We start from the raw sequence: 55,903 nt of genomic DNA, 5'->3' as shown, positions 1-55,903 counted from the left end.
GGGCGAAGAGACAACGGCTTCTTCGGACAGTTTCAGCCAGCTGCGCCCCAACGGCGGTGTGCGGCGTGTCATCGGCACGGCATTGGTGCAGTTCCAACTGTCTGATCCCGACCCCGAACGCCGCAGCGCCGCCCTTGAAAGCATCGCGAGACGCAGCGATGCCAGCCAGCTTGACCCGCTCTTGGCCTCGCTCGAAGGGGAGAATGATCCCATCCTGCGCGCCCGCAAACAGCAACTGAGCAATTTCTTGACCGCGCGCTTCGGAGCGGCCCCCGAGGCGCGCATTCGTGCGATCGAAAGCCTGTCTTCCGACACCTCTCTCGAAGCCCGCGCGGTGCTGAGCCAAATTCTATCTGTAACGACAGGCGTTGCGGCAGAGCAGCCCGAGGGTAACATCGCCCGCAATCTTGACCCCATGGTGGCCCCTTCGGCGAGCTATGAGACGCTGGTCGAAGCCGATCTTGCCCCCGCAATCGTGCCGCCCGGTGATATTCGTGCTGCCCTTGAAGCCAATATCGTCGATGGCCGCGTCGGCGGCATCCCTCTGGCGCAACTGGACGACCCGGACAGGCGGATGGATGCGTATCGCGCGCTTGCCGAGGCGGGGACCGTCCCGCCGTTGGTAACGCCGGATGATATCGTCACCGCCCTGCAGAATGCCGTCTTCTATGAACGCTACGAAGAGGATGACAGGGCGATTACCGACGCTGCCCGCACCACGCTTGACGCGGTTGAGACGCAGGTCGGCTGGGCGCAGACCTTTGATTTGACGTTGGACGGTTTGTCGCTGGCCTCGATTTATTTTCTCGCAGCGATTGGGCTGGCGATTACCTTTGGGCAGATGGGGGTCATCAACATGGCCCATGGCGAGTTTATCATGATGGGCGCCTATACGGGCTATGTCGTGCAACTCATCGTCCCTGACTACACGGTCTCGCTGCTCATCGCGCTGCCGCTAGCCTTTGCCGTTACCTTTGGGGCGGGTGTCGCAATGGAGCGGCTGGTGATCCGGCATCTCTACCATCGCCCGCTTGAAACCTTATTGGCGACCTTCGGCATCTCGATCGCCTTGCAGCAAATCGCCAAGAATATCTTTGGCACTCAGGCCCGCCCGCTGACATCGCCTGAGTGGCTTCGGGGCGCGCTCGTAATCTCGGATGTGGTTCAAATCAGTTACATCCGCATTGCCATATTCGTGCTGGCGCTGATCTTTCTATTTTTGCTGCTGTATATCCTCAAGCGCACGCGCCTTGGTTTGGAGGTGCGCGCGGTGACGCAAAACCCGGGCATGGCGGCTTCAATGGGCATCAACCCTGACCGCATCAATATGATGACCTTTGGGCTGGGGTCCGGCATCGCCGGGGTCGCGGGCGTCGGCATCGGCCTTTATGCGCAGGTCACCTCTGAAATGGGCGCGAACTATATCGTGCAAAGCTTCATGACCGTCGTAGTGGGCGGTGTTGGATCGGTATTCGGCACGCTGGCCGGAGCGGGGCTGATTGGCTTCCTGCAAAAGGGGATCGAGTGGTTGAACCCGTCCAACACACTGGCGGCACAGACCTACATGATCCTTTTCATCATCCTGTTCATTCAATTCCGGCCCAAGGGCATCGTCGCCCCCAAAGGCCGGGCAGCGGCGGATTGAGCCATGACCCAGACGCACAGCCAACGACGGTCTTTCATCGGCCGCAATCCTTCGGTTCTCTACTTCCTTGCCGCACTGGGTCTCTTTACAGTCCTTGTGACGGTGATGTCCGAAGCCGCCGGTACCGGTCTTGTCTCAACCTCCTTCGTCAAGACATTGGGCAAAGCCCTGTGTCTTTGCCTCGTGGCCATCGCGATGGATGTCGTTTGGGGGTATTGCGGCATCCTTAGCCTCGGTCATTTCGCCTTTTTCGGGATCGGCGGCTACGCCATCGGGATGTGGCTCATGTATGCGCGTACGGAAAACATCGTCGCGGACAGCCTCGCAGGTCAGGTCATCCCGCCAACCCCGCAAGAGATTTCAGACGCCATCGGAAACCAAATTTTCGGTGTCGTCGGCTCATCGGAATTCCCGTTGATCTGGGCTTTCGCGGAAAACATTTTTATCCAATTGGCCTTCGTCGTGCTGATCCCCGGCGCCCTTGCGCTGGTCTTTGGCTGGCTTGCATTCCGCAGCCGCGTCAACGGCGTTTACCTGTCGATCCTGACCCAAGCCATGACACTGGCGCTCGCGCTCTACCTGTTTCAGAACGACAGCGGTTTGCGTGGCAACAACGGTCTGTCGGGCCTGCAAAACATCCCCGGCTTCGCCGAAAGCGGCCAAGACGTGGTCTCCATCGTCTTTTTCCTCGCCTCTGCCTTGGCGCTTGCTCTGGGCTATCTGTTTTTCGCATGGATCACCGACAGCAAGCTGGGCAATGTCATCCAAGCCATCCGTGACGATGAATCGCGCGTTCGTTTTCTGGGCTACCATGTAGAGAGCTATAAGCTCTTCGTCTTCACCATCACCGCCATCGTCGCAGGCATCGCCGGCGCGCTTTATTACCCGCAAGCGGGCATCATCAACCCGGCTGAAATCGCCCCCATCGCGTCGATCTATCTCGCGGTATGGGTCGCCATCGGCGGGCGTGGCCGGCTTTACGGTGCGGTGATCGGTGCGGCGGTGGTCTCACTTTTGTCCAGTTGGTTTACGGGCGGCGGCGCGCCCAGCATCAATCTGGGGGTCTATACGATCCACTGGGTTGATTGGTGGCTGGTGCTGCTTGGCCTGAGCTTTGTACTTATCACGCTGTTTGCCCCCAAGGGCATCGGCGGCCTCTTTGACAAACTGGTGCGCAAGTCATGAGTTCTCTTTTGGAAATGTCCGGAATTTCGAAATCTTTTGACGGGTTTCAGGCGATCAAGAACCTTAGTCTACAGATCGGTGAGCCGGAATTGCGCGCGGTGATCGGCCCCAATGGCGCGGGCAAGACGACCTTCATGGACATCATCACCGGCAAGACAAAGCCGGATGAAGGCTATATTCTGTTTGGTGATGACAGCCGCTCTCTTATTGGCATGTCGGAAAGCCAGATCGCGATGCTTGGGATTGGGCGCAAGTTTCAAAAGCCGACAGTGTTTGAGGCGCAAACCGTGCGCGAAAACCTTGCCATGGCGCTAAAGAACCCGCGTGGTACATTCTCGGTGCTGTTCCACCGCAAGACCTCGGAAGGGGCGGCGCGGCTTGAAAAGATCGCCGATGAGATCAACCTGACCGCCCATCTCTCCCGCCCTGCCGGAGAGTTAAGCCACGGGCAAAAGCAGTGGCTGGAGATCGGGATGCTGCTTGCGCAATCACCCCGCTTGCTGCTGGTGGATGAGCCCGCCGCAGGCATGACGGCGCATGAACGCGAACACACCACAGACATCCTGAAAAAAGCCGCCGAGACCCGCGCCGTTATCGTGGTGGAACACGACATGGAGTTTGTGCGGCGGCTGAATTGCAAGGTGACCGTGTTGCACGAAGGATCGGTGCTGGCCGAAGGGTCGCTGGATCATGTCACCAGCAACCAGACTGTTATTGACGTTTATTTGGGGCGCAGCGATGCTGGAGATTGAGAACCTAAACCTGAAATACGGGCAATCTCAGATACTTCATGAGGTCACGTTGAACGCGCCCGTGGGGCAGGTGACCTGTGTGACGGGCACCAATGGGGTCGGCAAAACCAGCCTGCTGAAAGCCATCGCCGGGCGGCATCCTTTTTCGGGCGGGCGGATCAGCCTTGATGGTGAGGAATTGCAACCGGGCCGTGCGGCCCTGTCGGCCAAAGCGGGCGTCGGATATGTGCCACAGGGGCGCGAGATATTTCCGCTCATGACCGTTCAAGAGAACCTCGAAACGGGCTTTGCCTGCCTTCCCAAATCCGAGCATAAGATCCCGGATGACATTTTTGAGCTTTTTCCGGTCCTCGCTGAGATGAAGGCCCGGCGCGGGGGGGACTTGTCTGGTGGGCAACAACAGCAGCTTTCCGTTGCCCGGGCGCTTATTGCCCGCCCTAAGGTGCTGCTGTTGGATGAACCGACCGAAGGGATTCAGCCCAATATCATCCAGATGATCGGCCACACCATTCGCCTTCTGCGGGATCGGGGGGAATTGGCCATCGTGTTGGTGGAGCAGAATTTCGAATTTGCCTACCTCAATGCCGATCATTTCCACGTCATGCAGCGCGGACAAATCACCCAATCGATCCCAAAATCCGAAGCCCAACGCGCGCAACTCTTGGACGCGCTTGCGCTATAAGTGATCGCTGTTGCCCGTCTTGCGCGCAGGCCCGGCTTGCCCGCAAGGCGCAAAACCCTTCTATTATTGTGGCGCGGCGGGGCAGCAAAGTCTTGACTTCCCGACCGTCAAACGGTGTACCTGCGCGAAACCTGAAATAGCCCTAGGAAGGGACCATCATGCACGCCTATCGCAGCCATACCTGTGCCGATCTGAGCCTTGAGAACAAGGGTGACACTGTGCGCCTGTCCGGCTGGGTGCACCGGGTGCGGGACCACGGCGGTGTGCTGTTTTTGGACCTGCGCGACCATTACGGGATCACTCAGGTCATCTGCGACCCTGACAGCCCGGCCTTCGCCGAGATGGAAAAGGTCCGCGCGGAATGGTGCGTGCGCATTGATGGCACTGTAAAGGCGCGGGACGAAAGCCTTGTGAACCCCAAGCTGCCCACCGGCGAGATTGAGGTCTATGCGCGCGACATCGAAGTGCTAGGCTCCGCCGCTGAATTGCCGCTTCAGGTCTTCGGCGAGCAGGAATACCCCGAAGAGACGCGCCTGCGCTATCGCTACCTCGACCTGCGTCGCGAGAAGATGCAAAAGAACATGGCGCTGCGTTCCGACGTTGTGACCTCCATCCGCAAGCGCATGTGGGATCAGAACTTCCGTGAGTTCCAGACGCCGATCATCACGGCGTCTTCCCCCGAAGGTGCGCGCGACTTCCTCGTGCCCAGCCGTCTGCACCCGGGCAAGTTCTACGCCCTGCCGCAGGCGCCGCAGCAGTTCAAACAGCTGCTGATGGTCTCGGGCTTTGATAAGTATTTCCAGATCGCGCCCTGCTTCCGCGATGAAGACCCGCGCGCCGACCGCTCGCCCACCGATTTCTACCAGCTCGACATGGAGATGTCCTTTGTCACCCAGCAGGACGTTTTCGACACGATCCAGCCGGTGATCGCAGGCATCTTCCAAGAGTTCGGCGGCGGCAAAAAGGTCGATGAGACCTGGGAGCAGATTTCCTACAAAGACGCGGCGCTGTGGTATGGCTCGGACAAGCCCGATCTGCGCAACCCGATCAAGATGCAGGTGGTCTCGGACCATTTCCGCGATTCCGGTTTCGCAATTTTCGCCAAGCTGCTGGAGCAGGATGGCACCGAAATCCGCGCGATCCCCGCGCCCAAAGGCGGCAGCCGCAAGTTCTGTGACCGCATGAACGCCTTTGCTCAAAAAGAAGGTCTGCCCGGCATGGGCTATATCTTCTGGCGGGATCAGGGCAACGGGATGGAGGCGGCTGGCCCGTTGGCCAAAAACATCGGTCCCGAGCGCACCGAGGCGATCCGCCAGCAGTTGGATCTGGGTGTCGGCGATGCCGCCTTCTTCCTTGGTGGCAAGCCGAAGTCGTTTGAAGCAGTCGCAGGCCGCGCGCGGAACGTGATCGGCGAGGAGTTGAACCTCACCGATAAGGACCGCTTTGCCTTTGCTTGGATCGTCGATTTCCCGATTTACGAGCGTGACGAAGAGACCGGCAAGATCGACTTCGAGCACAACCCCTTCTCCATGCCGCAGGGCGGGATGGAGGCGCTGCAGGGCGATCCGCTCAAGGTGCTGGGCTATCAATATGACCTCGCCTGCAACGGCTATGAGCTGGTCTCGGGTGCGATCCGAAACCACAAGCCCGAGATCATGTTCAAGGCGTTTGAGATCGCGGGCTATGGCGAAGACGAGGTGCGCAAGCGCTTTGGCGGCATGGTTAATGCATTCCAATACGGCGCCCCGCCCCACGGTGGTTGTGCTGCCGGTATCGACCGGATCGTCATGCTGCTGGCCGAAGAGCAGAACATCCGCGAAGTCATCCTCTTTCCGATGAACCAGCGTGCCGAAGACCTGATGATGAACGCGCCTTCTGAACCCACCAGCGATCAGCTGATGGAACTGGGCTTGCGGGTCATCCCGCAGGAGTGATCCTTTCTGAGTGAAATGTCGCCCCCGGCTTAGTCGGGGGTGATATTGCCCGGTAGGATGCCCAGCACCAGAACTGGACAGCCGCCGCTGCGCCCGGCGGCGATGCGGCTGATAAGCTTATGGGTGCCGGTGGTGCTGGCCCCGAACTTTGCGCTTACGGTCTTGTCGGTCTCATTGCCGAATTTGTCCAAGCAATTGCCGAGCGATTTGAAAAACCCGTTCGATAGTTCGCGCGTCACGATGACGCCAACGTCGATCACCCCCGCTTCAAAAAAGCTGCGAAAGGCATAGAGGTCACGGTCGTAGGTCTGGTCTTTGCTGTTCCACTCATAGTCGAAAGCCACGCGGCTGCGCCAAAAGTCGACCATATGGTTGTGGATGAAGTCTTCGCGGATGATGCGGTCGACCTCGGGGGCACTGTCGCCCTTGCCAGCGGTAAGTTGCACCAGCAAGTCGGCCTTGATCCGCACTTCCTCGTGGAAATTCTCGGCCGCCGCATATTGGGCGAACCGGGTCGTGGCCGACATGCGGTTGCCTCCCGGCGCGCGGATTTCATTGCGGCTGATGGTGAACTGACGCAGCACGCGGATGATTGCGGCCAGTTCTTCCGGCGCACGCTGTTGCAAGACGGCGGCTGCGCTGCGGTAGCTGGTGACGGAGTAGCGATCGCGCAGATCGACGGGCAGCAGGTCTTCGACGAGCCTTTCATCGTCGAACACCGCGTCGTCGATGCGCCGCGCCAGATTACTCAGCCGCGACACTGGAATTGTAACTGTAGGTTTTCCAATCGGGCTTGTAATCCGCCTCGGCCTGATTGCCCCAAACGGTCCAGCCCTCGCGGACACCGCGCCCGAACAGTTCGAGGTAGGGGCCCCAAGAGCAGCTTTCGATCAGGTCATATTGCTCATCCGGCTTGCGCGAATGCTCTCGCTTGCGGGTTTGCATCATGTTTACCTGGCGCCGCCCGGCATCTAAGGTGCGTACGTTCTTGCCGCGCACGCCGAACAGCAAAATTTCGGTCACATTGCGGAAATAGAACCCCACGCCACGCCCGTCACTGCCGCCATCTTTGCGGATTTTATGCCAAATGATGTTGGATTTATATTCAAATCCCCAAGCCTTGAGCACCTGCAGCCCCTCGGGCAACAGCGCGTTCGGCACCCACATGTAACAATGCGCGCGGTCTTCGAGGTGATCGGCCACGGGCAGGGCGCAGATGTCATCAACCGTCATCGTGGGATAACGGGCCAAGCGCTTATGCTCGGGCGCGACCTTGCCGGTGCGGTTGGTGAAGCGCCACGGCGGGTCCGCCATGACGCATCCAAACCGATCTTTGCCCAGAAAGTCGCGTAGGTCTTGTGATGGATTATCGCTCATATCCAATATATTGCGTTTCCTCGGGCTTTCTTGCAACCGCTACCTGCCCAGAGGGGCTGGATATCCACAAGAACGTTAAGAGAACACGTTTATCAGGTAAGAGCGTGTCCGGTCAATCCTCAAGACTGTCTTCGCGCTTTTCCTCGATGAGCTTGGCTTCCTTTTCCTTACGCTTCAGGAACTTGTCGCCGAAGGCGTCGTTATGTTCCTCGCCGATGACCTTCTTAGCGCGGGTGAAAAGCTCGTCTTCTTCCTCGTCCATGTGATGCTCGTAGTCATGCTTGAGTTGCTTGAAACGAGTCAGCCAAGCAGAGGACGACATATCGGTTTCGCGCAGCTCTTCCATGATATCGTCAAGCTGCTGGTGTTCGTGAACCGAATGGCGCGCGTGATCTTGGCCCCATGTTTCGGACATCAGCGTAGAATAAAAGGTCTCTTCTTCGGCGGCGGCGTGGGATTTCACGTCATGGTAAAAACGGTCCCAAGCCTTGCGGCGCTCGGCGCTGTCGCCTTCGGTGTCGGCAATGGTGTTGAGCATGGCGCGGTGTTCATCATGATCTTCTTTGATCGCGTCATAGATGGAGGGCATGGGGAAAAATCCTTTGGTGTTACCTGTGGGTAACGCCGAAGCCACCGGCAGGTTCCCGCCCTAGAAGACCGCGCCCTTCGCCGCTTGGCTGGCGACCTGTTGGAACAGCCCGCCTGTTTGGGCGTGAAATGCCGCCAAAGTAACGACCACCAGCCCCAGAACATTCGCGCCCACGACGATCCAATCGACCGGCTTTGCGGGTTTGACGCTTTCCTTGGCGTGGTGCTGGGTCATCTCACCCTCCGGGGGTCGCTTGCGTTTAGCATAATGCTGCAGGCTGAATGTGGCATGAATGTGTAGCCGGGATGCCAAGACTGGGGTCTGGTGGGATTAATTCAAGTTTATTCATCTTGGCGGCCTGTAAAGCGCGGTGCATAACTTTGCTATGAACAGCAGATCAGACCCGCGCCCTGTCGGGCCCACGATAGAGAATTGGGCCGAGCCCCAACGGCCCGCCGGTGAGGTGCTCTCCGGGCGCCATGTGGCGTTGGAGCCGCTTTCGGCAGAGAAACACGCTGCGCTGCTCTACCCCGCCTATGTGGGGGAGGACCACGTTTGGGATTATCTGCCCTACGGGCCATTCTCTTCGGCGGCGCAGTATCACCGCTGGGTGCGCGATAGTGCAGCGCAGGTTGATCCGTATTTCATGGCAGTGAAAGACCGCGCGCGGGATCAATGGGCGGGCGTGGCAAGTTTTCTGCGGATCAAGCCCGAGGCAGGCAGTATCGAGGTGGGCCACATCAACTTCAGCCCCGCCCTACAGCGCACCCCCGCGGCGACCGAGGCGATATTCCTGATGATGCAATGGGCCTTTGAGGCGGGCTACCGACGGTTCGAGTGGAAATGCGACGCGCTCAACCGTCCGTCCCGCCGCGCCGCGCAGCGGTTGGGGTTGAGCTATGAGGGTGTCTTTCGGCAAGCGACCATCGTCAAGGGGCGCAACCGCGACACGGCTTGGTTCGCCGCGATCGACACGGAATGGCCCGCGCTGAAAGAGGCGTTTGAAGCTTGGCTGTCCCCCAGTAATTTTGACGGGCAGGGGCAACAGAAGGAACGGCTCGGCGATCTGACCCGCCTTGTTCGTGTAACGAGCGACCCGATGCTTTAAGTGGCCTGCCTGCCGGGTGGGTCAAATCGCAATTTTCTCAGTCAATCGGATCTGGATCATTCCGGCTATTGTCGCGGCCTCTGATCCCGCGGGTTGGCCGAGTGCGCGTTTATGTGCCAAAGCCCTTGCCGCCTCTTCCAGCCTAAGGTCATTCGCGGAACGGGCAACGCCGCAGAGGAATTGCGCGACATAATCAAGCGTGGGCTCATCCGGTTCGCCGCCGAGGACGCCCGCGATATGGGCAATGTCATCTTGAAAGCCGATTCGGTCCGGGGAGATCTCTTCATCAGGGAGGGCGCGCAGGCCTACGGGACGGCGCTCTTCGGGGAGGGTTTTCAGAATGGCCTGCTGAAAGGATGACAGCGATGTAATCGGCTTCGCGATAAACCCATCGACCCCGGCCGCGCGGGCATCAGGCTCCATATGGCTGTCGCCAGAGATGGCGATAATCGTTTCCACCCGTGGCGTGCTTTGTGTGAGTTCGGCGATCAGGTCCAGACCGCTGCCGTCGGGCAGGCCAAGGTCGACCAACGCCACAGCGGGGCGATAGACCTGTAGATGGCGCCGGGCAGAGCGCAAACTATCTGCCCGCCTGATCCGCGCGCCAGAGCGTAGACAGAGCAGGCGCATCGCCTCGCAAGCGAAACGGCTGTCTTCCACCACCAAAACGGTGAGACCCAGCAGCGGTCGCTCCGCCGTGGGGGTGGGGGTGGTTCTTTCAAAAGGGTCGGTGTCGTCCATGATCGCCTCCAACAACATCTGCTACGCTATCGTTACGCCGCGTTGGCTAACGACGCGTTAACGTGACGCATTGTTGTTCAGCGGACGGGCGGGCATAAAGCTGGGCAAATCACGAGGAGCACCCAAGATGATCGGACGTCTTAACCATGTGGCCATCGCCGTGCCGGATCTCGATGCGGCGGCGGATCAGTATCGCCACGCGCTTGGCGCCAAGGTCGGCGCGCCGCAGGCCGAACCGGATCACGGGGTGACCGTGATCTTTATCGAACTGCCCAACACCAAGATCGAATTGCTGCATCCTTTGGGCGATGACAGCCCGATCAATGGCTTTTTGGAAAAGAACCCGGCGGGTGGCATCCACCACATCTGCTATGAGGTCGATGACATCATCGCGGCGCGCGATCACCTGAAATCCACCGGCGCGCGGGTGCTGGGCTCGGGCGAACCCAAGATCGGCGCCCATGGCAAGCCGGTACTGTTCCTGCATCCCAAGGATTTCAACGGCGCGCTCGTCGAGCTTGAGGAGGTCTGAGCATGGGGATCGTTTCGGGCCTCGTGCTCTTTGCCGTCATCTGGTCGATGACATTCATGGTCGCCCTGCCGATTCGGGTGCAAACTCAAGGGGACGCAGGCGAGGTCGTGCCCGGCACCCATGCGGGCGCACCGGCGCAGCATCATCTGGGGCGCAAGGCGCTGTGGACCACGCTGGTGGCCGCAATCATTTGGGCGATCTGCGCCACGATCATCCTGTCGGGCTGGATCAGCGTCGCGGATATCGAAGGCTGGCTGCATCCGAATGTGGCACCAACGCATGGTACAGGTGGGTAAAGGTCGCCGCTCCTAGGATCGGGATCAGCAGGTTCAGCAGCGGCACCGACAGCGGCACCGCCATCAGCACCCCGGCCAGCCAGATCGTGCCCGCATGGCGGCGGCGCAGGCGTTTCGCCTCGTCCCGGCCATGGCGGCGCAGCGCGGCGAGGGTGAAATATTCGCGCCCCAGCAAGAACCCGTTCAGCCCCCAAAAGATGAACAGCGCCGCCGGGGCGAAGAGCAGGTAGAGCACCAGCGCCAGCAGGTTTGCCCCCACCAGCACGCCCATGAAGTTGACAGTATCGCGGATCGCATCGCCGATGCTGACACGGTGCGCCGGGGGCAGATGCGGGTAGTGCACCTCTTCCACCGCATCGGCCACATCATCCAGAAACATCGATGTAATCGCCGAGGCGACGGGCACCATCAAAAAGACCGAGAGCACCATCAGCAGGATTAGCGCGCTCCAACTCAGCAGATCATCGAGCCAGTTGACCTCGCCCAGTACCGGCAGCCAAGCGTCTTCGGGGGTGACCCAATCCACCAGATAGGCAAAGCCCGCCGTCGCCGCGACCAGCAGCGCCAGCGACAGGCCGACGCCGAGCAGGACCACCTTGCGAAAGCGCGCATCGCCCAATTGGCCAAGCGCGCGGGTAAAGGACCGCAGGATCGCGTTTACAGCCATGTGGTGATCTCGTCGATGTCAGGGCGCGGACGCTCGGGCGGGGCGGCGGTTTCGGTGCCGATATGGATGATCCCCGCGATACGCTCATGCGGGGCGAGGGCAAAGCCTTCCTCCATGAAACCGCGGTCATGGGAAGGCCAACCGCTGAGCCAGTTTGCCCCCCAGCCTGCGGCAAGCGCCGCGTTGAGCAGCGCAAGGCAGACGGCCCCGGCGGAATATGTCTGCTCTAGTGGTGGGATTTTGGGTGAGGGCTTTTGCACCTCGATCACCGCCACGGCGAGGTTGCCTTGATCGAATTGGCCACGCCCCTTGGCGGTGTCCTCTGGCCCGAGGCCAAGGGCCGCGCCGCGTTTCTCAGCCACTTCGGCCAATCGCGCCATCGCCGCGCGGTCGATGACCACGAAACGCCACGGCTCCAGCTTGCCGTGATCCGGCGTGCGGGCGGCGGCGGTCAGAAGCGGGCGCAGCGCCTCGGCATCGGGCACCGGCAGGCCCAGCGTCTTGGCCGGGCGCGAGCGGCGGTTTTGCAAAAAGGCGAGGGCGGAAGGGTCAGCTACGGGCATTGCGGTCTCTTACAGGTCCAGTTGCTGCGCCATATCGTCAATCGACTGGCGCAGGAAGGCATCAAAGGCGGGCGAGGGTTGGCGGGCGTGCAGGGACCGCGCCATCGGGTCAGGCGCGTCGATCTTGCTGCCCGCAAGCGCGGCGATCGTGGCATGGCCGCAGAAGGGGACATAGGCCTCGGAATAGCCGCCCTCATGCACCAGCACGAGCTTGCCGTCGCAGAGCTTGTCGGCGGTGTCGCGGATGCGCTTGGTCATCTCGGCAAAGGTGGCGGCGGTGGCCTGCATCCGTGCCAGCGGATCGACGATTGCCGCGTCATAGCCGCAGGCAACGATAATCATGTCGGGGGCGAAGGCCTCAATCGCGGGGATCACCACGCGGTCCATCGCGTGTAGGTAGGCGGTGTGGCCCGAGCCCGCGTGCATCGGCAGGTTGATGTTATAGCCTTCGCCAGCACCCCGCCCGCGATCTGCGAGGCCGCCGGTGTCGATCGGGTAATTCCCCTCTTGATGCAGAGAGATCGTCAGCACGTCATCGCGGTCATAATAGATCGCCTCGGTCCCATTGCCGTGGTGCACGTCCCAGTCCAGCACGACCACGCGCTTGGCCAGCCCCTTGGCCTGTGCGGCCTCGATGGCGATGGCGACATTGGCCGGCAGGCAGAACCCATTGGGCAGATCGGGCAGGCAGTGATGCCCCGGTGGGCGGCTGAGGGCATAGGCATTGTCGAGATCGCCGCGTGCTACGGCGTCGACCGCGGCGATGGCCAGCCCGGCAGACAGCGCGGCCAGCTCATAACCGCCGCGGGCGAAGGGGACCGCATGGCCCAATTCCCCGCCCCCCGCGTCAGAGAGTCGCTTGAATTCATCAAGGTAGCTTTCGGGATGCACCCGTGCCAGCGCTTCGCGGCTGGCCGGGGCGGCGCTGCGGGTATCGAGTTCGTCGAAGAGCCCCGTTACCTCCATAAGGTTCTTCATTCGGCGCTTGGTTTCGGGGTTTTCCGGCAGGCCGCCTGCCGCGAGGGGCTGCACCAGCCCGCCGACCGGCATGGTAAAGGCGTAGTTCCCGCCTGCGTGCCAGAAGCAGCGTTCGTCCCAGAAAAAACCTGTGGTCATCGTGTGATCCCCTTCATCCTTGCGGGGAAGGTGGCGCAGGGCAGCGGGATTGTCCATGGCGGGAAGGGTTCACACGGGCGGTGGTGCGTGGGGTGGGTGCGGGATTCGGTATTTCTAAAAGGATGAAGGGGGCAGGGGAGCTCTTTCGGCAGCGCTGCGGTCAGTTTGCCTCGGCCAGTAGGGCAGCGACATCGAGGGGGGCGTTGACCATTTTGAGATCGCCTTGTGCATCGCGGGGCCAGTCGGCTTGGGGCCGGTCCCGGTACAATTCAACACCGTTGTTGTCGGGATCGCGCATGTAGACCGCTTCGCTGACACCGTGATCGGCGGCGCCGTCCAATGTGATGCCAGCCTCAAGCACCCGGCGCAGGGCGCGCGCCAATTGCTGTCGGTCAGGGTAGAGAAAGGCGCTGTGGTAGAGGCCGGTATGGCCTGGCGGCGGCGGGGTGGCGCCCGCGCTTTCCCATGTGTTCAGCCCGATGTGGTGATGATAGCCGCCCGCGCCTAGAAAAGCCGCCTGATCGCCGTAGCGTTGGGTCACGGCAAAGCCCAGCAAGTCGCCGTAAAAATGAATGGCGCGGTCAAGGTCAGCGACCTTGAGGTGTATATGGCCGACGGTTGCGTGGTTCATCGCTTGGTCCTTTTGCTTTCCAGTCAAGATGGCAGCGAGAGGGGGCAGGCGCAATTGCGCAGGAGGGCAGGGGGGCTGTGCGGCATTGCGCGCAGCCCCGGTCTGTCAGCCGACCATGCCGACGATCTCATAGGTGCGCTTGAGGATCGGGGTGGTGATTTCGCGGGCCTGTTCCGCGCCCCGGGCGAGGATGCGGTCGATCTCGGGCTCATCGGCCATCAGGCGCTGCATTTCGGCGGTGATCGGGCCCATTTTGGACACGGCCAGTTCTGCCAGCGCGGGTTTGAAAGTGCCAAACTGCTGGCCGCCGACTTCGGCCAAGACTTGATCGATGGTCTGGTCGCTGAGGGCGGCGTAGATGTTCACGAGGTTGCGCGCTTCGGGGCGGTCCTTCAGGCCCTCGGCCTCGGACGGGAGGGCGTCGGGGTCGGTTTTGGCCTTGCGGAATTTCTTGGCGATCGTGTCTGCGTCATCGGTCAGGTTGATGCGGCTGGCGGGGGAAGGATCGGACTTTGACATTTTCTTGGACCCGTCGCGCAGGGACATAACGCGGGTGGCCGCGCCTTCGATCACCGGTTCGGTGAGGGGGAAGAAATCGACGCCGTAGTCGTGGTTGAACTTGGCCGCGATGTCGCGGGTCAATTCAAGGTGCTGTTTCTGGTCCTCGCCCACCGGCACATGGGTGGCGTGGTAGATCAGGATGTCGGCGGCCATCAGTGCGGGGTAGGCGAAAAGGCCGAGGGAGGCGGCCTCGGCATTTTTGCCGGCCTTGTCTTTCCACTGGGTCATGCGGCCCATCCAGCCCATGCGGGCGACGCAGTTGAAAATCCAAGCCAGTTGCGCGTGTTCGGGCACTTGGCTTTGATTGATCAGGATGGACTTTTCCGGGTCGATGCCCGAAGCGATGAAGCCGGCGCAAAGTTCGCGGGTGCTGCGTTTGAGGTCTTCGGGCTTTTGCGGGACCGTGATCGCGTGCAGGTCGACCATGCAATAGATCGACTGCACGCCCTTTTCCTGTGCATCTGCAAAGCGTTTGAGCGCGCCCAGGTAGTTGCCCAGATGCAGGTCGCCCGAGGGCTGAATGCCGGAAAACACGCGCGGGGTGAATTGGGTCTCGGACATCGGGCGGCACCTCTGGGCTGGAAAGTCTTGCGCGGCAGGCTTACTTCTGGCCGCGAACCCCGTCAAGGAGCGCCCATGCAAGACCCTGATTTCCAGCCCCCCGTGAACCCGCTGCCGCCTGCGGTTGTCGTGTTGTTTTTGGCCATTACTGGCGTTGAGGTGGTCTTGTCCTTGGCCGAGGCTGGGCTGGTCGGTGGCCCTGCTGCCGTAGGCTGGCGGCTGGCGCTGGTGCGCGACTTTGGCTTTTCGGGGCTGATTTTTGACGCGATGATCGGGGCTGGCCAGTACCCGATTGAGCATATCTGGCGGGTGGTGACCTATCCGTTCATTCATCTGGGCTTTACCCATGCGATCTTTGCCGTCGTGCTGCTGTTGGCTCTGGGCAAGTTGGTGGCCGAGGCGATGGGGCAGATGGCCTTTCTGGTGATATTTGTGCTGTCGGGGATCGGCGGGGCGCTGGTTTATGGGGCGCTGTTAAACGATCCGGTTTGGCTCGCCGGGGCCTATCCCAATGTCTATGGGTTGATCGGCGGCTATAGTTTTGTGATGTGGCGGCGGCTGCTTGGCTCAGGCGGGCCGCAGTATCAGGCGTTCACGCTGATCGCCCTGCTGATGGGGCTACAGCTTTTCTGGGGCATCTTTTTTGAGACCGGCTTTTTGTGGGTCGCCGAGTTGGCCGGGTTCTTCTGCGGCTTCGGTCTGAGCTTCTTGGTCGCGCCCGGTGAATGGGCGCGACTGAGGGCGCGGTTGCAGCAGCGTTAACCGCGCCGAACCGCGCGTTTGAACTCGGACAAGCGGAAGGCGCCGATCAACTGGCCGATGCCAAAGTAGCTGATCGCGCCGATGGCGATGAGCAGCACCAGCGCCAGACCACGCCACCATGGCAGGCCCAGCATCGGTTGCAGGGCTGCATTGCCCAGCCAAAGGGCGACGCCCATCGCGGCGGAGGCCATGAGAATGCGCCAGATACGCTTGTGGAACCGCGCGTCGAACTTGGCCGCATCGCCAAACCGCCGCGCGCCGATGGCGAGGCAGGCAAACATCGTCCAGCCCGCCAGCGTAGTTGCAACAGCAGGGGCGATCCAGCTGATGAAGGGCGCAAGGCCCACCGCGAGAGCCGCGTTGACGACCATGGCGACCACAGCAAAGTAGAAGGGGCGGCGGGTATCTTCGCGTGCGAAATAGACCGGTTGCAGGATCTTTTGCAGCACGAAGGATGGCAGGCCGAGGCCGTAGATCATCACCGCTGTGGCAATCGCTGCGGTGTCATCCACGCCCGAGGCGCCGCGTTGGAACAATACGGTAACCAATGCGAAGGGCACCACCATCAGCGCCACTGCCGAAGGGATCGTCAAGGCCAGCGAAATCTCGGCGGCGCGGCTAAGCGCAGTTTGCGCGCCGTCGTTGTCCCCGGCGCGCAGGCGGCGCGAAAGGTCGGGCAGCAGCACGATGCCAACAGCGATACCCACCACGCCTAAGGGCAGCTGATAAAGGCGGTCGGCGGCGAAAAGCCATGAGACGGCCTTGTCATATTGGCTGGCGACCAGTTGCCCCACCACGAGGTTGATCTGCATCACGCCCGAGGCCAGCGCGGCGGGCAGGGCGATGACGATCATCGCGCGCATGTCGGGGGTCCAGCGGGGCCGCGAGGGGCGCAGCGGATAGCCCGCTTGGGCCGCGGCGCGCCATGTCAGGGCAAGCTGCGCCACGCCAGCCACTGGGATCGACCAGATCAGCCAGAGCGCGACTTCGCCCCCGGTGAGGGCGGCAAAGGTCATGGCGGCGATGACGAAGATGTTCAGCAGTACCGGCGCGGCGGCGGCCACGGCAAAGCGTCCGGTGGCGTTCAGGATGCCGGAAAACAGCGCCGAGAGTGACATGCACAGGATATAGGGAAAGGCGATGCGGCCAAAGGCGACGGTCATGTCGAACCGCGGGTCGCCGACAAAGCCCTCGGCGGTCAGCCAGACCAAGCCGGGCATAAAGATCATGCCCAAAGCGGTCAGCGCTAGCACCACCAGCGACAAGCCGTTAAACGCATCGCGGGCGAATTTGCCAGCGCCTTCCTCGCCCTCCAGCTTTTTGGCGAACATCGGCACGAAGGCGGCGTTGAACGCGCCCTCGGCAAAGAAGCGGCGGAACATATTGGGCAGGCGGAAGGCGGCGACGAAGGCGTCCATCACCGGACCGGGGCCAATGAGCGACAGCAACAGCACCTCACGCATGAAGCCGAGCACACGGCTGAGCAAGGTCCAGACACCGACAGTGAAAAAGCCGGACATAAGACGGATAGGTTTCATCAAAAGGTGCCTTAAATTGCGCTGAGGTGATCCCTAGCGCGGGCGCTTACCCGGTGCAATCGCGGTGAGCGGTGCCGGAAGGCTAGCCCCTTGGCTTTGGCAAGGTGGCGCTTATCCCCCGGTGGGGTAGATGAACCCATTGATCGGATAGGTTCTGCCAAAGGCGCCGGGCTGGCTTTCGACCTGCACGGCAGACCAGTCGTTGGCCTTGGACACATCGATCACCGCCATCTTGAGCGAGACCTGATTGCGTTTCCAATTGGCGTGATCCACCCGAATTTCGCGCGGTGAGACGACATCGGAAACCACAGCGATATGCCCCATGGGCATGGACCCGGTCGCGCTAAACGCCATAACGGCACCGACCACAGGCTCATTGCCGCGCGGATAAAGCCCTTTGGCCTTGCCCCACCATGTCTCTGCATTGCCGCGAATCTGGATGCCGCTGACATTGCGGGCAAAGGGCACGCACCAAACGCGCTGGCCCTTGGCGCGCATGTCTTGGGCTGTCTGCACGGCCATGAAATGGCGCTGCGGATCTATTCCTGAGAAATCATAGGGCTGCGGGATGTCAGGCGCTTTGGCGCAGGCTGCCGTCAAAAGAAGTGTGGCGCAAAGGGCCATCAGGCCCCGGTTCGGCAGTGCTGCGCGTGTGACGCTCATATGTCCCTCATTCATGCAATCCCGCGCTTCTGCCGGGTTGAAAGAGATTTTGAGGATCCGATGTCAAAAGCAAAGCGCGGAAATAAAGGGTGGCGGGATTTTGCCGGTCAAAACGTGCCGAAGGAACCCTAGCCCTCGGCCCGCTCAACCCCTGCGGCAATCGCTTCGCGCAGGCGCTTTTCCAAGGTGCGCTGCTTGGCCTCGGTGTAGTATTTCAGGCCGAACATGTCTTTGACGTAGAAGGTATCGACCACCTGCTCGCCAAAGGTCGCGATCACGGCGTTGGCGATATAGACGTTTGAGCCAGCCAAGGTGCGGGTCAGATCATAAAGAAGGCCGGGCCGGTCGCGGGTGTCGACCTCGATGATCGTATAGATTTCAGACCCTTCGTTGTCGAAAGTGATATGGGTCGGCACCTTGAAAGCGCGTTCGCGTTTCTTGACCTTATCGCGCGATTTCAGCGCATCACGGGCGACGATCTCACCCCGCAGGGTCTTTTCGATCGTGTCGCGCAGGCGCGGCAGGCGCGAAGCTTCATAGGCGTTGCCTTCGCTGTCCTGAATCCAGAAGGCATCGGTCACGAAACCGTCTTTGGTGGTATAGCTGCGCGCGTCGACGACATTGGCTCCGACCAGTGCAAGCGCACCCGCAAGCCGGGCAAAGATGCCCGGATGATCGGCCATGACAAAGCTGGCGCGGGTGGCACCACGGTCTTCGTCGGGGTGCAGGTCGATGCGGATGTCGTCATTGCCGATGTCGCGCAGCAGTTCTGCAAAGGCGACGTGAGCGGTGACATGCAGACCCTGCCAATAGGGCGGGTAGTGGCGGGCTGTCTCTTGCTGCAAAAGCTTGCGCGGCCAGTCGGAAAGCGCGGCGCGCAGGGCTTTCTTGGCCTCTGCCCCCCGGTTCTCACGGTTGAGGTCTTCAAGCCCGGTTTCAAGTGCCCGCTCGGTCTGGCGATATAACGCCCGGATCAGCACCGCTTTCCAGTTGTTCCACGTGTTCGGCCCTACGCCGCGAATGTCGCAGACCGTGAGCACACAGAGCAGGTCGAGCCGTTTGACCGTCTGCACCGCCTTGGCAAAATCACGCACCGTGCGCGGATCGGCGATGTCGCGTTTCTGGGCCATGTCGGACATCAGCAGGTGGTAGCGCACCAGCCATTCCACGGTATCGACCTCATCGCGTTTCAACCCCAACCGTGGGCCGATGCGCCGCGCGAGTTTCGCGCCGATAATCGAATGATCCTCGGGTCGCCCTTTGCCGATGTCATGCAGCAGCAGTGCCACATAAAGCACCTTGCGATTGACCCCGCGCTTCAGGATCGAAGAGGCAACGGGCAGTTCTTCTTCCAGCTCGCCTTTTTCGATCCGGGCGAGGTTGGCAATGCACTGGATGGTATGTTCGTCCACGGTGTAGGAGTGGTACATATTGAACTGCATCATCGCCACGATGGGCTCAAACTCAGGGATGAAGGCGCCCAAGACGCCCAATTCGTTCATCCGCCGCAAAGAGCGTTCGGGATTGCCGTGTTTCAACAGCAGATCAAGGAAGATGCGCCGCGCCTCTGGCGTGCGGCGCATGTCATCGTCGATCAGCGCGAGGTTGGCCTTGATCAGCCGCATCGCGTCAGGGTGGATCAGCATGCCGGTGCGCAGGGCCTCTTCGAAGATGCGCAGCAGGTTCAGCTTGTCTTGTAGAAACTCTTGGTCGTCTTTTAGCGCGATGCGGTTGTGGACCACCTGAAACCCTTCGCGCATTTTCGGGCGGCGGCGAAAGATGCGCTCCAGCAGCGGCTCGGCCTTCATATGCGACGCTTCAAGCCCGCTGACAAAGATACGGGTCAGATCCCCCACCGCCGTTGCGTGGCGGAAATAGGCCTGCATGAAGATCTCGACGCCCCGCCGGCCCCCGATATCCTGATAGCCCATCGCTTGGGCAACCTGCACCTGCATGTCAAAGGTCAACTGTTCCGTCGCGCGACCTGCAATCAGGTGAAGATGCCCGCGCACGGCCCAGAGAAAGGCCTCGGCCTCGCGGAAGGTGTCGTATTCATCGGCGCGAAAGACACCGAGATCGACCAGATCGGCGACCCGGTCCACGTCATGGATGAACTTGGCAATCCAAAAGAGCGAATGCAGATCGCGCAGCCCGCCTTTGCCTTCCTTGACGTTGGGCTCGACCATATAGCGCTCACCCTGTTTCAGGTGGCGGTTGTCGCGCTCCTCCAGCTTGGCTTCGATGAAATCCTTCCCGGCACCCGAAAAGAGGTCGTTCTTAAGGCGTTCGGAAAGCTCTTGGGCAAGGGTGAGATCGCCATCGATGAACCGGTTCTCCAGCAGAGCGGTTTGGATGGTGTAGTCATCGGCCCCAAGCCGCAGGCAATCTTCGATGGTGCGGGTGGCGTGACCTACCTTCAGCTTCAAATCCCACAGGATATAGAGCATCGATTCAATCACGCTCTCCGACCAAGCGGTGGCCTTGTAGGGGATGAGGAAAAGCAGATCGACATCGGAAAAGGGCGCCATCTCTCCCCGGCCATAGCCGCCCACGCCGATCATGGCGAGCCGTTCACCCTCGGTCGGGTTCGGATTGGGGTGCAGAACCTGCGTGGCGATCTGCAAGACGCAGCGCAGCAGTTGGTCGGTGAGATAGGTGTAGGAAGAGGTCATCGCCCGCGCATCAAAGGGCGATTCCGCAAAGCCCGCGGCGATTGCCTTGCGGCCTGCCTGCTGGGCTTCTTGGATGAGGGGGACGATCTCGGCCCGCAGCGCGGCACCTTCCAGCGTGCTGTCGCGTTGCGAAAGGGCCTGCCAGACGGCTGTATCGTCAAGGATTTGTTCGGGCGCGCAAATCAGGCGCGGGTGTCGACGCGCGCCTGATGTTGTTGTCGGTTTCGCGAGGTCCAATTCAGAAACCAGCCCCGCCAAAGCCGCGCGGCGCTGGGTCTAGCACGACAACCCGGTTGTTGCGGATCGTGGCCACGGCCAGCGCACGTTCATTGGCGCCATCGCGGCGCAGACGGAAGATGCCGCTGGCCCCTTGGAAACCCGCCCCTTGGGTGAGGGCCGCACCGGAAAGCGCGTTGGATTTGCCGCTCTTTACCAAGGACCCGATCGCCGCGATCCCGTCAAAGGCCAGCCCGGCCAAAGGATGGGGGTCGCTGCCATAGGCCGCTTTGTAGCGGTTGGAGAAGGCACCGCTTGCCGCTGTGTCTGGCAGGGCAAACCAGCCGCCCTGCACGCCGGGTAGGGCCAGCGTTTGCTGCGGGATGTCCCAACGGGTCAGGCCGACATATTGTGTGGTCGCCGATTGGATCCCAGCTTCGGGCAGCAGCTCTGCGAAAAGTGGCAGGGCACTGGCCGAGGACGTTGTGAGGAACAGCGCATTCGCGCCACTGCCTTCGATCGTCGCCTTGACCCGCGGCACGGCGGCCACGACCGACTCTTGGCTCAGCGCGTAATCCACGGTGCCCGCCAGTGTCGCGCCATTGGCGCTGATCGCCTGAACAATCGCATCGCGGCCCAGTTGACCGGCGAGGTCCTGACCATGCAGCACGACCATTTTGTCTTTGCCATTGCGCTTGGCAAAGCTCACCAAACGGTTGGCGGTATTGGCAAAGGTCGGCCCAAGCACGAAGACATTGCCGCCCGCGATGGTCGGGTTGTTCGAGAAAGAGATCACATTGACCCCGGAAGAGGCCACCGCCACGCCGGCCGCATTGGCCGCCTCGCCGTAAACTGGCCCGAGGATGATCTTGGCCCCTTCATTCACCGCCTGAGAGGCAGCGGCAGCGGCTTTGCTGGCATTGCCCGCGGTGCCATAGACGCGCAGGTCAATCTCGACGCCGCCAAGGTCGCGCATCGCAAGACGCGCTGCATTCTCAAGGTTTTTGGCCAGCAACTCATCGCTGGCAGAGCCACCGCGCGGCACCAAAAGCGCGACAGGAACGGGGGCAGAGGGGTCAATGCGCGGGCCGCCGGAATTGGCGCCGCCGATGGCGACGGGCTGACAGGCCGCGAGCAGGACCGCGAATAGAGGCAATAAGAGCAGGTGCATCTTCTTGCGGAAGGCTCGGAAACAGGCAATCATTTGTATTCACTCCCCGGTGGTGGCAAGACGACGACGGTCGCCGGAACATGGCCGCGATCATAGTCACTGCGAAAGGCGGGTCCAGCGTTGAAATTCCTCAAGACAGCTCTAGCCCCAGGACTTTATTTCGTGGGCGTCCCAATCGGCACCGCACGCGATATCACGCTGCGTGCGCTGGACACGCTTGCCGCGGCGGATCTGCTGGCGGCAGAAGACACGCGCAGCCTGCGCAGGCTTATGGAAATCCACGGGGTACCGCTCAATGGACGCAAGGTAATCGCCCTGCACGACCACAGCGGCACATCCGTGCAAGAGCGGCTTATCGCGGCCATCCGCGAGGGCAAATCGGTTGCCTATGCGTCAGAGGCGGGCATGCCCCTGATCGCCGATCCGGGCTTCGAGCTTAGCCGTGCCGCCGCCGAGGCGGGGGTGATGCAGACCTGCGCACCGGGGCCCTCGGCGGTGCTGACCGCTCTGGCGCTGGGCGGCCTGCCGACGGATGCGTTTTTCTTCGCAGGCTTCCTGCCCAATAGTAAATCCGCACGGATCGCGGCGCTGGAAAAGCTGCGCGACGTGCCGGGAACCTTGGTATTTTACGAATCACCCAAACGGCTTGGGGCCATGCTGCGCGATGCGGCAACCGCGCTGGGCGCGGGGCGCAAAGCAGCCATGTGCCGAGAGTTGACCAAGAAGTTCGAAGAAATTCGACGCGATACGCTTGAAAGCCTTGCAGAGACCTATCAGGGCCAATCGCCAAAAGGCGAAGTGGTCGTTCTTATTGATCGAAGCCGTTCAGAGTCTGTTAATCACCTTGACCTAGAAACAGATTTGCAACGGGCGCTTAAAGAGATGTCGATGCGTGACGCTGTCGATTTGGTGGCGCAGGCCCATGGCCTGCCACGGCGGCAAGTCTATCAGGCGGCATTGGCGCTCGGCAAAAGTTAGGACAACAGTCGGAGTAACGAACATGGCGCAGGGTGACACAGGAATGATGCGAACTGCGGCCAAGCGCCAACGAGGCCGCATGGCCTATCATGCCGGGATCGCAGCCGAAAATAGGATCGCGCAAGACTACGAAAGACGCGGCTTTGCCATCGCGCGCCGCCGCTGGCGTGGCCGCGCCGGAGAGATTGACCTGATCCTGCGCGATGGGGCTGCCTTGATTTTTGTCGAAGTGAAGCAAAGCCGAAGTTTTGCGCGTGCCGCTGAAAGCCTCTCTGCCCGACAGATGCAGCGCATCTACCGCTCTGCCGAAGAATTCCTTGCCGGTGAACCTGCTGGCAGCCTGACCGAAGTGCGCTTTGACGTGGCGCTTGTCGATGGGCAGGGAGCCACGGAAATCATCGAAAACGCTTTTGGCTACGGCTGACCCATTGCGCATAGGCCCCTGCTGCGCCATCTAAGAAGCGATCCCAAACGCCTGCACCGTCGGTCCGGGTCGGATCACGACAAGGTAAGCAGCGGGGGACGCCGATGAAAATCGCCTTTCAAATGGACCCGATCGGGGACGTGAACATCAACGCCGACAGCAGCTTTCGGCTGGCCGAAGAAGCACAGGCGCGGGGGCATGAGCTGTTCTTTTACACACCCGATCATCTGGCGTACCAAGAGGGGCGGATCACCGCGCGGGGCTATGATTTTACCGTACAGCGCGTGCTGGGCGATCATGCCCAGTTCGGAGGTGAACGTGAGGTCGATCTGGCCGATTTCGACGTGGTCTGGCTGCGCCAAGACCCGCCCTTCGACATGCATTACATCACCTCGACCCATTTGCTGGATCGGCTGAAAGACACCACATTGGTGGTCAACGATCCCTTCTGGGTGCGCAACTATCCCGAGAAACTTTTGGTTCTCGATTTCCCCGACCTGACGCCGCCCACGACCATTGCGCGGGATCTATCGACCATCAAAGCCTTCAAGGCGAAGCACGGCGATGTGATCTTGAAGCCGCTCTATGGCAATGGCGGCGCCGGGGTGTTCCGGCTGGATGCCAATGACCGCAACCTTACCTCGTTGCATGAGCTGTTCACCGGTTTCTCTCGGGAGCCGCTGATCGTTCAGAAATTCCTGCCTGCCGTGTCGAAAGGCGACAAGCGCGTCATCCTTGTGGACGGGGAGCCAGTAGGAGCGATCAACCGCGTACCGGCGGAAGGCGAAACGCGGTCGAATATGCATGTCGGCGGGCGACCGGAAAAGGTCGGGCTGACCGAGCGCGATCTGGAGATTTGCGCCGCCATTGGCCCATTGCTGAAAGAAAAGGGTCAGGTCTTCGTCGGTATCGATGTCATCGGCGACTATTTGACCGAAATCAACGTGACTTCTCCCACCGGCATTCAGGAACTGGAACGGTTCGACGGCGAGAATATCGCTGGCAAAATCTGGGAGGCGATCGAGGCCCGCCGCGGGTGAGCCTGCGCCAGCATCTTTTGAACCGCTGCCTGCGCCTGACAGAGAAGCCTTTGTTGGCCCGCGCAAACCCTCAAATGCTGCGGGCCACGATGGAGATGCAGGCGCGGCTCTTTTTCAAAGGGCCGCGCGATGTCTTCTTCGAATGGCGGGGCTTGCCGGGGGCGGGTTCGGTGCTGTGGCTTACGCCGCAGGGCCCTTCGAATGGTCGCGTGATCCTCTACGTCCATGGCGGCGGATTTGTCTTCGGCAGCCCGGAAACCCACCGTGCCATGGTCGCGCGTTTGGCGCTGCTGACGGGCGCGCAGGCGGTGCTGCCGCGCTATGCGCGGGTGCCGGAAGCGGCCTTTCCCAAACCTGCGGAAGACATCCGCGCGGCTTGGGACGCGCTGTGTCGGACAGGCATCGCCGCGCGGGACATCGTGATTGGCGGCGACAGCGCGGGCGGTGCTTTGGTCTTTGACCTTTTGGCGGAGCTTTGCCGCGAAGGCGCGGCGCTGCCTGCGGGCGTCTTCGGGCTTTCCCCCTTGTTGGACATGACCTTTTCCGGCGCGAGCTTCACGCAGAATGCCGAAAGTGACGTGTTGTTGCCCGCCGCCCGCGCGGCAGAGATGGCGCGGCTATATCTGCGGGGGCAGAGCGCAGAGAGCCCGCGGGCAAGTCCGATCCTCGCGGATTTCAAAGGGGCGCCGCCGGTCTGGCTTACCGTGAGTGACAGCGAAATCCTACGCGACGACAGCCGCCGCTTTGCGGCCCGTTTGCGCGACGCGCAGGTGCCGGTCACCTTTCAAGAGGTCCATGATCTGCCGCATGTTTGGCCGCTGTTCCAAAACCACCTGCCGGAGGCGCGCGAGACCCTTGCGACCCTCGCCGAGTGGATCAGCGCCTTGCCGCCGGATCGGGCAGGCGAAAGCTGATCGCTTCGGCCATATGGGGGCGGCGCACCTCGGCGGCACCCTCGAGATCGGCGATGGTGCGGGCCACGCGCATGACCCGGTGATATCCACGCGCGGAGAGGCAAAACCGTTCAGCCGCACGCAGCAGCAGGTCGCGCGCTTCCGCATCCGGGCTGCCGACCGTTTCGAGCAATTCCCCCGCCGCGTCGGCATTGGCCGATATGCCGTCATGCTGGGCGTAGCGGGTTGATTGGAGCGCCCGCGCGGCAGCGACCCTTGCCGCAACCTCGGCAGAGGTGTCGCCGTTGGCGGGCAGGTTGAGGTCACTGTAGCTGACGGGGGGCACGTCGACACGCAGGTCGAAACGGTCCATCAGCGGGCCCGAAATGCGGCCTAGGTAGTCTTCGCCGCAGGCCGGGACGCGGGCGCAGGCGCGGGCCGGATCGGGCAGATATCCGCATTTACACGGGTTTGCTGCGGCCACCAGCATGAAGCGGCAGGGGTATTTCACATGGGCGTTGGCGCGCGCGATCATGACCTCGCCAGTTTCGATCGGCTGGCGCAGGGTTTCGAGGACCGTGCGATTGAACTCTGGAAACTCATCCATGAACAGCACGCCATTATGCGCGAGGGATGCCTCACCCGGTCGTGCTTGGCGTCCGCCGCCGATGATCGCGGCCATCGAGGCCGTGTGATGTGGCTCGCGAAAGGGGCGGCTGCGGGAAATGCCCCCCTCATCCAGAAGCCCGGCGAGGGAGTGGATCATCGACGTCTCCAGCGCCTCGGTCGCGGTGAGCGGCGGCAGGATGCCCGGCAGCCGCGCGGCCAGCATGGATTTCCCCGAACCCGGCGTGCCGACCAACATCAAATGGTGCCGTCCGGCGGCCGCGATTTCCAGCGCGCGTTTGGCGCGTTCCTGACCTTTGACTTCGCGCAGATCACGGCCTGCTGCGGTCAATGGCACCTCCCCCGGCTCTGCGGGGGTGATCGGTACTTGGCCTGTGTAATGGCGAACAACGTCGCCTAGATTGGCCGCGGCGATGACCTGTGTGTTGCCGACCCAAGCGGCCTCTGCTCCCGATCCTGCGGGGCATAGGAGGCTGCGGTCGTGGGTGGCGGCAGCCATCGCCGCGGGGAGGGCGCCGACGACCGGCATGAGCGTACCGTCAAGCGAAAGCTCTCCCAAGGCGACCACATTCTGGGTGATGTCCTCTGGCAGGATGTCGAGCGCTGACAGAAGTGCCAGTGCGATGGGCAGGTCGAAGTGACTGCCCTCCTTGAGCAGGTCTGCCGGGGAAAGGTTCACGGTGATGCGTTTTGACGGCAAGGCGATGGCCATGGCACTGAGCGCGGTGCGCACCCGGTCGCGCGCTTCTGACACGGCCTTGTCCGCCAGTCCGACGATAGAGAAACCGGGCAGGCCCGCAGTGACCGCGCATTGCACCTCGACAATGCGCGCCTCAACCCCCTGAAATGCGACCGTATAGGCCCGCGATACCATTGCCCACTCTCCCGCCTTGCTATGGTTAATCGGTAGGCAAGACGGGTTTAGGAATGGTTAATGCAGGTCTTAGGCCGCCGTAGTGACGGGCCAGTCCCGTTTGGGCAAACCAAGCTCATAGGGGAACGGTTCATACGCGGTTTCCAACCCGGCAGCGCGCCATGTTTTGAAGGCCGGATCATGGATTGTGGCGTCGCAATAGGCCCGCGCATCAGCCGAGACTGGCAGGTCATAACCGACGATCCGCGCGGCAACCGGGGCATAGAATACGTCAGCGAGCGAGTAGGCCCCGAAAAGCCACGGCCCTGCGCTGCGCGGCTGGCTGCGGGCATGTCGCCACAGGTCCTCGATGCGCTCTAGGTCCTGCCGGGTGTCAGCATCCGGGTCGAACCCCTCCCACACATGTTGCAACTGCATCGGGCAGGCTCCGCGCAGCGCGCCGAAGCCGGAAGCCATCGCAGCACATAGCCAGCGCGCCGTGGCGCGTGCGGCTGGATCAGCGGGCCAGAGCCCGGCATCGGGATGCCGTTCGGCCAGCGTTTCGGCCATGGCCAGCGTCTCTCCCACCACGGTGCCGTCGGGCAGACGCAAGGCAGGCACCAACCGCGCCGGGGCGAGGGGGGCAAGGTCTTGGGCCATGGTCCCACTGTAGAGGCCGACCAGATGCGCGCGGTAAGGAAGATCAAACTTCTCAAGCATCAGCCACCCCCTGAGGGACCAACTGGAGAAGGTGCGATCGCCGATATAAAGATCATATGTCATAGGCGAAATTAGGCAGAAGCAGGTCGCCAAGCAAAGCCCTTTGTGCGGCGGTGCAGGCTAGGGCGTGTGATTAATGCCGTTGATCCGCCAAGTGCCGCTTTCATGTACCAAATGCGTGACCGAGAGATTGTCGATCTTATGGGCCATCGCCTCAAGCGGGCCGCCGCCTTGGGCCTGTTGGACCTGCGTGAGGATCACCCCGAAATGCGCCACGGCGATCACATGGGCGTTGGGGTGGGCCGCGTTGATCCGTGCCACCACCCGGTCGACGCGGGACTTGGTCTGATTCCAGCTTTCCCCTTCGGGGGCCGCGACATCGCCGGGCGTCTCCCAATAGGCGCGGCTGAGGTCGGGGTCACGCGCGGCAACCTCGGAAAAATGCAGCCCGTCCCAAGCGCCGAAATGCAGTTCGCGCAGCCCGTGTTCATGGGGCAAGCGGCGGCGCTTGGGCTGGGCGAGCGCATCCGCCGTATCCACCGCGCGCATCAGGTCCGATGAGACAAGCAGCGCGTCGTCAGGCAGGTGCAGGTTCAAACGTGCCAGACGGGGAGCATCGGAAAGGTCAGCCGGGACATCGCGCCAGCCGACAAAATTTTTCTCATGGGTCGGGCCGTGGCGCACCCAATGCCAAATGGTCACGGCATCTCCCCTTTCAGCAGTTGCGGCAGGCCCACGACGACCTGCACCACGGTGTCCGCCTCGGCGGCCAAGGCGATGTTGAGCCGTCCCTGCGCCTCGCGGAATTGCCGCGCCATGGCGTTTTCGGGCACGATGCCTTGGCCGACCTCGTTCGAGACGATGACCCAATGCGCGGCACAGGCGCGCAGAGCCGTCAAAAGCGCCGCCTGCGCCTCGGCTAAATCGCTGCCTTCCATCAGGTGATTGCTAAGCCACATGGTCGCGCAGTCGATCAGCACGATTTCGCCTGCGGGCAATTTTGCCAGCGGTTCGGTCAGATCGAGCGGGCATTCAACGGTGCGCCATCCTGCATCACGTCTTGCTTGATGCTTTTTCACGCGTTCTTGAACTTCGTCATCCCAAATGCGTCCGGTGGCAAGGTAAGTCTTTGGCAGGCCGCTGGAATTTACGAGGGCCTCTGCCCATTCCGACTTGCCCGAGGCCGCCCCGCCTAGGGCAAAGGTAGTTCTAGGCAACATCTTCTCACCAAATATTTGAACCAAATGGCATGTCTCTGCGTATCTCCACCAACGGCCCATCACAAGGTGCGCCACGCATTTCTCAAGGGGGATACCAAATGTCATTGCAGACCGCTCGCGAATTTTCACTCACCCGCACCGCAATGAAGGCCGAATTGCTCGATGCCGAGACAGAGTTGGAACTGGCTTATGCGTGGCGTGATCAGCGGGATGAGGCCGCTCTGCATCGTTTGATCACCGCATACATGCGTTTGGCGATCTCAATGGCGGGCAAGTTCAAACGCTACGGCGCGCCGATGAACGATTTGATCCAAGAGGCCGGTCTGGGTTTGATGAAAGCCGCCGACAAATTCGACCCCGACCGCGGCGTGCGGTTCTCGACCTATGCGGTCTGGTGGATCAAGGCGAGCATTCAGGACCATGTGATGCGCAACTGGTCGATGGTACGGACCGGTTCGACCTCCTCGCAGAAATCCTTGTTCTTCAACATGCGCCGCGTGCAAGCCCGGCTTGAGCGCGAAGCCACGGCCATGGGCGAGACATTGGACAAGCACCAGCTGCGCCAGATGATCTCGACCGAGATCGGCGTGCCGTTGCATGATGTCGAGATGATGGAAGGGCGTCTGTCGGGCTCTGACTATTCGCTGAACGCCACGCAATCGGCTGAGGACGAAGGCCGCGAGTGGATCGAAGCGCTGGCCGACGAAAGCGCGCAGGCCGCGGAACGTGTCGAAGAAAGCCACGACACCGCGCAACTGCGCAACTGGCTGCTGACGGCCATGCAGGGGCTGTCCGAACGGGAGCAGTTCATCGTGCGCGAGCGCAAATTGCGCGACCCTGCCCGCACCTTGGAGAGCCTCGGGGATGAGCTGAGCCTCAGCAAAGAACGAGTGCGCCAGCTTGAGGCCGCGGCCTTTGGCAAAATGCGCAAGTCGCTTGAACTGCAATCGCGCGAGGTTTTTGCCTTTCTCGCCTGACCCCCTTCAGCGATGCCCACCGGGGCTGGCAGATTTCGCCGCCCCGGATTAAGGTCTCCCGAACGCAAACGGGGGGCCTTTATGCTGTCGGGCAAACATATTCTGCTGATCATCGGCGGTGGCATTGCCGCCTATAAATCCCTCGATCTGATCCGCCGCCTGCGCGAACGCGGGGCCAAGGTGACCCCGGTTTTGACCCGCGCAGGTGAAGAGTTCGTCACCCCGCTTTCCGTCTCTGCCCTGACCGGGGTGAAGGTGTTTCGCGATCTTTTCGATCTGGGGGATGAGGCCGAGATGGGCCATATCCAACTTAGCCGCGCGGCAGACCTGCTGGTGGTCGCCCCCGCCACGGCTGATCTGATGGCCAAGATGGCGCAGGGTGCGGCGAATGATCTGGCCTCGACCCTGCTGTTGGCCACCGACACGCCCGTATTGCTGGCGCCTGCGATGAATGTGCGCATGTGGCAGCACCCCGCGACACAGCGCAACATCGCCACGTTGCGCGGCGATGGCATCACCATGGTGGGCCCGAATGACGGTGACATGGCCTGCGGCGAATTTGGACCGGGGCGCATGGCCGAACCGCTTGAGATTGTCGCCGCTGTTGAGGCGCAGCTTGGCAACGGACCCCTCAAGGGCAAACGCATCCTCGTTACCTCCGGCCCGACCCATGAGCCGATCGACCCGGTGCGCTACATCGCCAACCGCTCTTCTGGTGCGCAGGGCACGGCCATCGCGCGCGCGCTCAGGGCTTTGGGAGCAGATGTGACCTTTGTCACCGGCCCGGCAGAGGTCGCGCCGCCCGAGGGGGTCAAGGTGGTGCCCGTGCAAACGGCGCAAGAGATGATGCAGGCGGTAAACGCCGCACTGCCCGCCGATGCCGCCGTCTTTGCCGCTGCGGTGGCCGATTGGCACGTGCAGGGGGCAGGGGACCGCAAGCTGAAGAAATCCAAAGACGGGCTGCCCAGTCTCAAATTCGCGGAAAACCCCGACATCTTGAAAACCATCAGCCAGCGCAGCGAAGGCCGCCCCGCGCTCGTCGTGGGCTTCGCGGCAGAGACCGACGATGTGCTGGCCCATGCCACCGCGAAACGCGCGCGCAAGGGCTGTGACTGGATCGTCGCCAACGACGTTTCCCCCGCCACCGGCATCATGGGCGGGCGCGAGAATGCCGTGACGCTGATCACCGACGCGGGCGCAGAGGACTGGCCGCGCATGGGCAAGGATGCCGTGGCCGCCCGTCTGGCCGAACGCATCGCCGCAGCACTTGCCTAAGGGGACGCTATGACCACGATCAAACTCTGCTGGGCCGATGGCGCGGATCGCAGCCTGCCAATGCCCGCCTATGAAAGCGCAGGCGCGGCCGGCGCGGACCTGCGGGCCAACCTGCCCGAAGGTCCGGTCACGCTGGCCCCCGGCGCGCGGGCGCTGATCTCGACCGGATTGCATATGGCGATCCCGCAGGGATTCGAGGTGCAGATCCGCCCGCGCTCGGGCCTTGCGCTGAAACATGGGATCACCTTGATCAACGGCCCGGGCACCATCGACAGCGATTATCGCGGCATCGTGGGGGTGATCATGGGCAATATGGGGCAAGAGGCTTTCACCGTCGAACAGGGCATGCGCATCGCGCAGATGGTCGTGGCGCCGGTGGTGCAGGCGGGGTTCGATCTGGCCGACAGCCTTGATGAAACCCCGCGCGGCGCGGGCGGTTTCGGCTCGACGGGGGCGCACTGATGCTGGCGGTTTTAATCATCGCTGCCGCTCTTTGGTTTGGCGGCGGGTTTCTCGGCCTGCCGCGCGGGCTACGTGCGGGGCTGGTTGCGGTTATGTATCTGGCTTTGGTGGGGCTGCATCTGGTCTTTCCAGCCACACACCCGCTGCGGCTGGCCACCGGGGGCAGCGCCGCGCCTTGGCTGCTGCTGGGCGGCTTCGTTGCGCTGGTGATGCTCTACCGGCAGGGGCTGGCAACCCTGCGCGCCCGCGCCACACCGCGCGAACCGGCGGCGCCCCAGACCTCGGGCCGTTTCTCGGACAGTGAACTCAACCGTTATGCCCGCCATATCGTACTACGCGAGGTCGGCGGAGCCGGGCAAAAGGCGTTGAAAAACGCCAAGGTGCTTGTCGTGGGGGCGGGTGGCCTCGGCGCGCCGGCGCTGCAATATCTCGCGGCGGCGGGCGTTGGCACCATCGGGGTGATCGACGACGACACGGTCGAGAACGCGAACCTGCAACGGCAGGTAATCCACAAAGACGCGGCCATCGGCACGCCCAAGGTCTTCTCGGCCCAAGCCGAGATGCTGGCGCAAAACCCCCATATCACCGTGCGCCCCTACCACCGTCGCCTCAGCGACGAGATCGCCGCCGAACTGGTGGCCGACTATGACCTCGTGCTCGACGGGACCGATAATTTCGACACCCGTTACCGGGTCAATGCCGCCTGTGTCGCGGCTGGTAAGCCACTAATTTCAGGCGCGCTCAGCCAGTGGGAGGGGCAGCTCAGCATCTTTGATCCCGCGCGCGGTGCGCCCTGCTATCGCTGCATTTTTCCGCAAGCGCCTGCCGCGGGGCTGGCACCCTCCTGTGCCGAGGCCGGGGTGATCGGGCCGTTGCCCGGCGTGATCGGCACGATGATGGCGCTTGAGGCGGTGAAGCTGATCACCGGCGCGGGCAGCGTGCTGCGCGGCGAGATGATGATCTACGACGGGCTTTACGGTGAGACCCGCAAGATCGGGCTCAAGCGGCGGGCGGGCTGCGAAACCTGCGGCGGGTGATTGCAAGTCTCCTTCCCGCGCCCCATCTAGAGCGCAAAGGAGATTTACATGACAAATCCGCTGCTCGCTGACTGGAACACACCCTTCGGCATCGCCCCCTTTGACCGCATTTCAGACGATGATTTCGCCCCCGCGCTTGAGGAGGCATTGACCGCCCACCGGGCCGAGATCGACGCCATCGCAGAGAACCCCGCGGCGCCCAGCTTTGCCAATACGATCGAGGCGCTCGAAGCATCCGGCGACGCGCTCGACAAGGTGCTGAGCGTGTTCTTCACCGTCGCGGGGGCCGACAGCAACGGCGCGCGCGAGGCGTTGCAGCGCGATTTCTCGCCCAAGCTTGCCGCGCATCAACCGGCGATCTCGGGCAACACCAAGCTCTTTGCCCGCATCGCTGCCATCTGGGAGGCCCGCGACACGCTCGATCTGACCGAGGAGCAGGCCCGCGTGCTGATGCTGACACATCGCGGCTTCGTCCGCTCCGGCGCGGCGTTGACCGGGGCGGCCGCCGAGCGGATGAAAGAGATTAAGGCGCGGCTGGCGGTGCTGGGCACGCAGTTCACGCAAAATCTGCTGGCCGATGAGCGGGATTGGTTCATGCCGCTGTCGGAGGGCGATCTGACCGGCTTGCCGGATTTCGCGCTCGACGCCGCCCGCGCGGCGGGCAAGGAGAAGGGCGCGGAGGGCCCGGTGGTCACGCTCTCGCGGTCGCTGATCACACCCTTCCTGCAATTCTCAGACCGTCGCGACCTGCGCGAAAAGGCGTTTCGTGCGTGGGAAGCACGCGGTGCCAATGGCGGGGAAACCGACAACCGCGACATCGCTGCCGAAACGCTGGCCCTGCGCAAGGAGCGGGCGGAACTTCTGGGCTATGAAAATTTCTCCTCCTACAAGTTGGAAACCGAAATGGCCAAGACGCCGGACGCCGTGCGCGACTTACTGATGTCGGTCTGGAAACCGGCCAAGACGCAGGCCGACGCCGATGCCGAGGTGCTGACCGCGCTGATGCGTGAGGACGGCGTGAACGGGGCGCTGGAGCCATGGGATTGGCGCTACTACGCCGAAAAGCGCCGCGCGGCAGAGCATGACCTCGATGAGGCGGCGCTGAAACCCTATTTTCAGCTCGACCGGATGATCGACGCGGCCTTCGACTGTGCCAACCGGTTGTTCGGCTTGGCGTTCGCGCCGCTCGACGTGCCGCTCTACCACCCCGACTGCCGAGCGTGGGAGGTCACGCGGAACGGCAAGCATGTGGCGGTCTTTATCGGCGATTACTTCGCGCGCGGCTCGAAGCGTTCGGGCGCATGGTGTTCAGCGATGCGCGCGCAGGCGAAGTTCCCCCGCGCGCAGGCGCCGGTGGTGATCAACGTCTGCAATTTCGCCAAGGGCGACCCGGCGCTGCTGTCCTATGACGACGCGCGCACGCTGTTTCACGAGTTCGGCCATGCGCTGCACCAGATGCTGTCGGACGTGACCTACGAAAGCGTCAGCGGCACCTCGGTGGCGCGGGACTTTGTGGAATTGCCCAGCCAACTTTATGAGCATTGGCTGGACCAGCCCGAGGTCTTGCAGAAATTTGCCACCCACGCCCGGACGGGCGAGCCGATGCCGCGTGAGATGCTGGACAAGGTGTTGGCGGCGTCGACCTTCGACATGGGGTTCCAGACGGTGGAATATATCGCCTCGGCCCTCGTCGACCTGGAGTTCCACGACGGTGCCCCGCCCGCCGATCCGATGGCGAAACAGGCCGAGGTGCTCAGCAGCATCGGCATGCCGCAGGCGATCCGGATGCGCCACGCCACGCCGCAATTCGCGCATGTCTTCTCGGGCGACGGATATTCCAGCGCCTATTACAGCTACATGTGGTCCGAGGTGATGGACGCCGACGCTTTCGCCGCCTTCGAAGAAGCGGGCGGCGCCTTTGACGCGGAGCGCGCCGAGGCGTTGGAGACCCACATCCTGTCGACCGGCGGCAGCCGTGATCCGGCAGAGCTTTATACCGCGTTCCGGGGGCGTCTGCCGGGGGTCGAGGCGCTGCTCAAAGGGCGCGGGCTGGCGGCCTGAGCCTTGACGCGGCCGGGGGTTAGTACCCCCGGTCGCGGTCTACCAGATGCAGCAGAGGCTCTCCGGCCTCGCTGCGGCGGATGTTCTCAGCAATGACTTCCGAGGCGGTCTCATTGCGCGTGGCCGCCGCGATATGCGGGGTCACGGTGACGCGCGGATGCGCCCAATAGGGGTGATCCTCGGGCAGCGGTTCCACCCGGAAGACATCCAGCGTGGCATGGGCAATCTGCCCGCTGTCGAGCGCGGCAAGCAGGGCGTCATCATCAATCAGCGGGCCACGTCCGGGATTGATGATAAACGCGCCTTTGGGCATCTGCGCCAGCGTTTCGGCATTCAGCACGTCTCGCGTGGCGGGGGTGTCAGGCATCAGCAGTACCGCGATCTCGGCCCGTTTCAGTGTCTCTGTCAGGCCGTCGTCGCCATGCAGGCAACGCACGCCCTCAATCTGCTTTTCGCTCCGCGACCAGCCGGTCACATCGAAGCCCAGACCCACCAACGCTGCGGCCACCGCTTGGCCGAGCGCACCGATGCCCAACACCGCCACGCCCCGCTCGCGTGCCAGTGGCGGGGTGCGCGGCTCCCATTTGGCGTCCTTACGCAGGATATCGGTATCCATCCCCAGATGATGGCGCAGCACATGGCCCGTGACCCATTCGACCATGCCGTGGGTCAGGCCGAAATCGACCATCCGCGTCAGCGGGATATTCAAGGTCTCATTGCCGGTGATCGCCTCCACCCCGGCCCAGAGGTTCAGCACCGTCTTGGCGCGGGTGTAGGGGCTGAAATCCTGCAGGTCGCTGTTGGGGGCATAGACGATATAATCGACCTCCTGAGGTGGCAGGTCGGTGGCCAGGTTGAAGTCCTGCCCGGGCAAAGCTTTGCGCAGGGCGTCGTTCAAAGGCTTTTCGTAGCCGTCCCAGCGTTCGGCTTTAGCGGCGAAGAGAATATTGATCGTCATGAATTACCTCGGTCTATGAACATGCGCCGATTGCACCAGCCCAAAGGCCAGCAGCAGCACCAGCATGGCCGAGCCGCCATAGCTCACCATCGGCAGCGGCACGCCAACCACCGGGGCCAGCCCCATGACCATCGACATGTTAACGGCGAAAAAGAGAAAGAAGTTGAGCGCGATGCCCAGTGTCAGCAGGCTTGAGAACCGGTCTTTGTTCTTCACCGCCGAGGCCACGCAGAACAGGATGATCAGCGCATAAAGCCCCAGCAGAGAGACGCCGCCGACGAAGCCGAACTCTTCGGCCAGCGTGGTAAAGATAAAGTCGGTGTGTTTCTCGGGCAAGAAGTTCAGCCGCGACTGGGTGCCCTGCATGTAGCCGCGCCCTGACCAGCCGCCCGAACCGAGCGCGATCTTGGATTGGGTGATGTGGTAGCCCGCGCCAAGCGGGTCTTGGCTGGGGTCGAGAAAAGTGTCGATGCGGCGGTATTGGTAATCTTTGAGCAGTTGCCACGGGGTGCCACGCGATTGGAAGACGGCGGTGACCAGCCCGATGGCGGCGGTGATGACGGCGGCGAAATAGGCCCAATGCACACCTGCAAGGAACATCAGCCCGCCCCCGGCGGTCAAAAGCAGGATCGAGGTGCCCAAGTCGGGCTGTTTCAGGACCAAAGCGGTGGGGACCACGATGATCAGGATCGGCAGCAGGACCCAAAAGGGGCGCGAGACCTTTTTGACCGGCAGCCAGTCGTAATAGGCGGCCAGAAACAGCACCAGCGTGATCTTCATCAACTCCGACGGTTGCAGCCGCATGAAGCCAATGTCGATCCAACGCTGCGCGCCCATGCCGACAGAGCCAAAGAGTTCGACCGCGACCAGCAGCACCAAGGTCGCCCCATAGGCCACGCCCGACAGGTTGCGCCAGAGCCAGATCGGCACCATCGCCACAGTGAACATGATCGCAATGCCCATGCCAAAACGCTTCATCTGCGGTTCAGCCCAAGGGGAGAATGACCCGCCCGCGACCGAGTAGAGCATCAAGAACCCCACGCCCGCGACACTGGTCAACAGGATCGCCAGCGGCCAGTTCATGAAAAGGATCTTGCGCAGCCCCGTCGGGACGGATTTGACCGTATGCTCAAGATAGCTCATGCCTGATCGTCTCCCGCTACGCTGGCCGAGGTTTCCGGCGCGGTGTCGCGCAGCTCTTCTTGCTGGGTGGCGATGCGGCCCCGGTCGGACTTGGGGTAGGCTTCGAGCGGCGGCTCGCCCCCGGCCATGGCCTGCAACATCACGTCGCGCGCAATTGGGGCGGCGGCGGTTGACCCGCCCCCCCCGTGTTCCACCAGCACGCAGGCCGCGTATTTGGGTTTGTCGTAGGGCGCGAAGCACACGAACAGCGCGTGGTCGCGGCGCTCCCACGGCAGGTCGGCGTTGCTGGTCACACCACGGGCGCGTTCGGCGGCGGTGATGTTGCGCACCTGACTGGTGCCAGTCTTGCCCGCCATGCGCATCGTGTCGTCGATGATGCGGCTGCGATAGCCGGTGCCGCGGCGATCGTTAACCACGTCGTACATCGCTTTGCGCAATTGGCGCAGGTTGTTTTCGTTCAGGCCCATCGGCTCGCCCGCGCCGCTGGGTTGTTCCACCCCGTCGATGGATTTGATCAGCCGCGGCGCCACCGCGCGCCCGGTGGCGATCCGCGCGCTCATCACCGCCAGCTGCAGTGGGGAGGACAGGGTAAAACCCTGCCCAATGGAGGCGTTGACCGTGTCGCCGACGACCCAATCTTCACCCCGGGCCGAGCGTTTCCACTGTTTGGTCGGCGCAAGCCCACCCGCGACCGAAGACAGCGCCAGATCGTGTTTGATCCCAAGGCCAAAGCGGTTCGACATGGCGGTGATCTTTTCGATGCCCACCTTCACGGCCAGATCATAGTAGTAAACATCGCAGGATTGCTTGAGCGAATCCTGAAGGTTGACCCATCCATGGCCCGCGCGTTTCCAACAGTGGAACCGCCGGCCCGCGACCTCCAGATGGCCAGGGCAATAGACGGTCTCATCGGGGGCGACGATGCCCTCTTCGATGGCGGCAAGTGCCACGATCATCTTGAAGGTCGAGCCGGGCGGGTAGGTGCCTTGTACGGGTTTGTTCACCAGCGGGCGGTATTTGGAGTTTAGCAGCGGGTTATAGTCCGCCGAAGAGATGCCGCCGATAAAGAGGTTCGGGTCATAGCTGGGCGAAGAGGCCAATGCGGCCAGATCGCCATTCTCGCAGTCAATAATGACCACGGCGGCGCTTTCGTCTCCCAGACGGGCCTGCACATAGCGTTGCAGATTGGCGTCGACGGTCAATTGCAGATCCGCCCCGGCCTGACCTTCGCGCCGCTCCAACTCGCGCATCACGCGACCTGTGGCATTCACTTCAACATGTTTGGTGCCCGCCGCGCCGCGCAGCAGGTTCTCGGCGCGGGCTTCGACGTTGATTTTGCCGATTTGAAAGCGCGGGATGCGCAACACCTGATCGGGGTTCTCCAGCGCGTCGAGGTCGGCTTGGCTCACCCGGCCCACGCGGCCAACCACATGGGCGAAATCCGCGCCGCGCGGGTAGACGCGGGTCAGGCCCACTTCGGGAGTGACGCCGGGCAGGGCAGGGGCGTTGACGCTGACCTTGCTCACGACCTCCCAACTGACGTCATCGACGATGGTGACGGGCAGGAAGGGCGCGGAGCGGGCCATCTCGGTCATGGCGCGTTCGCGGGTTTCGTCATCAATTTCGATAACTTGGGCCAAACGTTCCATCACCGCCGCCACGTCGCCCGCGTCTTCGCGCACCATGACGATCCGGTAGGAGGGGACGTTGTCGGCAAGCTGTACGCCGTTGCGGTCGAAAATCTCACCGCGGGAGGGCGGGATCAGGCGGATGTTGATGCGGTTCTCTTCGGCGAGCAGGCGAAATTGGTCGGCCTGATCGACCTGCAGATAGCGCATCCGCGCGGCCAGACCGCCCATGAACAGCAGTTGCGCCCCGCCCAAAAGCGCGGCGCGCCGGGTCAGGCGCGTGTGGTTTGCATCGTTGTCGGCGCGGCTACGTCTCATCTCATCGCTCCCCGATCACACCCGTTTGCCAAGCGCGTCCAGATCGCCCGGCGCGGTCTTGCGCACGCCCATGATACCATGGGTCACCGCCACGATCAGCGGATAAGCGAGCATCGTCAGTGCCAATTCCGTGAGGTTCAGCGTCATGGCGGGCGTGGGCACCAGTGCAAGGCTCAGCAAAATGCGGTTGGCAAAGATCACTATGGTCAGGATCACCGCCACGGTCAGCCATTCGGCGGCAAAGCTCGCATCCCGCAGATGCCGCCCCCGCGACTTGAGGTTCTCGACCCCGATCAAGGCCAGCACCGCCCAAAGGCCGGGCGGGCGTTGCAGCAAGAGATCCGCCAGCAAAAAGACCAAGGCCAGAAACAGCGCGGGCACATATTCAGGCCGTCTGAGACCCCAAGCGCAGGCGAAGCCCAACAGCAGGTCCGGCCCGGCCCAAGGGCGCGGGGTCGTCTCAAGCGGAAGCAGGTGGAAGAACAAGATCACCAGCGCCAGCGCAACAAAGCTCAGGCGCATGACCCACAGGCGGCTGCGTGACAGATCGGTCATGGCTGCACTCCGACCGGCGCCGCCGGGTCGGCCAAGGGGCCATCGGAGGTGATGACATGGACGGTGTCCGGCACGGTTTCATTGCCATGGTGGCGCAGCACGCGCAGGAACTCCAACCGCTCGTAATCCGCCGCCAGCCTGACGCGAAGACGCCCGCCCGGATCGGCGGCGACCTGACCGATCAGGATGCCCGCCGGGAACACCCCGCCATCGCCCGAGCTGATCACCCGGTCACCGGGGCGGACCAATTCACGGTTCTCGATGAAATCAAGTGGCGGCGCGGCGCTGTTGTCGCCCGCCACGATGGCCCGCTGGCCAGAAGGCTGGATCGTCGCCGGAATGCGGCTGGAAGCGTCGGTCAGCAGGATCACGCGCGCGGTGTTTTTGCCCACGCCTGCAATGCGGCCCACAAGGCCGATGCCGTCCATCGTGGCCCAACCTTCAACCAGCCCATCACGCGCGCCGACGTTCAGCAGCACCGATTGGCGGTAGGGCGATCCGCTGTCGGCCAGAACGGTGCCGGTGATGAATGTGAGGCGCGGGTCAAGCCGCACGTTGTTTAGATCCAGCAGGCGGGCGTTCTCTTGCTCTAGCTGAAGGGCCGCTTCTTTCCACGCCTGCATCTGCCGCAGTTCCGAACGCAGTTCGCGGTTCTGTTCGCTCAGACGTTGGTAGCTCTGGAAATCGCGCAGAAGGTTAATGGTGCCTGTCACCGGGGCCATGGCCCAATCAAGGTTCGGCACGAAACGGTCGGTCACCTGCGCGCGAAAGCGTTCAACGCGGGGGCTGTCGATGCGCCAAAGCAAGAAAATCCCGACCAGCGCCAACACCAACACAGCCAGCAGCAACCGGCGCAGGGGGCCGGTGAAATCGCTGGAACTGGAACGGTCTTTGGGCATCTGTGCCGAAACTCCCACCCGGTCAGGCGGGGCGGTGTCGCCGCGTGCCGGGTCTGGCTAACTTGCCAGTGTTAACTGTCGTAGTCGATCGCGTGGCGCAGCTGTTTCTCGTATTCCAGCGCTTTGCCGGTGCCGAGGGCCACGCAGTTCAGCGGCTCATCCGCGACCGAGATCGCAAGGCCGGTCTGCTCGCGCAGCGCCAGATCAAGATCACCCAGCAGCGCACCGCCGCCTGTCAGCATCACGCCCCGGTCGACGATGTCGGCGGCCAGATCCGGCGGGGTGGTTTCCAGCGCGGTCATGACGGCTTCGCAAATCTGCTGCACCGGTTCGGCCAGCGCCTCGGCGATCTGCGCTTGGGTCACTTCGATTTCTTTCGGCACACCATTCAGCAAGTCACGGCCCCGGATCTGCATTGAGGTGCCGCGCCCGTCGTCGGGCATCCGCGCCGTACCGATGGAGGTTTTCACCCGCTCAGCCGTGGTTTCCCCGATCAGCAGGTTCTGCTGGCGGCGCAGGTAGCTGATGATGCCTTCGTCCATGCGGTCACCGCCGACGCGGACAGAGCGTGCGTAAACGATGTCGCCCAGCGACAGCACCGCAACCTCGGTCGTACCGCCGCCGATATCGACGACCATGTTACCCGTGGGATCGGTGATCGGCATGCCCGCACCGATGGCCGCAGCGATGGGTTCCGCAATCAGCCCGGCGCGGCGCGCACCAGCGCTCAGCACCGACTGGCGGATTGCGCGTTTCTCAACCGGGGTCGCCCCATGCGGCACGCAGACGATGATCTTGGGTTTGGAGAAGGTCGAGCGCTTGTGCACCTTACGGATGAAGTGCTTGATCATTTCCTCGGCGGTGTCGAAGTCGGCGATGACCCCTTCACGCATCGGGCGGATCGCCTCAATGCTGCCGGGCGTCCGGCCCAGCATCAGCTTGGCGTCTTCGCCCACGGCGAGCACTTTCTTGACGCCGTCTTTGACGTGATAGGCCACCACCGAAGGCTCGCTGAGAACGATGCCCTTACCCTTGACGTAAACCAGCGTATTCGCGGTGCCGAGGTCGATCGCCATATCGGAGGAGAACAGGCCGCGGAATTGATCGAGGATGGACATAACAGTAGCGGAGCCTTGCAAATATTCGGACAGGCCCGCCAGCATGGGACCACGCGCGGGCTATTGGCTCTTATAGGGCGCACAGGGTCAGGGTGAAAGGGGCAAGACCGCAAAGGTGGCGCGATATTGCCGCCGCGCTATCATAGAGCGGTATATTTAGGGCGCAGCACAGGCGGAGGTCGGCGATACCATGCAGAAGATACAGACACTTGGGGTGCATCACATCACCCTCACCGGGGCCGATCGGCAAAGTTCAATCGACTTCTGGGAGGGCGTTTTGGGAATGCCTTTCATTTTTGACCAGCCCAATTTGGATGACCCGGATGAGGGGCATTTGTATTTCGATCCCGGCGACGGACGGCTGATCACGATTTTCACCAATGAGACCCGCAAGCGGGTGCACAATCGCACGCCGATGGATCCGGGCTGCGTGCATCATCTGGCGTTCGAGGTGGACCGCGCGATGTTTGATCAGGTGCCGGAGCGACTGGAGGCGCGCGGCATTGGGCATTCGGGGGTGAAAGGCCGAGGCTTTATGCATTCGATCTATTTCAAGGATCCGCTGGGGCAGTTGATCGAGCTGGCCTGCTACACCTTCATCCCGCCGCGCGGGTCGAGCCATGCCGAGGTGATGCTAGAGGCGCATAAGCTGCGGGTTGCGGCGGGGGATGATCATATCCAGCGGCAACATCTGGCGGATGCGGTGGTGATGATTGTGGAGCGGGGGCAGGCATCGCTGAGTGCGGATCGCGGGGCGAAGAATCCTTATTGAGATTGGTTCTCCGTTGGCGACTGCCGCCCGGCCCGGGACAAGCCGCAGGCGCCGGGCCATCGCCTGCCCGCTCCGTCACGCCGGAGGCGTGCCGGAATGAACTGGGCGCACCTTTGGTGCGACCGGGTAGGCGATTTGGTGAGGCTGGGTGGGACCTAGAAAACGCACACCACGGCTGCACCATAAAGTGGCACCAACTTAGCCTTGGATCGCCAACCCGCGGGCAGGCGCTGGCCCTCCCCGCAAAGAAGAAGGACGGGGTTTCCCCCGCCCTCCGCATCAACTCACATCTTTATAATTGATCTCGCGCTTGTCCGTGCCGCCCTTCTCACGCCGCACCAACAAACGGTTGAGCGCGTGGATATAGGCCCGCACACTTGCCACCACGGTATCGGTATCCGCCGACTGGCCAGTCACGATGCGGCCCTCTTCCTCCATCCGAACCGAAACCGTCGCCTGCGCGTCGGTGCCTTCGGTCACGGCATGCACTTGGTAAAGCTGCAAGCGCGCGGTGTGCGGCACCAGTGCCTTGATACAGTTGAACGCCGCGTCGACGGGGCCATCGCCGGTTTGGTTGGTGGACTGCTCAGCACCATCCACATCCAGCACCATATCGGCGGTCTGCGGGCCATCGGTGCCGCACACGACCTTCATCGATTTGAGGCGAATGCGGTCTTCCTCGGGATCGGTCGCGGTGCGCATCAGCGCAATCAGGTCATCCTCGTAGATTTCCTTTTTGCGATCAGCCAATTCCTTAAACCGCACGAAGACATCCTTGAGCTGGTTGTCGCCCAGTTCAAACCCGAGGTCTTCGAGCTTGGACCGCAGCGCGGCGCGGCCTGAATGCTTGCCCATGACGATGTTGGTCTCGGTGAGACCCACGTCCTCGGGGCGCATGATCTCGAAGGTCTCAGCATTCTTCAGCATGCCGTCTTGGTGGATCCCGCTCTCATGGGCAAAGGCGTTCTTGCCGACGATGGCCTTGTTGAACTGCACCGCAAAGCCTGAGACAGCAGCGACCCGGCGCGAGATGTTCATGATCTTGCGGCTGTCGATGCGCGTCTCGTAAGGCATGATGTCATTGCGCACTTTCAGCGCCATGACGACCTCTTCGAGCGCCGTGTTGCCCGCGCGTTCGCCCAGGCCGTTGATGGTGCATTCCACCTGCCGCGCCCCTGCCTCGACAGCGGCAAGGCTGTTGGCCGTCGCCATGCCTAGATCGTTGTGGCAGTGGGTGGCAAAGATGATCTCATCCGCGCCCGGCACGTTTTCGAGCAGTTTGGCGATCAGATCGGCGCTTTCACGCGGGGCGGTATAGCCCACGGTGTCGGGGATGTTGATCGTGGTGGCCCCGGCTTTGATGGCGATCTCGACAACGCGGTAGAGGTAATCAAGCTCGGTCCGCGTGGCATCCATCGGCGACCATTGTACGCTGTCGCAGAGGTTGCGCGCGTGGGTCACGGTCTCATGGATACGGTCGGCCATCTCATCCTGTGTCAGGTTCGGAATGGCGCGGTGCAGGGGCGAGGTGCCGATGAAGGTGTGGATGCGCGGCTGACGGGCATGTTTCACGGCCTCCCAGCATCGGTCGATGTCGCCCAATTGGGCGCGGGCAAGGCCGCAGATCACGGCGTTTTGCGATTGGCGGGCAATCTCGCTCACCGCGTTAAAGTCGCCTTCGGAGGCGATGGGAAAGCCTGCTTCGATGATGTCGACGCCCATCTCATCCAAAAGCTGCGCAATCTCCAGCTTTTCGGCATGGGTCATCGTCGCCCCGGGGGATTGTTCGCCATCCCGCAAGGTGGTGTCAAAAATCAGCACACGGTCCTGTTTCGTCATATCGGTCATCCTGGGTTCTTTCTTTGCTGGTATCCTTGGCGCGCGACACATCCCTCTGAGCGGGCGCGCCGAAGGGCACGCTCAGAGGCGAATTAGGTGCAGCAAGTTGGCGCGCAGCAGGCCCGCGCAGTAGCGCGGCAGGGTCGGGATATGGACGGCCTGTGTCATGCGGATAGTTATACGCACCCGTTTTCAAATGGAAAGGGGGTGTTGCGGCTTTTGTTTGCCCCCGCGTCAGCGCCGCCTATCTGCCTATAGGCAAGGGGGATGCGGATGCAGCAAAGAGCGACACAACACAGGCATGCCACCGCATGAGCGCGCGGGTTTTGGTAATCGGTGCCAGCGGCGGTATCGGTGCGGCGCTGACGGCAGCGTTTCAAACGCGCGGTGATGAGGTGACGACACTCTCGCGCACGACAGACGGGTTCGACGTGACGGATGAGGCTTCGGTCACCACGGCGCTGGAGGGGCTTGGTGATCCCTTTGATGCGATGATTGTCGCCACTGGTGCGTTGGAGATCGACGGAGCGGCGCCGGAAAAGTCACTGCACGCCATCACGCAAAAGGCGATGCTGGATCAATTCGCGCTGAACGCGGTCGGCCCGGCGCTGGTGCTGCGCCACGCGGCAAGGCTTTTGCCCCGCGACAGGCGGGCGGTTTTCGCCGTGCTTTCGGCGCGGGTCGGCTCCATCGGGGACAACCGTCTGGGCGGTTGGATCAGCTACCGCAGCGCCAAGGCGGCGGTGAACCAAATCGTGCACACCGCCGCGATCGAGCTCAGCCGCTCCCATCCGCAAAGCATCTGCGTGGCGCTGCACCCCGGCACCGTCGAAACACCCTTTACCGAAAAATATCTGGGCCGCCATCCGGCGGTGCCGCCGGGGGAGGCCGCGGACAATCTGCTGCGGGTGATCGACGGGCTGACCTCGGAGGAGAGCGGCGGGTTCTTCGACTGGGCCGGAAAGGCGGTGCCGTGGTGAGCCGTTTGATCTTGGTCTTGGGCGATCAACTTTCCCTAAACCTGTCATCGCTGCGCGAGGCCGACAAGGCGCGCGATGTGGTGGTCATGGCCGAGGTCGCGCAGGAGGCGGAATATGTCCGTCACCACCCCAAGAAAATCGCACTGGTCTTTGCCGCGATGCGCAAATTTGCCCGCAAGTTGGAGGATGACGGTTGGAGCTTGCGCTATACCCGGCTGGATGATCCCGAAAACGCGGGCTCTCTCGTCGGCGAGCTGCTCCGCCGGGCGGAGGAGACCGGCGCGGGCGAGATAATCGCGACCGAGCCGGGGGAGTGGCGGCTGATCAACAAGCTGACCCATGCGCCGATCCCTACACGCATCTTGCCAGACGACCGTTTCATCGCCAGCCGCAAACGGTTCGAAGATTGGGCCGAGGGGCGCAAGGCGCTGCGGATGGAGTATTTCTACCGCGAGATGCGCCGCGAGACCGGCCTGTTGATGGAGGGCGACGATCCCGCAGGGGGCAAATGGAATTTCGACCACGACAACCGCAAGCCCCCGAAGGAGGGGCTGGAGTTCCCCCAGCCGCTCAGCTTTGCGCCTGATGCTGAGACCCAAGCGGTGCTTGACCTTGTGGAGACGCGCTATGGGGACAACTTCGGTGATCTGCTCCCCTTTGACTTTGCCACTACGCGCGCGGAGGCCCTGCAGGTCTTGGCGCATTTCATCACCCACGCCCTGCCGCGCTTTGGCGATTATCAGGACGCGATGCTGGAAGGGGAGCCCTATCTTTTTCACGCGCTGATCTCTCCCTATCTGAACCTTGGGTTGCTCGATCCGATGGAGGTTTGCCGGGCCGCCGAAAAGGCGTGGCAGCAGGGGGACGTGCCGATCAACGCTGCCGAAGGGTTCATCCGCCAAATCCTTGGATGGCGCGAATATGTGCGGGGCATCTATTTTCTTGAGGGGCCGGAGTATGTGGCGCGCAACGTGCTGCGACACGACCGCGACTTGCCTGCCTTTTACTGGGGTGCCGACACGCAGATGAATTGCCTGCGGCAAGCCATCGGGCAAACGCAGAAATACGCCTATGCCCACCATATTCAGCGATTGATGGTGACGGGCAATTTCGCCCTGCTGGCGGGGATCGATCCGCATCAGGTGCATGAATGGTATCTAGAGGTCTACGCGGATGCCTATGAGTGGGTCGAAGCGCCCAACACGGTGGGTATGAGCCAATTCGCAGATGGCGGAGTCATTGCCTCGAAACCCTATGTCTCGTCCGGGGCCTACATCAATCGCATGTCGGACTACTGCAAAGGGTGCAGCTACAGCGTCAGCGCGAAGGCGGGCAAGAAAGCCTGCCCGTTCAATCTGCTTTACTGGCACTTTCTTGACCGGCACCGAGAGCGGTTTCAGGGCAATGCGCGTATGAGAAACATGTATGCCACGTGGGACCGCATGGATGCCGACCGTCGTGAGGCGGTCTTGCGCGATGCGGGCAACTGGTTGCGGCGGCTGGAGGCGGGGGAGACGGTCTAATCCCGGTTAGCCCTCGGGTACAGGCCGCGGCGGGTGGATGTCCTGACTGTCCCGTGGTGCCTCTGCGCGGTCGAACATGCCATAGTCACGGATCACATGGGCAATGCGCAGGTGGTAATCGGTAAAGATTCCCTCGCGCCCTGCTGCCTGCGCGCCGCGGTGCGCGGTCAGCTTGCGCCAGCTCTGCACTGCCTCTTCATCGCGGAAGAAAGAGAGCGAAAGCAGCTTTTCGGGGTTGGTCAGGCTTTGGAACCGTTCGACAGAGATGAAGCCATCCACCTCATCCAGCAGGGGCCGCATCTTGGCCGCGACATCAAGGTATTCCTCGCGGCGGTCGGGGTGGGGGAAGACTTCGAAAATAACGGCGATCATGGTGGCTCCCTGCGGTTGCTGCCCCCATGCTAGCCCTAGTTTTCGGGCAAAGAAAAGGCCCGGAGATCACTCTCCGAGCCTTCTTTGTCCAAGTCTATGGTGGCTTAGCGCAGCACGTTATTGCAGCTTAGCGCACAACGTCGACGATCAGGTTCGTCTCGTTGTCAACGATCACGGTCGCGCCGTTGATGTTGACATAGCGGTATGTGGTTTCCGGGACCTCATAGGTGGTCACGGTCGTGGGGATGCCCGCGCCGACAACCACTTCACCGTCAAGGTACACGGTATCAACCGGGTTCTCGCGGACGTAGGTGATGGTGGATTCCTCTGGCTCAGCAGCGGCGGAACCTGCCGCACCACCTGCGATGCCACCGGCGATGATGCCACCAATCGGGCCACCAACGGCATATGCGGTTAGCGCACCCAGGGTCGCACCGGCAGCAGCGCCTGCGGTCTCATTCTCGGCGGTGCCTTCTGGATCTTCATAGGTCACGGTGCTGATTTCGACGGTCGCGGGGCGGGTGGTCAGAGCCACGGCCTGCTCTTCAACTTCAACGGCAAGGTAATCAGAATAGGACCAGCCCATCGCGTCGCCAAATTTGACTTGGCACCAGGATTGGCCGTCAAGGCAGCCTTCCACCATAGTGGCTTCGCCACCGGGGATGACACCGACGATGTCGTACTGCGGGCCGGGGCCCGAACGGATGTTAAGATCGGTTGCGGCATAGGCTTCGGCCGATTGTGCATAGACAGGTGCAGCGGCACCCAAAGCGATGGCAGATACCATTCCAAGTTTAACGATATTCATGTCTTAACCCTTTCTGTTCGGCGGGGAGTGCCCTGCGGGAAATCCGGCGCCGTTGTTGGTCGTGTTTGGACAACTGTGGGGGAGAGGGTTCGTTCCCCCATGGAGCCCGGAGCGCCCGGTTTTTGGCTCCCATTGCTCAATATTTGGGCGGTAACCTGCTGGCAGGTGGCGGGAAATCGCTTGCCTTTGGCGCTCAGGGAAAGATGGGAAACCAGAGAGGGGATCTAGGCGTTATCAGCCGTCGCGCCAGTGGGCGGGGTAGGGGTGCTCTGGCCGCGATGCCGTGACGCGCGGGCCGGGGGCGGAGCGATTTTTCCGCGGCTGGTTGTTAAAAAGGTGCTCCGCAACCTTCTGGGCGGTCTGCTGGTCAAAGCCCTCCGCTACGCAGTCCCCCACACTGCCGTTCCTTTCTTGCAAGATGCACAGGATGTCGTCCACTGCGCTATCTTCTTGAGCGCTATCTTCTCGAGAATTTTCCCGCTGCGGAAACGCCGCAGAGGCTGGGCCTCGCATCCAAACGCGGTGGGTGGTGTTGCGCCATTGGCAAAGGGCCAGCACCTCGGTCTGGTACAGGTCTTTGACCGGATTGAAATCGCCCGGCACCGCGCTCTGTCCGATGGCGGCCGCGGATTTGTTCTGTGCCGTGAGCAACAGCTCCCCCGCGTCCTGCGCCAAAGCGCGGAGCATCAGGCCGCGCAGGGGGAGGGCGAGGGTATCGGCACCGACCGCCGCACCAAGCCCTGCGAGGCGGGCGTGCAGTGTGGACTGTAAATCACCCCCCACCGGGACCGCGATCTGGCGCACATTTTCGGGCCCCAAAGCATCGGCTGCGATCGTCGCGGCCAGCGCGGCATCACGCCCCTCGGTCTGTTCGACCAGCACCTTGGAGGCTCCGGCTTTGGCGACATAATCCCGCAGGCCGACAACCAAAGCGCGGTAATCCCGCTCCAGTGCGCTTGGCTGCGGTGCGAGGTCTCCGGCCACGATCTGCCAACCCTCCGGTGCCCGTTCCAGATCGACATGGGCAATGGCCCTGTCAAAGGCAGGCAGGTGCAGCGCCAGCTTGCCACCGGGGTTCAGCGCGAAGGACGCGCCGTCAAAGACCGCCTCATCCTGCCCCCCGACCATATTGAGGCTGATCAGCGGCAACTCCGTCTCGATCACCCGCGCGACCATATGATTCAGCCGCCTGTTCATTGCGCCGCGTTGATGTGGGGCCGCATTAGGGATCAAAAGGAATTCGGCCCCCGTTTCGGCCTGCGTTTCGGCCACATCGCCAGTCCAGCCATCCGCCCCGATGGGGGAGCCGATGCGCAGCCCCTCAACAGCATAGGGGCCACTGATCGGACCTGCATCAAAGCGAGAGTGCCGCGCGGGGCTGTGTTGAAGCACCCGCTGGGCGATCCTGCCACCCTGTAGGATGAGGTAGGCGTTATGAAGTTTCGCCCCCTCGACCCAAGGCGCGCCAAGCGCCAAGGCGGGGCCGTGGGCGCAATGGGCGGCGAGCGCCTCAAGATGGGTCACGACATCGCGTTGAAAGGCTGGGTTATGCAGCAGCGCTTTCGCATCATGCCCGGTCAGGAACAGTTCGGGCAGGGCGACCAATTGCGCGCCCGCGTCGCGCCCGGCCTGCCAAGCCTCGCGCGCCAGTGCCGCGTTTCCCGGCAGGTCGCCGACGGTCGGGTTCAATTGCCCGAGGGTGAGGCGAAAACGGTCTAACATGCAAAGGCTCCGGGCTGGCTGGTGTGGGTTGGATGTAGCAGATCGGGCCGAGGGCGAAACCCCTGCGCGCAGGCTGGCCCGCCGCGCCGGGTGCGCGGGATCCGCCGAAACCGGCGTGCCTGTCCTGCAAACACGTTGCCTCTGTCCTCTATCACCCGTAACCTCAGGGCAAATGACACCTAACGAGATCGGGAAATTCCGCCCATGTTGCACCGCAGCTTGCCCCTCTGTCTGATCGCTCTTCTGGCCACGCCGCTTGCGGCGCAGGACGGGCAGGTGCTGACCAAGGAATATGACGATGGCGGCATCTATGAGGGCACGTTTCAAGGCGGTCTTCAGCATGGCACCGGCACCTATAAGCTGCCCAACGGCTATGAATATTCCGGCGAATGGGTCGAGGGCGAGATTAAGGGCGAAGGCGTCGCGCGTTTCCCCAATGGCTCGGTCTATGAGGGTAATTTTGCCAAGGGCAAGCCCGAAGGTCTGGGCAAGATCACCTTTGCCGATGGCGGCACCTATGAGGGCGAATGGGAAGCGGGCGCGATCATGGGCCAAGGCGTGGCGATCTACGCCAATGGCGTGCGCTATGAGGGTGAGTTCCGCAATGCCAAACACCACGGCAAGGGCGTGATGCAAAGCCCCGGCGGCTATGAGTACAAGGGCGACTGGATTGATGGCGTCAAACAGGGCGTCGGCACGATCACCTACCCCGATGGCGCGGTCTATGAAGGTGAAATCGAAGGCGGCAAACGCAGTGGCGAGGGCACGCTGACCATGCCCGACGGGTTGGTCTATGTGGGCTTGTGGAAAGACGGCCAGATCGACGGGACCGGCACGCTGACCCAGCCCAATGGCGATGTTTACGAAGGCACCTTGGTCGCGGGCCGCCGTGAAGGCAAAGGCAAGGTCACCTATGAGAATGGCGATGTTTATGAGGGCGACTTCAAAGACGACCGCCGCGACGGGCAGGGCACTTTCACCGGCACCGATGGCTATGTCTACACCGGCTCTTGGGTGGCCGGGCAGATTGAGGGCGAAGGTCAGGTGACCTATCCCGACGGGTCCGTTTACGTTGGCACCTTTCGCAATGATCTGGCCGATGGCACGGGCAAGATCACCTATCCCGATGGATCGACCTATGAGGGCGCTTGGGTGGCAGGCGTGATCGAAGGCGAAGGCATCGCCACCTATACCAATGGCGTGGTCTATGAGGGCGAATTCAAAGACGCCCGCAACCACGGCCAAGGGGTGATGACCTATGCCGATGGCTACCGCTATGAGGGCGGCTGGCAGGATGGTCAGCGCCATGGGCAGGGCAAGGCGACCTATCCCGACGGCACGGTCTATGAAGGCGCGTTCAGGAATGGGCAGCGTCACGGTCAGGGCAAGATCACCATGGCCAGCGGTTTCGTCTACGAAGGCGAGTGGACCGAGGGAGAGATCGAAGGGCAGGGCGTGGCGACCTATGCCAATGGCGATGTCTATGAGGGCACGTTCAAAGCGGGCAAGCGGCAGGGCAGCGGCACCATGCGCTATGCCAGCGGCGAAGAAGCCTCGGGCGATTGGGAGAACGGCGCGTTGAGCGATGGGACCGCCGGGGCGGCTTCTGACACCGCAGCCGATCCCGCAGCCGGCACCGCCTCTGGCGCCGCGGCGGAGACTCCTGCGGACGAAGCACAGCCTGCAGATGCGGCACCGGCAGCGGCAGACGCCCCCGATGAGGGCGTGTCAGACGACGGCACCGACGCCGACACCTCAGAGGTTGTGCCCCCCCCGACTGGCACCGCGGCAGACGGCGGCTGACCCCCGCCTTTGCTGGACAACGCCCGCGCCCTGTGGCAAGCCCGCGCGCAACAGGAGTACGCCAGATGTCCAACCCAACGATCACCCGTTTCGCCCCGTCCCCCACTGGCTATATCCACGTGGGCAACCTGCGCACCGCGCTGATGAACTACCTCATCGCGCGCAAGGCGGGCGGCACTTTCATCCTGCGCATCGACGACACCGATCCCGAGCGAAGCCGCGAAGAATACGTCGACGGCATCAAGCAAGACCTTGAATGGTTGGGGCTGGAATGGGACCGGGTCGAGCGTCAGTCGGAACGTCTGGACCGCTATCATGCCGCCGCCGAAGATCTGCGCGAAAAGGGCCGTTTCTACGAGGCGTTCGAGACGCCGACAGAGCTGGACCTCAAGCGCAAGAAACAGCTCAACATGGGCAAGCCGCCGGTCTATGACCGCGCCGCGCTGAACCTCTCCGACGATGAGAAAGCCGCGCTGCGTGCCGAGCGTGGCGATGGCGTTTGGCGGTTCAAGCTCGATCACCAGCGGATCGAATGGGATGACGGTATCTTGGGCGATATTTCCATCGACGCGGCCTCGGTTAGTGACCCCGTACTCATTCGTGGCGATGGGCAGATCCTTTATACCTTGGCGAGCGTCGTGGATGACACCGAAATGGGCGTGACCCATGTGGTGCGCGGGTCGGACCATGTGACCAACACCGCGACCCAGATCCAGATCATGCAGGCGCTTGGCAATGGGGCGGTGCCCTCGTTCGCGCACCACTCGCTGCTGACCGGCCCGCAGGGCGAGGCGCTGAGCAAGCGCCTTGGCACGCTGGCCCTGCGTGATCTGCGTGAGCAGGGGGTTCAGCCCTTTGCGTTGCTGAGCCTGATGGCGCGGTTGGGGTCGTCGGATCCGGTGGAACTGCGCACGGATATGGCGGAGTTGATCGAGGGTTTCGACATCAACCGCTTCGGCTCGGCGCCGACCAAGTTTGATGTGCAGGATCTGTTCCCGCTGACCGGGCGCTACCTGCAGCAACTGCCGCTTGAGGCGGTGAAAGACGATATCATCGCCCTTGGCGTGCCGGAAGACAAAGCCGCGCAGTTCTGGGCGGTTACCCGCGAGAATATATCGACGCTGAAGAATTTGGGGCCATGGTGGGCCATGTTCCGCGACGGGGCCGAGCCGGTGATTGCCGAGGAAGACCGCGAATTCGTGGCTCAGGCCATGCTGCTGCTCCCGGAGATGCCCTTTGATGAAACCACGTGGTCAAGCTGGACCGCCGCGGTCAAAGAGGCCACCGGGCGCAAGGGGCGCGGGTTGTTCCGGCCCCTGCGTTTGGCGCTGACGGGGCAGGAACACGGGCCAGAGATGGCGCAGGTTTTGCCGTTGCTCCAGACCGTCAAAGCACGCGGTTGAGGCGGGCCGAGGGCATTCGGGGGCGCTGCCCCCGGACCCCCGCGGGTATTTGAAAAAGGATGAATTAGAGCGGTTAGAAGTTCTTCTTTGTGAAGGGGGCTTCGTCGCGTGATTTCACCTGTAGCGACAAGCGGTCGATGTGGTGATCGACCACGGCGGTTTCTTCTGGCGTTAGGGTCTGGTGGCGCGGGTAGAGGGGCGCTGCGCGGTCGTTCAGGATAGGTGTGTCCCAGCCTTCGGTGGTGTCGAAGAAGCGCGCCGCGCCATCGGTGCCGAACTCGCGCAGGAAGCCTTGGACCACAACATCAAGATAGCTCAGCAGGATCACGTGATCGCCGTGGTCGACCGCGATTTCGAGCGGGATGGCGTAATGGGCGATGTCGGGTGCGGGGACCAGATCATGGACCACGGCGCCGCCTGAGGCGTGGCGTTCGTAGCTGTATTCACGCTGGTCCAGCGCCGCCCAATCCGCGCCCGGCACGGCGGCGATCAACCCGTCGATGCGGGTGCTTTGATCTTGCACCACAGAGAGGTAGACGATGTCGCGCCCTTCGGCGCGGACCCATTTGCGCCGCCAGCCGTCGAGCCGGGCGGGCCGGGCGTCGGGGTAGCTGTGGGTGTTGCGATTCACGAGGCTGCCGTAGCCGAAAAAATAGGGGGTCATGCGCGAAAGGTCCTGTATTTGTCGCGCGCACCAAAACATGTGTCGTATCCGGCCACAAGCATGCTTGACGCAGAGGTATGCGGCGGCATACGAAAGGCCCAATCGTCACGGGAGAATCGGTTAAAGCCGATGCCGAAGGAGCAACCGCCCCGGAAACTCTCAGGCCCCAGGACCGTGACGTGACCAAGACTCTGGAGAGATGCGCGGATGCGCACGCCGAAGGGATAACGATCTCAGGCGGAAGGACAGAGGGGGCATCATGCGCAGCGTTAGCGGCGCTAAGGTGCCGGCATGGTCAAAAGGTCATCCGGAAGCGACAGGAAAGGCGAACCGGATGAGCGAGCTCAAGCAGACGGCATTGCATGATTTGCATGTGGAACTGGGGGCCAAGATGGTGCCCTTTGCGGGCTATTCAATGCCCGTGCAATACCCTCTTGGCGTGATGAAAGAACATCTGCACACCCGCGCCGCCGCCGGGTTGTTTGATGTGAGCCACATGGGGCAGGTCGTGCTGCGGGCCAAGTCTGGCAGCTATGAGGATGTGGCCTTGGCGATGGAGAGCCTCGTGCCGGTTGATGTGCTGGGGCTTGCCGAGATGCGCCAGCGTTATGCGATGTTCACGGACGCCACGGGTGGTATCTTGGACGATCTGATGTTGGCCAATCTGGGTGATCATCTGTTCGTTGTTGTGAATGCCGGGTGCAAGGATGATGACATTGCCCTGATGAAAGAGGCGCTGTCGGATCGTTGTGATATCGAAGTTTTGGATGACCGTGCGCTTCTGGCCCTTCAGGGGCCGCAGGCCGCAGCGGCGCTGGCCCGCTTGCAGCCCTTGGTGGCGGATATGAAATTTATGGATGTTGCCAAGGATGTCGACATTGACGGGATCACCGTCACCCTGTCGCGCTCGGGCTATACGGGCGAGGATGGCTACGAGATTTCGGTCGCGAATGACGATGCCGTGGCTTTGGCGCGCAAGCTCTTGGCGCTGGAAGAGGTCGAGCCCATCGGTCTGGGCGCGCGTGACAGTCTGCGGTTGGAGGGCGGGTTGTGCCTTTATGGTCATGACATCGACACCACCACCACACCGGTCGAGGCGGCACTGAACTGGGCAATCCAGAAGGTACGCCGCAATGATGGTGAGCGTGCAGGCGGTTTCCCCGGTGCCGGCGTGATCTTGCAACAACTGGCCGGCGGCGCGCCGCGCAAGCGGGTGGGGTTGCTGCCCGAGGGCCGGGCGCCAATGCGTGAGGGTGTGGCGATTTTCGATGCAGCCGAGGGCGGTAATGAGGTTGGCACAGTGACTTCTGGCGGCTTTGGTCCGACGGTTGGCGGCCCCGTTGCCATGGGCTATGTCACCGCCGAGCATGCAAAGGTCGACACGCCGCTTTGGGGCGAGGTGCGCGGCAAGCGCTTGCCACTGACTGTCACGAAAATGCCGTTCGTCGCGGCGAACTTCAAACGCTGAATCTACACAGGGAAATCTGATATGAAATTTACCGAAGAACATGAATGGCTGCGCGTCGAGGGTGACGAAGTGGTCGTGGGCATCACCACACACGCCGCCGAGCAGTTGGGCGATGTCGTCTTCGTGGAACTGCCCGACGAAGGCACCACCGTCAGCAAGGATGACGAAGTTGTCGTGATCGAATCCGTCAAGGCGGCGTCGGACATCCTCGCCCCAATCGACGGTGAGATCACTGAGGTGAACAGCACGCTCACGGACAACCCCAGCATGGTCAACGATGACCCGCAGGGCGAGGCGTGGTTCTTCAAAATGAAGTTCACCGATGCCAGCCAGATGGACGACTTCATGGACGAAGCCGCCTACCAGAAATTCATCGGCTAAACCGCTGCGCGTGCCGGGGGACCGGCGCGCTGCTGATCACCTGCGTCGCCCGCTTTGGGCGGCGCGCCATAAACAGGGGGCGCCGCTGCCGCGCCGTGACGAGGAACCCGACATGAGCTTCAAGCCCACCGATTATTTGCCCTATGATTTCGCCAACCGGCGTCACATTGGCCCGTCCCCTTCCGAAATGTCGCAGATGCTCGACACCGTGGGCGCCGAAAGCCTTGATGCGCTGATCGACGACACCTTGCCCAAGGCGATCCGTGCGAAACAGCCACTTGATTTCGGCAAGGCGATGAGCGAGCGCGAGGTGCTTGAGCACATGCGCAAGGTTGCGGGCAAGAACAAGGTGCTCACCAGCCTTATCGGGCAGGGCTATCACGGCACCGTCACGCCTCCGGCGATCCAGCGGAATATTCTTGAGAACCCCGCGTGGTACACCGCTTACACGCCCTATCAGCCCGAGATTTCGCAGGGCCGCCTGGAAGCGTTGCTCAATTTCCAGACCATGGTGAGCGACCTTACCGGGTTGGAAATCGCCAATGCGTCGCTTCTGGATGAGGCTACCGCCTGCGCCGAAGCGATGACCATGGCGCTGCGCAGCTCGAAGTCGAAGGCCAAGGGCTTCTTCATCGACGCCAACTGCCACCCGCAGAACATCGCCGTGATGAAGACCCGTGCCGAGCCTTTGGGCATTGAAGTCATCGTCGGTGAACCCGAAGAGATGGAGGCCGAGAAGGTCTTCGGCGCGATTTTCCAATATCCCGGCACCTACGGCCATGTGCGCGACTTCACCGATCACATGGCGGCCCTGCACGAGGCCAAGGCCGTGGGCATCGTTACTGCCGACCCGTTGTCGCTGACCCTGCTGAAAGAGCCGGGCGCGATGGGGGCCGACATCTCCGTGGGCAGCACGCAGCGTTTTGGCGTGCCCGAGGGCTATGGCGGCCCGCATGCTGCTTATATGGCCTGCAAGGATTCCATGAAGCGCGCCATGCCGGGGCGGATTGTTGGGGTGTC

55 protein-coding genes and 1 riboswitch (2 of these 56 only partly in view) are annotated in these 55,903 nt (G+C 62.4%); of the genes, 26 read left to right on the top strand and 29 right to left on the bottom strand.

The features are described from left to right. The 5 genes from urtB to aspS all read left to right on the top strand — a co-directional run. Window positions 1-1,645, top strand: the 3' portion of a protein-coding gene (gene urtB, locus T8A63_RS16225; RefSeq protein WP_322344427.1) for an urea ABC transporter permease subunit UrtB. Its footprint begins 284 nt before the window's first position; the window shows 1,645 of its 1,929 coding nt (coding positions 285-1,929); its start codon lies beyond the left edge, outside the window; it ends in the stop codon at window positions 1,643-1,645. A 3-nt stretch (window positions 1,646-1,648) separates the two neighbouring features. Then, window positions 1,649-2,830 carry an urea ABC transporter permease subunit UrtC gene (urtC, locus tag T8A63_RS16220; RefSeq protein WP_322344426.1) on the top strand — a complete coding sequence of 394 codons (1,182 nt, stop codon included), beginning with the start codon at window positions 1,649-1,651 and terminating at the stop codon, window positions 2,828-2,830. Next, on the top strand, window positions 2,827-3,582 hold the full coding sequence (urtD, locus tag T8A63_RS16215) for an urea ABC transporter ATP-binding protein UrtD (protein WP_067623736.1): 756 nt from the start codon (window positions 2,827-2,829) through the stop codon (window positions 3,580-3,582). Before urtC ends, urtD begins: the two co-directional genes overlap by 4 nt. After that, on the top strand, window positions 3,569-4,264 hold the full coding sequence (urtE, locus tag T8A63_RS16210) for an urea ABC transporter ATP-binding subunit UrtE (RefSeq protein WP_322344425.1): 696 nt from the start codon (window positions 3,569-3,571) through the stop codon (window positions 4,262-4,264). Before urtD ends, urtE begins: the two co-directional genes overlap by 14 nt. Before the next feature lie 158 nt (window positions 4,265-4,422). Continuing rightward, window positions 4,423-6,198 (top strand): aspartate--tRNA ligase, encoded by a 1,776-nt coding sequence (aspS, locus tag T8A63_RS16205; protein ID WP_067623742.1) that lies wholly within the window; start codon window positions 4,423-4,425, stop codon window positions 6,196-6,198. A 29-nt stretch (window positions 6,199-6,227) separates the two neighbouring features. Here the strand turns inward: aspS and T8A63_RS16200 are convergent, their stop codons facing one another. From T8A63_RS16200 to T8A63_RS16185, 4 genes are all read right to left on the bottom strand, one after another. Next, the gene (locus T8A63_RS16200; protein ID WP_240791595.1) at window positions 6,228-6,959 is read right to left on the bottom strand and encodes a BglII/BstYI family type II restriction endonuclease; all 732 of its coding nucleotides are present in this window, start codon (window positions 6,957-6,959) and stop codon (window positions 6,228-6,230) included. Next, a complete protein-coding gene (locus tag T8A63_RS16195; RefSeq protein WP_067623744.1) occupies window positions 6,943-7,575 on the bottom strand; it encodes an MT-A70 family methyltransferase in 633 nt (210 codons plus the stop codon). Before T8A63_RS16195 ends, T8A63_RS16200 begins: the two co-directional genes overlap by 17 nt. A gap of 112 nt (window positions 7,576-7,687) precedes the next feature. Beyond that, window positions 7,688-8,164: a hemerythrin domain-containing protein gene (locus tag T8A63_RS16190; protein ID WP_322344424.1), complete on the bottom strand. Its 477-nt coding sequence runs from the start codon at window positions 8,162-8,164 to the stop codon at window positions 7,688-7,690. A 60-nt stretch (window positions 8,165-8,224) separates the two neighbouring features. After that, window positions 8,225-8,398, bottom strand: coding sequence for a hypothetical protein (locus T8A63_RS16185; protein ID WP_322344423.1), 174 nt, complete (start codon window positions 8,396-8,398; stop codon window positions 8,225-8,227). A 151-nt stretch (window positions 8,399-8,549) separates the two neighbouring features. Between T8A63_RS16185 and T8A63_RS16180 the strand changes: the two genes are divergently transcribed. Next, complete coding sequence (locus T8A63_RS16180) at window positions 8,550-9,272, top strand: GNAT family protein (protein ID WP_322344422.1); 723 nt, start codon at window positions 8,550-8,552, stop codon at window positions 9,270-9,272. 21 nt (window positions 9,273-9,293) lie between these two features. Here T8A63_RS16180 and T8A63_RS16175 read toward each other — a convergent pair whose 3' ends face one another. Further along, on the bottom strand, window positions 9,294-10,013 hold the full coding sequence (locus T8A63_RS16175) for a response regulator (protein ID WP_322344421.1): 720 nt from the start codon (window positions 10,011-10,013) through the stop codon (window positions 9,294-9,296). A gap of 127 nt (window positions 10,014-10,140) precedes the next feature. Between T8A63_RS16175 and mce the strand changes: the two genes are divergently transcribed. Both mce and T8A63_RS16165 read left to right on the top strand, forming a co-directional pair. Next, the gene (mce, locus tag T8A63_RS16170) at window positions 10,141-10,545 is read left to right on the top strand and encodes a methylmalonyl-CoA epimerase (protein ID WP_067623753.1); all 405 of its coding nucleotides are present in this window, start codon (window positions 10,141-10,143) and stop codon (window positions 10,543-10,545) included. Between the two features lie 2 nt (window positions 10,546-10,547). Beyond that, complete coding sequence (locus T8A63_RS16165) at window positions 10,548-10,841, top strand: DUF1467 family protein (RefSeq protein ID WP_067940531.1); 294 nt, start codon at window positions 10,548-10,550, stop codon at window positions 10,839-10,841. On the opposite strand, the gene T8A63_RS16160 is transcribed toward T8A63_RS16165, so the two are convergent. From T8A63_RS16160 to trpS, 5 genes are all read right to left on the bottom strand, one after another. Next, a complete protein-coding gene (locus T8A63_RS16160; RefSeq protein WP_067940529.1) occupies window positions 10,774-11,508 on the bottom strand; it encodes an EI24 domain-containing protein in 735 nt (244 codons plus the stop codon). The two genes, T8A63_RS16165 and T8A63_RS16160, sit on opposite strands and share 68 nt — an antisense overlap. After that, window positions 11,499-12,071, bottom strand: a complete 573-nt coding sequence (locus T8A63_RS16155; RefSeq protein WP_067940526.1) for a nitroreductase family protein — start codon at window positions 12,069-12,071, stop codon at window positions 11,499-11,501. The genes T8A63_RS16160 and T8A63_RS16155 overlap by 10 nt, the downstream gene beginning before the upstream one ends. A 9-nt stretch (window positions 12,072-12,080) precedes the next feature. After that, window positions 12,081-13,187 carry a class II histone deacetylase gene (locus T8A63_RS16150; RefSeq protein WP_322344420.1) on the bottom strand — a complete coding sequence of 369 codons (1,107 nt, stop codon included), beginning with the start codon at window positions 13,185-13,187 and terminating at the stop codon, window positions 12,081-12,083. Window positions 13,188-13,347: 160 nt separating this feature from the next. Further along, on the bottom strand, window positions 13,348-13,818 hold the full coding sequence (locus T8A63_RS16145) for a VOC family protein (protein WP_322344419.1): 471 nt from the start codon (window positions 13,816-13,818) through the stop codon (window positions 13,348-13,350). Window positions 13,819-13,923: 105 nt separating this feature from the next. After that, window positions 13,924-14,940: a tryptophan--tRNA ligase gene (gene trpS / locus T8A63_RS16140; RefSeq protein ID WP_322344418.1), complete on the bottom strand. Its 1,017-nt coding sequence runs from the start codon at window positions 14,938-14,940 to the stop codon at window positions 13,924-13,926. A 75-nt stretch (window positions 14,941-15,015) separates the two neighbouring features. Between trpS and T8A63_RS16135 the strand changes: the two genes are divergently transcribed. Next, a complete protein-coding gene (locus T8A63_RS16135) occupies window positions 15,016-15,702 on the top strand; it encodes a rhomboid family intramembrane serine protease (protein WP_067937348.1) in 687 nt (228 codons plus the stop codon). On the opposite strand, the gene murJ is transcribed toward T8A63_RS16135, so the two are convergent. The 4 genes from murJ to T8A63_RS16115 form a co-directional block, all read right to left on the bottom strand. Continuing rightward, on the bottom strand, window positions 15,699-17,240 hold the full coding sequence (murJ, locus tag T8A63_RS16130) for a murein biosynthesis integral membrane protein MurJ (RefSeq protein ID WP_322344417.1): 1,542 nt from the start codon (window positions 17,238-17,240) through the stop codon (window positions 15,699-15,701). The genes T8A63_RS16135 and murJ overlap by 4 nt on opposite strands. A 111-nt stretch (window positions 17,241-17,351) precedes the next feature. After that, window positions 17,352-17,903: a CHAP domain-containing protein gene (locus tag T8A63_RS16125; protein ID WP_322344416.1), complete on the bottom strand. Its 552-nt coding sequence runs from the start codon at window positions 17,901-17,903 to the stop codon at window positions 17,352-17,354. A gap of 128 nt (window positions 17,904-18,031) precedes the next feature. Beyond that, window positions 18,032-20,812, bottom strand: coding sequence for a [protein-PII] uridylyltransferase (locus T8A63_RS16120; RefSeq protein WP_322344415.1), 2,781 nt, complete (start codon window positions 20,810-20,812; stop codon window positions 18,032-18,034). Window position 20,813: 1 nt separating this feature from the next. After that, window positions 20,814-21,995: a penicillin-binding protein activator gene (locus T8A63_RS16115; RefSeq protein WP_067623778.1), complete on the bottom strand. Its 1,182-nt coding sequence runs from the start codon at window positions 21,993-21,995 to the stop codon at window positions 20,814-20,816. 87 nt (window positions 21,996-22,082) lie between these two features. Between T8A63_RS16115 and rsmI the strand changes: the two genes are divergently transcribed. From rsmI to T8A63_RS16095, 4 genes are all read left to right on the top strand, one after another. Next, entirely contained in the window at window positions 22,083-22,940 is an 858-nt protein-coding gene (gene rsmI, locus T8A63_RS16110) for a 16S rRNA (cytidine(1402)-2'-O)-methyltransferase (RefSeq protein ID WP_322344414.1), read from the top strand. Between the two features lie 46 nt (window positions 22,941-22,986). Then, on the top strand, window positions 22,987-23,364 hold the full coding sequence (locus tag T8A63_RS16105; RefSeq protein WP_067941502.1) for a YraN family protein: 378 nt from the start codon (window positions 22,987-22,989) through the stop codon (window positions 23,362-23,364). Between the two features lie 104 nt (window positions 23,365-23,468). Next, complete coding sequence (gshB, locus tag T8A63_RS16100) at window positions 23,469-24,404, top strand: glutathione synthase (RefSeq protein WP_322344413.1); 936 nt, start codon at window positions 23,469-23,471, stop codon at window positions 24,402-24,404. Next, window positions 24,401-25,318: an alpha/beta hydrolase gene (locus tag T8A63_RS16095; RefSeq protein WP_322344412.1), complete on the top strand. Its 918-nt coding sequence runs from the start codon at window positions 24,401-24,403 to the stop codon at window positions 25,316-25,318. Before gshB ends, T8A63_RS16095 begins: the two co-directional genes overlap by 4 nt. On the opposite strand, the gene T8A63_RS16090 is transcribed toward T8A63_RS16095, so the two are convergent. The 4 genes from T8A63_RS16090 to cobU form a co-directional block, all read right to left on the bottom strand. After that, a complete protein-coding gene (locus tag T8A63_RS16090) occupies window positions 25,281-26,798 on the bottom strand; it encodes a YifB family Mg chelatase-like AAA ATPase (RefSeq protein ID WP_322344411.1) in 1,518 nt (505 codons plus the stop codon). The two genes, T8A63_RS16095 and T8A63_RS16090, sit on opposite strands and share 38 nt — an antisense overlap. 69 nt (window positions 26,799-26,867) lie before the next feature. After that, the gene (locus tag T8A63_RS16085; RefSeq protein WP_322344410.1) at window positions 26,868-27,560 is read right to left on the bottom strand and encodes a glutathione S-transferase; all 693 of its coding nucleotides are present in this window, start codon (window positions 27,558-27,560) and stop codon (window positions 26,868-26,870) included. Between the two features lie 57 nt (window positions 27,561-27,617). Beyond that, window positions 27,618-28,199: a histidine phosphatase family protein gene (locus T8A63_RS16080; RefSeq protein WP_322344409.1), complete on the bottom strand. Its 582-nt coding sequence runs from the start codon at window positions 28,197-28,199 to the stop codon at window positions 27,618-27,620. Further along, window positions 28,196-28,717 (bottom strand): bifunctional adenosylcobinamide kinase/adenosylcobinamide-phosphate guanylyltransferase, encoded by a 522-nt coding sequence (cobU, locus tag T8A63_RS16075; protein ID WP_322344408.1) that lies wholly within the window; start codon window positions 28,715-28,717, stop codon window positions 28,196-28,198. Before cobU ends, T8A63_RS16080 begins: the two co-directional genes overlap by 4 nt. A gap of 98 nt (window positions 28,718-28,815) precedes the next feature. Between cobU and T8A63_RS16070 the strand changes: the two genes are divergently transcribed. The 5 genes from T8A63_RS16070 (at window position 28,816) to T8A63_RS16050 (ending at window position 34,529) form a co-directional block, all read left to right on the top strand. Next, window positions 28,816-29,694 (top strand): RNA polymerase factor sigma-32, encoded by an 879-nt coding sequence (locus T8A63_RS16070; protein WP_067626281.1) that lies wholly within the window; start codon window positions 28,816-28,818, stop codon window positions 29,692-29,694. 81 nt (window positions 29,695-29,775) lie between these two features. Further along, complete coding sequence (gene coaBC / locus T8A63_RS16065) at window positions 29,776-30,969, top strand: bifunctional phosphopantothenoylcysteine decarboxylase/phosphopantothenate--cysteine ligase CoaBC (protein ID WP_300055424.1); 1,194 nt, start codon at window positions 29,776-29,778, stop codon at window positions 30,967-30,969. A 9-nt stretch (window positions 30,970-30,978) separates the two neighbouring features. Next, a complete protein-coding gene (dut, locus tag T8A63_RS16060; protein ID WP_322344407.1) occupies window positions 30,979-31,431 on the top strand; it encodes a dUTP diphosphatase in 453 nt (150 codons plus the stop codon). Further along, window positions 31,431-32,468, top strand: a complete 1,038-nt coding sequence (locus tag T8A63_RS16055; RefSeq protein ID WP_322344406.1) for a molybdopterin-synthase adenylyltransferase MoeB — start codon at window positions 31,431-31,433, stop codon at window positions 32,466-32,468. Before dut ends, T8A63_RS16055 begins: the two co-directional genes overlap by 1 nt. 48 nt (window positions 32,469-32,516) lie before the next feature. Beyond that, entirely contained in the window at window positions 32,517-34,529 is a 2,013-nt protein-coding gene (locus T8A63_RS16050; protein ID WP_322344405.1) for a M3 family metallopeptidase, read from the top strand. A gap of 19 nt (window positions 34,530-34,548) precedes the next feature. Here the strand turns inward: T8A63_RS16050 and T8A63_RS16045 are convergent, their stop codons facing one another. The 6 genes from T8A63_RS16045 to T8A63_RS16020 form a co-directional block, all read right to left on the bottom strand. Next, window positions 34,549-35,487, bottom strand: coding sequence for a glyoxylate/hydroxypyruvate reductase A (locus T8A63_RS16045; RefSeq protein WP_322344404.1), 939 nt, complete (start codon window positions 35,485-35,487; stop codon window positions 34,549-34,551). A 3-nt stretch (window positions 35,488-35,490) separates the two neighbouring features. Further along, window positions 35,491-36,630, bottom strand: coding sequence for a rod shape-determining protein RodA (gene rodA, locus T8A63_RS16040; protein WP_067916467.1), 1,140 nt, complete (start codon window positions 36,628-36,630; stop codon window positions 35,491-35,493). Further along, on the bottom strand, window positions 36,627-38,576 hold the full coding sequence (mrdA, locus tag T8A63_RS16035) for a penicillin-binding protein 2 (RefSeq protein ID WP_067626889.1): 1,950 nt from the start codon (window positions 38,574-38,576) through the stop codon (window positions 36,627-36,629). The genes rodA and mrdA overlap by 4 nt, the downstream gene beginning before the upstream one ends. A 15-nt stretch (window positions 38,577-38,591) precedes the next feature. Beyond that, the gene (locus T8A63_RS16030; protein WP_067936126.1) at window positions 38,592-39,131 is read right to left on the bottom strand and encodes a rod shape-determining protein MreD; all 540 of its coding nucleotides are present in this window, start codon (window positions 39,129-39,131) and stop codon (window positions 38,592-38,594) included. After that, window positions 39,128-40,030 (bottom strand): rod shape-determining protein MreC, encoded by a 903-nt coding sequence (mreC, locus tag T8A63_RS16025; protein ID WP_300055444.1) that lies wholly within the window; start codon window positions 40,028-40,030, stop codon window positions 39,128-39,130. The genes T8A63_RS16030 and mreC overlap by 4 nt, the downstream gene beginning before the upstream one ends. 71 nt (window positions 40,031-40,101) lie before the next feature. After that, window positions 40,102-41,148, bottom strand: coding sequence for a rod shape-determining protein (locus T8A63_RS16020; protein ID WP_040700660.1), 1,047 nt, complete (start codon window positions 41,146-41,148; stop codon window positions 40,102-40,104). Window positions 41,149-41,338: 190 nt separating this feature from the next. On the opposite strand from T8A63_RS16020, the gene T8A63_RS16015 reads away from it, so the two are divergent. Then, complete coding sequence (locus tag T8A63_RS16015) at window positions 41,339-41,920, top strand: VOC family protein (RefSeq protein WP_322344403.1); 582 nt, start codon at window positions 41,339-41,341, stop codon at window positions 41,918-41,920. Between the two features lie 279 nt (window positions 41,921-42,199). Here T8A63_RS16015 and T8A63_RS16010 read toward each other — a convergent pair whose 3' ends face one another. After that, window positions 42,200-43,768, bottom strand: a complete 1,569-nt coding sequence (locus T8A63_RS16010; RefSeq protein WP_322344402.1) for a 2-isopropylmalate synthase — start codon at window positions 43,766-43,768, stop codon at window positions 42,200-42,202. A gap of 245 nt (window positions 43,769-44,013) precedes the next feature. Between T8A63_RS16010 and T8A63_RS16005 the strand changes: the two genes are divergently transcribed. After that, complete coding sequence (locus T8A63_RS16005) at window positions 44,014-44,739, top strand: SDR family NAD(P)-dependent oxidoreductase (RefSeq protein WP_322345756.1); 726 nt, start codon at window positions 44,014-44,016, stop codon at window positions 44,737-44,739. Then, window positions 44,736-46,262 (top strand): cryptochrome/photolyase family protein, encoded by a 1,527-nt coding sequence (locus T8A63_RS16000; RefSeq protein WP_322344401.1) that lies wholly within the window; start codon window positions 44,736-44,738, stop codon window positions 46,260-46,262. The genes T8A63_RS16005 and T8A63_RS16000 overlap by 4 nt, the downstream gene beginning before the upstream one ends. Before the next feature lie 6 nt (window positions 46,263-46,268). On the opposite strand, the gene T8A63_RS15995 is transcribed toward T8A63_RS16000, so the two are convergent. The 3 genes from T8A63_RS15995 to T8A63_RS15985 form a co-directional block, all read right to left on the bottom strand. Continuing rightward, window positions 46,269-46,634 carry an antibiotic biosynthesis monooxygenase gene (locus T8A63_RS15995; protein ID WP_322344400.1) on the bottom strand — a complete coding sequence of 122 codons (366 nt, stop codon included), beginning with the start codon at window positions 46,632-46,634 and terminating at the stop codon, window positions 46,269-46,271. Between the two features lie 127 nt (window positions 46,635-46,761). Beyond that, window positions 46,762-47,442: a DUF1236 domain-containing protein gene (locus tag T8A63_RS15990; RefSeq protein ID WP_322344399.1), complete on the bottom strand. Its 681-nt coding sequence runs from the start codon at window positions 47,440-47,442 to the stop codon at window positions 46,762-46,764. 234 nt (window positions 47,443-47,676) lie between these two features. After that, on the bottom strand, window positions 47,677-49,164 hold the full coding sequence (locus T8A63_RS15985) for a nitrilase-related carbon-nitrogen hydrolase (RefSeq protein WP_322344398.1): 1,488 nt from the start codon (window positions 49,162-49,164) through the stop codon (window positions 47,677-47,679). 204 nt (window positions 49,165-49,368) lie between these two features. Between T8A63_RS15985 and T8A63_RS15980 the strand changes: the two genes are divergently transcribed. Both T8A63_RS15980 and gltX read left to right on the top strand, forming a co-directional pair. Continuing rightward, window positions 49,369-50,967 carry a 2-isopropylmalate synthase gene (locus T8A63_RS15980; RefSeq protein ID WP_322344397.1) on the top strand — a complete coding sequence of 533 codons (1,599 nt, stop codon included), beginning with the start codon at window positions 49,369-49,371 and terminating at the stop codon, window positions 50,965-50,967. 65 nt (window positions 50,968-51,032) lie between these two features. Then, window positions 51,033-52,370, top strand: coding sequence for a glutamate--tRNA ligase (gene gltX, locus T8A63_RS15975; RefSeq protein WP_300055471.1), 1,338 nt, complete (start codon window positions 51,033-51,035; stop codon window positions 52,368-52,370). Between the two features lie 73 nt (window positions 52,371-52,443). Here the strand turns inward: gltX and T8A63_RS15970 are convergent, their stop codons facing one another. Then, window positions 52,444-53,034, bottom strand: a complete 591-nt coding sequence (locus tag T8A63_RS15970) for a gamma-glutamylcyclotransferase family protein (protein WP_300055474.1) — start codon at window positions 53,032-53,034, stop codon at window positions 52,444-52,446. Window positions 53,035-53,132: 98 nt separating this feature from the next. Then, a riboswitch (glycine riboswitch) is annotated at window positions 53,133-53,219 on the top strand. 149 nt (window positions 53,220-53,368) lie between these two features. On the opposite strand from T8A63_RS15970, the gene gcvT reads away from it, so the two are divergent. The 3 genes from gcvT to gcvP all read left to right on the top strand — a co-directional run. Next, window positions 53,369-54,502, top strand: coding sequence for a glycine cleavage system aminomethyltransferase GcvT (gene gcvT, locus T8A63_RS15965; protein WP_322344396.1), 1,134 nt, complete (start codon window positions 53,369-53,371; stop codon window positions 54,500-54,502). Between the two features lie 21 nt (window positions 54,503-54,523). Beyond that, window positions 54,524-54,883: a glycine cleavage system protein GcvH gene (gene gcvH, locus T8A63_RS15960; RefSeq protein ID WP_067938476.1), complete on the top strand. Its 360-nt coding sequence runs from the start codon at window positions 54,524-54,526 to the stop codon at window positions 54,881-54,883. Window positions 54,884-54,995: 112 nt separating this feature from the next. Next, window positions 54,996-55,903, top strand: the 5' end (the start) of a protein-coding gene (gene gcvP / locus T8A63_RS15955) for an aminomethyl-transferring glycine dehydrogenase (protein WP_322344395.1). The gene runs 1,939 nt beyond the window's last position; the window shows 908 of its 2,847 coding nt (coding positions 1-908); it begins with the start codon at window positions 54,996-54,998; its stop codon lies beyond the right edge, outside the window.

It is taken from the genome of Sulfitobacter sp. OXR-159 (assembly GCF_034377145.1).
Lineage (GTDB): Bacteria > Pseudomonadota > Alphaproteobacteria > Rhodobacterales > Rhodobacteraceae > Sulfitobacter.
Note: the sequence above shows the minus strand (reverse complement) of the source record. Positions and strands in the feature narration are given on the sequence as shown.

Coding starts and splice junctions, on each gene's coding strand:
- urtC (WP_322344426.1), top strand. CDS start 1,649: ATGACCCAGACGCACAGCCAACGACGGTCTTTCATCGGCCGCAATCCT.
- urtD (WP_067623736.1), top strand. CDS start 2,827: ATGAGTTCTCTTTTGGAAATGTCCGGAATTTCGAAATCTTTTGACGGG.
- urtE (WP_322344425.1), top strand. CDS start 3,569: ATGCTGGAGATTGAGAACCTAAACCTGAAATACGGGCAATCTCAGATA.
- aspS (WP_067623742.1), top strand. CDS start 4,423: ATGCACGCCTATCGCAGCCATACCTGTGCCGATCTGAGCCTTGAGAAC.
- T8A63_RS16195 (WP_067623744.1), bottom strand. CDS start 7,575: ATGAGCGATAATCCATCACAAGACCTACGCGACTTTCTGGGCAAAGAT.
- T8A63_RS16190 (WP_322344424.1), bottom strand. CDS start 8,164: ATGCCCTCCATCTATGACGCGATCAAAGAAGATCATGATGAACACCGC.
- T8A63_RS16185 (WP_322344423.1), bottom strand. CDS start 8,398: ATGACCCAGCACCACGCCAAGGAAAGCGTCAAACCCGCAAAGCCGGTC.
- T8A63_RS16180 (WP_322344422.1), top strand. CDS start 8,550: ATGAACAGCAGATCAGACCCGCGCCCTGTCGGGCCCACGATAGAGAAT.
- T8A63_RS16175 (WP_322344421.1), bottom strand. CDS start 10,013: ATGGACGACACCGACCCTTTTGAAAGAACCACCCCCACCCCCACGGCG.
- mce (WP_067623753.1), top strand. CDS start 10,141: ATGATCGGACGTCTTAACCATGTGGCCATCGCCGTGCCGGATCTCGAT.
- T8A63_RS16165 (WP_067940531.1), top strand. CDS start 10,548: ATGGGGATCGTTTCGGGCCTCGTGCTCTTTGCCGTCATCTGGTCGATG.
- T8A63_RS16160 (WP_067940529.1), bottom strand. CDS start 11,508: ATGGCTGTAAACGCGATCCTGCGGTCCTTTACCCGCGCGCTTGGCCAA.
- T8A63_RS16155 (WP_067940526.1), bottom strand. CDS start 12,071: ATGCCCGTAGCTGACCCTTCCGCCCTCGCCTTTTTGCAAAACCGCCGC.
- T8A63_RS16150 (WP_322344420.1), bottom strand. CDS start 13,187: ATGACCACAGGTTTTTTCTGGGACGAACGCTGCTTCTGGCACGCAGGC.
- T8A63_RS16145 (WP_322344419.1), bottom strand. CDS start 13,818: ATGAACCACGCAACCGTCGGCCATATACACCTCAAGGTCGCTGACCTT.
- trpS (WP_322344418.1), bottom strand. CDS start 14,940: ATGTCCGAGACCCAATTCACCCCGCGCGTGTTTTCCGGCATTCAGCCC.
- T8A63_RS16135 (WP_067937348.1), top strand. CDS start 15,016: ATGCAAGACCCTGATTTCCAGCCCCCCGTGAACCCGCTGCCGCCTGCG.
- murJ (WP_322344417.1), bottom strand. CDS start 17,240: ATGAAACCTATCCGTCTTATGTCCGGCTTTTTCACTGTCGGTGTCTGG.
- T8A63_RS16125 (WP_322344416.1), bottom strand. CDS start 17,903: ATGAGCGTCACACGCGCAGCACTGCCGAACCGGGGCCTGATGGCCCTT.
- T8A63_RS16115 (WP_067623778.1), bottom strand. CDS start 21,995: ATGATTGCCTGTTTCCGAGCCTTCCGCAAGAAGATGCACCTGCTCTTA.
- T8A63_RS16105 (WP_067941502.1), top strand. CDS start 22,987: ATGCGAACTGCGGCCAAGCGCCAACGAGGCCGCATGGCCTATCATGCC.
- gshB (WP_322344413.1), top strand. CDS start 23,469: ATGAAAATCGCCTTTCAAATGGACCCGATCGGGGACGTGAACATCAAC.
- T8A63_RS16090 (WP_322344411.1), bottom strand. CDS start 26,798: ATGGTATCGCGGGCCTATACGGTCGCATTTCAGGGGGTTGAGGCGCGC.
- T8A63_RS16085 (WP_322344410.1), bottom strand. CDS start 27,560: ATGACATATGATCTTTATATCGGCGATCGCACCTTCTCCAGTTGGTCC.
- cobU (WP_322344408.1), bottom strand. CDS start 28,717: ATGTTGCCTAGAACTACCTTTGCCCTAGGCGGGGCGGCCTCGGGCAAG.
- T8A63_RS16070 (WP_067626281.1), top strand. CDS start 28,816: ATGTCATTGCAGACCGCTCGCGAATTTTCACTCACCCGCACCGCAATG.
- coaBC (WP_300055424.1), top strand. CDS start 29,776: ATGCTGTCGGGCAAACATATTCTGCTGATCATCGGCGGTGGCATTGCC.
- dut (WP_322344407.1), top strand. CDS start 30,979: ATGACCACGATCAAACTCTGCTGGGCCGATGGCGCGGATCGCAGCCTG.
- T8A63_RS16055 (WP_322344406.1), top strand. CDS start 31,431: ATGCTGGCGGTTTTAATCATCGCTGCCGCTCTTTGGTTTGGCGGCGGG.
- T8A63_RS16050 (WP_322344405.1), top strand. CDS start 32,517: ATGACAAATCCGCTGCTCGCTGACTGGAACACACCCTTCGGCATCGCC.
- T8A63_RS16045 (WP_322344404.1), bottom strand. CDS start 35,487: ATGACGATCAATATTCTCTTCGCCGCTAAAGCCGAACGCTGGGACGGC.
- rodA (WP_067916467.1), bottom strand. CDS start 36,630: ATGAGCTATCTTGAGCATACGGTCAAATCCGTCCCGACGGGGCTGCGC.
- mrdA (WP_067626889.1), bottom strand. CDS start 38,576: ATGAGACGTAGCCGCGCCGACAACGATGCAAACCACACGCGCCTGACC.
- T8A63_RS16030 (WP_067936126.1), bottom strand. CDS start 39,131: ATGACCGATCTGTCACGCAGCCGCCTGTGGGTCATGCGCCTGAGCTTT.
- mreC (WP_300055444.1), bottom strand. CDS start 40,030: ATGCCCAAAGACCGTTCCAGTTCCAGCGATTTCACCGGCCCCCTGCGC.
- T8A63_RS16020 (WP_040700660.1), bottom strand. CDS start 41,148: ATGTCCATCCTCGATCAATTCCGCGGCCTGTTCTCCTCCGATATGGCG.
- T8A63_RS16015 (WP_322344403.1), top strand. CDS start 41,339: ATGCAGAAGATACAGACACTTGGGGTGCATCACATCACCCTCACCGGG.
- T8A63_RS16010 (WP_322344402.1), bottom strand. CDS start 43,768: ATGACCGATATGACGAAACAGGACCGTGTGCTGATTTTTGACACCACC.
- T8A63_RS15995 (WP_322344400.1), bottom strand. CDS start 46,634: ATGATCGCCGTTATTTTCGAAGTCTTCCCCCACCCCGACCGCCGCGAG.
- T8A63_RS15990 (WP_322344399.1), bottom strand. CDS start 47,442: ATGAATATCGTTAAACTTGGAATGGTATCTGCCATCGCTTTGGGTGCC.
- T8A63_RS15985 (WP_322344398.1), bottom strand. CDS start 49,164: ATGTTAGACCGTTTTCGCCTCACCCTCGGGCAATTGAACCCGACCGTC.
- T8A63_RS15980 (WP_322344397.1), top strand. CDS start 49,369: ATGTTGCACCGCAGCTTGCCCCTCTGTCTGATCGCTCTTCTGGCCACG.
- gltX (WP_300055471.1), top strand. CDS start 51,033: ATGTCCAACCCAACGATCACCCGTTTCGCCCCGTCCCCCACTGGCTAT.
- T8A63_RS15970 (WP_300055474.1), bottom strand. CDS start 53,034: ATGACCCCCTATTTTTTCGGCTACGGCAGCCTCGTGAATCGCAACACC.
- gcvT (WP_322344396.1), top strand. CDS start 53,369: ATGAGCGAGCTCAAGCAGACGGCATTGCATGATTTGCATGTGGAACTG.
- gcvH (WP_067938476.1), top strand. CDS start 54,524: ATGAAATTTACCGAAGAACATGAATGGCTGCGCGTCGAGGGTGACGAA.